Source organism: Streptomyces sp. NPDC091412 (assembly GCF_044756885.1).
Lineage (GTDB): Bacteria > Actinomycetota > Actinomycetes > Streptomycetales > Streptomycetaceae > Streptomyces.
This window is the reverse complement of sequence record NZ_JBIVTV010000003.1, coordinates 1-56,206: the sequence shown is the minus strand read 5'-3', so window position 1 is coordinate 56,206 and position 56,206 is coordinate 1. Positions and strand designations below refer to the sequence as shown.

Sequence of the window (56,206 nt, the reverse complement as noted above, 5' to 3'; positions counted from 1 at the left end):
TGACGCCACGATCACCGCTCTCCGCGCCTGGGCCGTGGAGTGGGCCGCCGACCTTGCGGCCCGTCTCCTCGAAGAGTCCGATGATCCGCACATCGACTGATCACGTCCGGATGAGGGCTCGCGGTGAGACTGCGGGGCTTGCGCGCTGAAATCCGCCGTACCGTACAGTGCCAGGGTGGTCACCATGAGTGCCCACAGATCCAAGGTGCCCGCCGGGGCCGGCTACAAGTGCAGTCCCACATGGTTCACGATGAACCGCTTCTCCTCGGAGTCGAGGGCGAAGTAGATGCGTCCGACCTCACTGGGCGAGACGGCGTCCCGGACCTTGATGTGCGGCAGTCCGTCCCAACGCTTTCCGTTGAACATGAAGTAGCGCTTGTCCTTGTCCTTGCTGAGTTTCTCGTCGTTGGGCGCGAATTTCAGTCCATGGTTGTCGTAAAACCACTGGACCAGCCTGGGCATCCTGCCGGAATTGGAGTACAGGTCCGTCGCAGCCTGCGTGAGGGCGGTCAGCCGGTCGGTCATCTCCTGGGGGTACGGGTAGCGGGAGTCCTTCCAGGCGCGCGCCGCTCTCGCCGTGAACACGATGTGCTCCTCCGATGCCTTGGCGAGAGCTTCGAAAGTGGGTACGGCATCCGTTCCCAGAGGAGGGATCTCGCTCCAGGCGTCGAATGTGGCCGTCCGCCCGCTCCCGCCCTTCGACAGGTTGAGGTACTCGTTCTTCCAGTAGTCCCGGTCCTGACGCAGGGCCCCTCAGCGGTGGCGGCATCGGCTCGCGCCTTGTCGCGTTCCTCCATGCAGCTCTGTGCCATGTCCTCCCAGGATGTGGCGTCCTCTTCGAGCTGCCGGACACGTTTCTGCAGCGCTTCGAGCTCGGCGGTCGTGTCTCCGGCGGCCTTAGCGCGCGACAACTGCTCCGCGGCCCTGCGTGCTCCCGCGCGGTACGACGCCTGTCGCGCACGCGCCCACGCCGTGTCACTGCCGCGGGCGATGACAGAGAGGTGGGCGAGCGATGGCATCAGCCACCGTTCCACGAAGGACGTCTGAGACACCTCCTCCCGTGAGTAGGCGGGGTGCTCCAGGCCGAGGTCGGGCCAGACCAGCCGGGCGCCACCGCTGGGTACGGCCACCTGCTCGTGAGCCCGGCGGACGGCCTGTGCGGTCACGTAGTTCAGGGTCACCACCTGGGCCAGGCCCGCGAGTTGTCCCGAAGCGTCGGCCGCCGCGCTCCATCCCGTCTGGTCCCTGGGGTGCATCAGGAGAATAGGGAGGCGCGTGCGCAGCGCCAGGACGTCGAGGAGTACGTCAGCGTGACTCTCCTCCCGGATCCTCTCGTATCGCCCCGTGGCGAGCTGGCTCAGCACCCGCACTTCGAGTTACTCGTCGCCGAGCACTGCCCGCAGCAGGTTGGGGCGCTTGAGCGGCGGATCCTGCACCGGCGCTATCCAGCCGTCGGGGATCTCCCTGCCCATGACGATTCTGAGCCCGCCGCCTTCCCCCGACTGGGAGACCGTGACCCGGGTGACAAACTGGGCCGGTCCCGTAGACAGCGGCTGGTGGATGGTCATGCGCAGGGCGCGGGTGAGTTCGTCGCCCGCCACGGTCCAGCTCACTGTGCGGTCACCATGGCCGGGAATCTTGCCGGCGAGCACCGCCCGGCCATCCCTGTCGAGTTCGGTCACCGACGGTGCCGGTACACGTCCGTGGTGGCCGAGCCAGTCGGCGAGATGGCCGCGAAGGCTCTCGTAGACGTGGCCCGGCTGCTCCTGGGCGGACCGGATGTCGAAACTGACGGCATACAGCGCCTGCACGGCGGCTCCCCTCACCCCCGATGCCCTGTGCGACGACCGTTTCCCCCTCGAAAGCGGTCAGGGCACCGCTCGGAGAGCAACCGTAATACCCCACGCCCAGGTCGGTAATGCCCTGGGCGTGGCTTCGGGGCCGACCGTCCGGTCAACCGAACGCCATAGCTGCTGGCCCCGACGGGCCGGATGAAACAGGGCGCCGTAGTGCACTCCGCCCAGACCGTCTTGCCGGGCCGGGGCTGTCGTGTACGCCCCAGTCGGCGGCGAGCGCATCGACAAGGAGCAATCTGTGGCATCCGCCCTCGTCCGGATCGGGAGCCGGTCGCGCCAGCCGGGCGGGGTGAATATCGGTCAACTCGATTCGGACGACGCCCAGACTCTCGTCGTGGGAAAGGGGCGGGGCTAAGCACCGCCCGGGACGCGGCGGTGGAGGACGAGGTTCGCGGCGAGTTCGGCGACGACCAGGACGACCGTGTCGTGTGCCTCGGTGCCGTGCGAGTGGCCCCCACCCGGTTACTGACTTTCGAACTCCGAGAACTGAGCTGCCCGGTGTGGTGCGAGATACCGAGATCATCCCGCGATGGCCCCAGTAACGCCCAGAGCCCCGAAGCGAGCGTCAGCCGAGCGTCAAGATTCCTCGACGGAACCCCTGAAAGCGCCGCCGAAGCGACCGTCTGCCTCAAGAAGTCGCAGGTCAGGCAACCTTCAAGGATCGATCCATCCATTCGGCCCGCTGCATGGAGAGGAACAGGTCGGTCGACCCACCTGCGACAAAAAGCCGCAGGTCAAGCGCCCTTCACGGCAGGCTCAAGAATGGCCACGCACTCCACGTGCGAGGTCATCGGAAACAGGTCGAAGGCCCGCAGCGTCCGCACCCGGTAGCCGCCCTCGCGGAAGTACGCCAGGTCTCGGGCCAGGGCGGCCGGGTCGCAGGCCACGTAGGCGATGCGGCGGGCGGCGAGGGAGGTGAGGTGGGCGACCGTGGTGCGGCCGGCGCCCGCGCGGGGCGGGTCGAGGACGATCAGGTCGACCTCGGTGATGCCGGTGCGCGGCAGGACCGACTCGACCTTGCCCTGCTCGATGCGCACGCGCGGGAAGTCGGCGAGGTTGTGGCGGGCGTCCTCCACCGCGCGCTTGCCCGACTCGATGCCGAGCACCGCTCCCTTGTCGCCGACGCGGTCGGCCAGGGCGCCGGCGAAGAGGCCGACGCCGCAGTACAGGTCGAGGGCCATGTCGCCCTTGCGGGGCAGGAGGCCCTGCATGACCGCCGTGACCAGGGTGTCCGCCGCCTTCGGGTGGACCTGCCAGAAGCCGCCCCCGCCCACGCGGTGGGTGCGGCCGTCGGCGCGTTCGCGGACGAACGGGCGGCCGTGCACGCGGTGGACGCCGCCGGTCTTCTCGTCGATCCGGAGGACGGAGACCGGCTTGTCCAGCTCCACCAGCGGCAGGCGGGCGCCCGGGCGCGGGGTCAGGATCACCTGGCGGTCCTGGGAGCCCGTGGCCGCGATCGCCTCGACGGACTCCATGCCCGTCCAGTCGCGCCGCTCGATGCCCAGCTCGCTGACGCCCTCCGCCGCGATCATGCAGTGGTCGATCGGCTCGACCTCATGGGAGCGGTGGCGGCGCAGGCCGGCCTTCCCCGTGGCGGGGTCGACCGCGTACTGCACGCGCGTGCGCCACTGCGGGACCTCGCCCGCGGGCAGCTTGTCGCCCTCGGCGGGCATGACCGTGCCGTCCCAGCCGGCCTCCTCGGGCGTGAGGCCCGCGAGCCGCTTCAGCTGCTCGGCGATCACCTCGCCCTTGAGCCGGCGCTGGGCTCCCGGCTTGGCGTGCTGCCAGTCGCAGCCGCCGCAGCGGCCGGGTCCGGCGTAGGGGCAGGGGGCCTCGACGCGGTCCTTGGAGGCGTCGATGATCCGTACCGCGTCCGCGCGCAGGAAGCGTGCGCCCTCCTCGCCCTCGGTCACCCGGGCCACGACCCGCTCGCCGGGCAGCGCGTGCCGTACGAACAGCACCTGGCCCTCGGCGGTACGGGCGATGCAGTGGCCGCCGTGGGCGACGGGGCCGATCTCGACCTCGTACTCCCGCCCCACCAGCGAGCCGCCAGGCTCCCGGCCCGCCCCCGAGCCGCCCGGCTCCGGTCCCACCTGCGAGTTCTTCGGTTCTGCCTGCATGGTGGGGTGACTCCAGATCGGGAAAGGCGTACGGCCGGACAACAGCCCACCAGTCTACGTGGGTGCCGTCCGGCCGTTCACCATCAGGTGCGGTGCCGAGCGGAAGCCGGTCAGCCCTTCGCGACCGGCGACTCCTTCGGCTCCTTCGGGCGCTCCTGGGCCGGGCCACGCCGCACCGCACCGGGCGCGTTCCAGTCCTGGCGCCTGCGGGCACGCTGCTTGGCCGCCTCGGAGGAGGCCAGCTGGTAGGGCACCGAGGTGACCATCACGCCCGGTGTGAACAGCAGCCGGCCCTTCAGACGCAGCGCGCTCTGGTTGTGCAGCAGGTGCTCGTACCAGTGACCGACGACGTACTCGGGGATGATCACCGAGACGGCGTCGCGCGGGGACTCCTTGCGCAGGCTCTTCACGTACTCGATGACCGGGCGGGTGACCTCGCGGTAGGGCGAGTCGAGCACCTTCAGGGGTACGTCGATGCCGCGCCGCTCCCACTCCTCGCGCAGCGCCCGGGTCTCGGCCGGGTCCACGTTGACGGTGAGCCCCTCCAGGGTGTCCGAGCGCATCAGCTTGGCGTAGGCCAGGGCGCGCAGGGCGGGACGGTGGATCTTGGAGATGAGGACCACGGAGTGGACGCGGGAGGGCCGGACGGTGTCGTCGCCCGGACCGTCGGGGGCCGTGAGTTCCTCGGCGACCCGGTCGTAGTGCTTGCGGATCGCGGTCATCGTCGCGAAGAAGATGCACATGCCGAGCAGGGCCACCCAGGCGCCGTGGGTGAACTTGGTGACGAGGACGACGACCAGCACCGTGCTGGTGAGGAAGGCCCCGAAGGTGTTGATGGCGCGGGAGCGGATCATGTGGCTGCGCTTCGCCGGGTCCCGCTCGGTGGCCAGGTGGCGGTTCCAGTGCTTGACCATGCCGACCTGGCTGAGGGTGAAGGACACGAACACGCCGACGATGTAGAGCTGGATCAGCCGGGTGGAGTCGGCGCCGTAGACGACGGTCAGCAGGGCGGCCGCGCCCGCGAGCAGCACGATGCCGTTGGAGAAGGCGAGCCGGTCGCCGCGGGTGTGCAGCTGGCGGGGCAGGAAGCGGTCCTGGGCGAGGATCGAGCCGAGCACCGGGAAGCCGTTGTAGGCGGTGTTGGCGGCCAGGAAGAGGACCAGCGCGGTCGCCGCGGCCAGGACGAGGAACAGGAAGCTGCCCTTGCCGAAGACGGCCTCGGCGACCTGGGAGATCACCGGATTCTGCACATAGTCCGGGCCGACCGGGACGCCGCCCCGCAGGAGGTCGGCGGCCGGGTTGTCGGACATGCGGACGCCGGTCGTCATGGCCAGCGTGATGATGCCGCAGAACATCGTCACGGCCAGCAGGCCGATCATCGCCAGCGTGCTCGCCGCGTTCCTGGACTTCGGCTTGCGGAAGGCGGGGACGCCGTTGGAGATGGCCTCGACGCCGGTGAGCGCGGCGCAGCCGGAGGAGAAGGCGCGCAGCAGCAGAAAGACGAGGGCGAACCCGGCGAGCCCCTGGTGTTCGGCCTTGATGTGGAAGTCGGCGGTCGGCGCCCGCATGGTGTCGCCGAGGACGAGTCCGCGGAAGGCGCCCCAGGCGATCATGATGAAGACACCGGTGACGAACACATACGTGGGGATCGCGAAGAGCGTGCCCGACTCCTTCACGCCGCGCAGGTTCATCAGTGTCAGCAGCACGATCACGACGACCGCGCACAGCACCTTGTGCTGGACCACGAAGGGGACGGCGGAGCCGAGGTTCTCGATGCCGGAGGAGATGGAGACGGCGACCGTCAGGACGTAGTCGACGAGCAGAGCGCTGGCGACGGTCAGGCCCGCCTTGGGGCCGAGGTTGGTGGTCGCCACCTCGTAGTCGCCGCCGCCGCTCGGGTAGGCGTGCACGTTCTGCCGGTAGGAGGCGACCACGGTCAGCATCAGCACGGCGACCGCGACCGCGATCCAGGGGCTGAAGTGGTACGCCGACACGCCCGCGACGGACAGGACCAGCAGGACCTCGCCGGGCGCGTACGCGACGGAGGACAGCGAGTCGGAGGCGAAGACGGGTAGGGCGATGCGCTTCGGCAGGAGCGTTTCGCTCAGCCGGTCACTGCGCAGTGCGCGCCCGATCAGAATACGTTTGGGCACGTCGGTCAGTTTGGACACAACAGAGGATCGTAGGCCTTAACCCCCCGGGTCGTGCACCTGCCGTCCCGGATCTGCCTCACGGGTGAATTCCGGTACCCGGGACCCTGCGGATTCCGCAGGTGGGGTGAGCGCCGTGCCCAGATGTCCGGACCCCGCTCCCCGCCGACCCCCCGGAGGCCCCATGTCCTCGACCGCGGAGCTGATCGGTGCCGCCGCCGCGTTGCTCGGCCTCGGATTCCTGACCCTGCGCAGCGTGCGCAGCATCACTCGGCGCCGGCCCTTCGAGGCCGGGTGAGACGCCGCCCACGGCGGAGGCGTTAAGGATGCGGTAGGAGGGTGCCCGCCCCGAACCGGGCATGTGTAGCTTGTCCCTCTGTCTGAGACCCTGATGGGACTGAGCAGTCGCTATTGACATCGGAAGGACGGTCGTGCACATCGTCATCATGGGCTGCGGGAGAGTGGGCTCCGCTCTCGCCCAGACCCTGGAGCAACAGGGGCACACGGTCGCCGTGATCGACCAGGACCCCACCGCCTTCCGCCGGCTGGGCCCCGGGTTCGGCGGCCGCCGGGTCACCGGGATCGGCTTCGACCAGGACACCCTGCGCGAGGCGGGCATCGAGGAGGCCGGTGCCTTCGCGGCCGTCTCCAGCGGCGACAACTCGAACATCATCTCCGCGCGGGTGGCCCGCGAAATGTTCGGCGTGCAGAACGTCGCGGCCCGCATCTACGACCCCCGCCGCGCCGAGGTGTACCAGCGTCTGGGCATCCCGACCGTGGCCACGGTCCGCTGGACGGCCGACCAGATGCTCCGCCGGCTGCTGCCCTCGGGCGCCGAGCCGCTGTGGCGCGACCCCACCGGCGGCGTCCAGCTCGCCGAGGTGCACGCCTCCCCGAAGTGGGTGGGCCACAAGATCAGCAGACTCCAGGAGGAGACGGGCGTCCGGGTGGCGTTCCTGACCCGCCTCGGCGAGGCGATCCTGCCGAGCTCGCAGACGGTGCTCCAGGAGGGCGACCTGGTGCACGTGATGATGCGGACGGACGACGTGGAGAAGGTCGAGGCGGCGTTCGCCGAGGGCCCGGAAGAGGAGAGCGGTCACTGATGAGGGTCGCCATTGCCGGTGCCGGCGCGGTCGGTCGCTCGATCGCGGGCGAGCTGCTGGAGAACGGCCACGAGGTCCTTCTCATCGACAAGGCGCCGACCGCCATCTCGGTCGAGCGCGTGCCGCAGGCCGAGTGGCTGCTGGCCGACGCCTGCGAGATCACCTCGCTGGACGAGGCGGCGCTTCAGCGCTGCAACGTGGTGATCGCCGCGACGGGCGACGACAAGGTGAACCTGGTCGTCTCCCTGCTGGCGAGGACGGAGTACGGCGTGCCGCGGGTGGTGGCCCGCGTGAACAACCCGAAGAACGAGTGGCTGTTCAACGAGTCCTGGGGCGTGGACGTGGCGGTGTCCACCCCGCGTCTGATGTCCGCGCTGGTCGAGGAGGCGGTGAGCGTCGGCGACCTGGTCCGGCTGCTGCGCTTCAGCCACGGCGACGCCAACCTCGTGGAGCTGACCCTGCCGGAGGAGTCGGCGCTGGCCGGCACCCAGGTCGGGGACGTGGAGTGGCCCGAGGACACCTCGCTGGTCACCATCATCCGCGGCACCCGGGTGCTCACGCCGTCCCGGGAGGACTCCCTGGAGCCGGGTGACGAGCTGCTGTTCGTGGCCGCTCAGGCCCGTGAGGAGCAGCTGGAGGACCTGCTGTCGGTCCGCCGGGAACGCTGACGCCCGGTACGAACGGCGAGGGGCGCCCGGAGATCCGGGCGCCCCTCGCCGTTCGTACGGGCGGTGCTCAGGTCTGGCGGCGACGCTCAGCTCTGGCGGCGGTGACGGCCGGCGGCCGGTTCCTCGCCGGGCTCCTCCTGTGCCAGGGCCGCCTTGCGCTCCTCCTCGGCCTTCTCCTCCGCCTCCATCTCCGCGAACACGTCGATGGGCGCGGGCGCCTTCGCCAGGAAGACCCAGGTCAGCCAGACCGCCAGCAGGAACGGCGGGATCTTGAGCGTGATCAGGACCCAGCCGAACTTCGTGGTGTCGGCCCACCAGTACAGCGGGAAGAGGATCGCGCACTTGGCGAGCAGGATCAGGCCCCAGGCCCAGCTCGCCTTGGCGTAGGCCTTCTTGCGGCCCGGGTTGCGGGTGCGCCAGGAGAGGTTCTCCTTGAAGACCGGTCCGAGCATCAGGCCGATCAGCGGGACCCCGGCCAGCGTGGTCACGATGTACGCCACGGCCAGGCCCAGCGTGTAGAGCATGCCCGGCAGGTAGAAGTCCTTGGCGTTGCCGGTCATCATCGCGAAGACGACACCGAAGGCGACGCCGAAGACACCACTGAAGGCGTGCTTGACGGTGTCCCGCATCGCCAGCCGGACCACGACCAGCAGCAGCGACACGACCAGCGCGGCGATCGCCGACCAGTGCAGGTCCTTGTTGATCGTGAAGATGGTGACGAAGAGCAGGCCGGGCAGCACCGTCTCGACCATGCCCCGCACCCCGCCGAACGCCTCGAACAGCGCGGCCTCCGTCACCGCCCGGGCATCGTCTTCGGCAGTCGTGTCCTGGGTCGGCTTGTCGAGTGACGTCACCGGCTACTCCCGTCCGAGGGGTCGCAGTTCGTACTTGGGGTTGAACAGCACCCGGCGGCCACGGCTCATCGAGATCCGGCCCGATGCGATCAGCCTGCGCCCCGGTTCTATACCGACGATGGAGCGCCTGCCGAGCCACACCACGTCCAGGGCGGCCGTGCCGTCGAACAACTCGGCCTCCAGGGCCGGGACTCCGGCACGTGGACGCAGGGTGACCGTGCGCAAGGTACCAGTAACCGTGACGATCTGCCGGTCGGTGCAGTCGCCGATCCGCGTACAGCCCGCGGTCTCGGCGTCCTCCCGCAGTTCCTCGGACTCCAGGTCCTCCTGCGACGAGGAGAGCCGGTCGAGCATGCGCCGGAAGCGGCCCGCCGGCTTTTCGGAACGAGGAACAGCACTCATGTCTGAAGCGTACCGGGGCGCCCCGAGGGCGACGTAACCGCTCACTTCTCGAAGCGGTAGCCCATCCCCGGCTCCGTGACGAAGTGCTTGGGGTGCGAGGGGTCGGCCTCCAGCTTCCTGCGCAGCTGTGCCATGTACACGCGCAGATAGTTCGTCTCCGTGCCGTACGACGGCCCCCACACCTCCTGGAGGAGCTGCTTCTGGCTGACGAGCCGGCCGGTGTTGCGCACCAGCACCTCCAGCAGATGCCATTCGGTCGGGGTGAGCCGTACGTCCTTGCCGCCCCGGTTGACCTTCTTCGCGGCCAGGTCGACGGTGAAGTCCTCGGTCTCCACCAGCACGCCGTCCTCGCCGTTCCCGACGGGCTCGGCGCGGCGGACGGCGGCGCGCAGCCGGGCCAGCAGCTCGTCCATGCCGAAGGGCTTGGTGACGTAGTCGTCGGCGCCCGCGTCCAGCGCCTGGACCTTCTCGTCGGAGGAGTGGCGGGCGGACAGCACCAGGATCGGCACCCGGGTCCAGCCGCGCAGGCCCCTGATCACCTCGACGCCGTCCATGTCGGGCAGGCCGAGGTCGAGGACGACCACGTCGGGGTGGCGGGAGGCGGCGAGGTCGAGGGCGGTCCGGCCGTCGGAGGCGGCGTCGACCTCGTACTGGCGTGCCTTGAGGTTGATCACGAGGGCGCGCACGATCTGCGGCTCGTCGTCGACCACCAGCACCCGCGTCATGTGGTTTGCCTTTCTGGTTCGGCGAGTCGTGCGGGGACGCGAAGGCTCTTCACGGCCCGCAGGGTGAGGACCATCGTCAGACCGCCGCCGGGTGTGTCCTCGGCGTTGAGCGTGCCGCTCATGGCCTCGGCGAAGCCGCGCGCCACGGCGAGGCCGAGGCCGACGCCGGCTCCGCGCGGGGCGTCGCCGTGCCGCTGGAACGGCTCGAAGATACGGTCCTTGGCCTCGTCCGGGACGCCCGGCCCGCGGTCCACGACCCGGACCTCGACCCGGTCGGCCATGGCGCTGGCGGACACCAGCACCGGCTCGTCCGGCGGACTGTACTTCACGGCGTTCTCCACCAGGTTGGCAACCGCGCGCTCCAGCAGCCCGGGGTCGACGGCGACCATCGGCAGGGACTCCGGGATGTCCAGGTGCGCGCTGTCCTCGGGCACCCCGCCCAGCGCCATCGGCACCACCTCGTCGAGGTCGATCTCGCGGATCAGCGGGGTGACCGTGCCGGTCTGGAGGCGGGACATGTCCAGCAGGTTGCCCACGAGGTGGTCGAGCCGGTCGGCGCCCTCCTCGATGCCCTGGAGCAGCTCCGCGCGGTCCTCCTCGGACCACTCGACGTCCTCGGACCTGAGCGAGGAGACGGCCGCCTTGATCCCGGCGAGCGGCGTGCGCAGATCGTGGCTGACGGCGGCGAGCAGGGCGGTGCGGATGCGGTTGCCCTCCGCGAGGGCGCGCGCCTGGTCGGCCTCCTCCTGGAGGCGCCGGCGTTCCAGGACGACGGCGGCCTGGGCGGCGAAGGCGGCCAGCACCCGGCGGTCGGAGGCGGGCAGCACCCGTCCGGTCAGCGCGAGCGCCATGTGGTCACCGACGGGCATGTCCACGTCGGCGTCCTCCGGGCGCTGGAGCGGTCCGCCCGTGCCCACGCGGCCGGCGCAGGTCCAGGGGTCCACGTCGCTCTGCCGTTCGAGCAGCGCCACCGATTCCATGACGAAGGTCTCGCGGACCCGCTCCAGGAGCGCTTCCAGGCTGGTCTCGCCGCGCAGCACGCTGCCCGCGAGGAACGACAGTATCTCCGCCTCGGCGCGCAGCCGGGCGGCCTGGTGGGTGCGGCGGGCCGCGAGGTCCACCACGGAGGCCACGGACACGGCGACCCCGACGAAGATCGCGATGGCGACGATGTTCTTGGGGTCGGCGATGGTCAGCCGGTGCAGGGGCGGGGTGTAGTAGTAGTTCAGCAGAAACGATCCGACGGCTGCCGAGGCGAGCGCCGGCAGCAGCCCGCCCAGCAGGGCCGCGGCCACCGTCAGGGCCAGGAACAGCAGCATGTCGTTGGCCAGGCCGAGGTCCCCGGCGTTCAGCAGCAGCGCGAGGGCCACCGGTCCGGCGACCGCGACCGTCCAGCCCCAGACGATCCGGGCGCGGCCGAGCCGGGCACCGCGGGCCACCGGCAGCCCCCGCCCCTTGGCGACCTGTCCGTGGGTGACGATGTGCACGTCGAGGTCGGGGCCCGACTCGCGGGCCACCGTGGCGCCCACGCCCGGTCCGAACACGTACTGCCAGGTCTTGCGGCGCGAGGAGCCCAGCACGATCTGGGTGGCGTTGACCCCGCGGGCGAAGTCGAGCAGCGCGGCCGGTATGTCGTCGCCGACGACGTGGTGGAAGGTGCCGCCCAGGTCCTCCACGAGGGTGCGCTGGACGGTCAGTTCCTTCGGGGAGGCGGAGGTCAGTCCGTCGCTGCGGGCGATGTAGACGGCCATGACCTCCCCTCCGGCGCCCTTCTCCGCCAGCCGGGCCGCCCGGCGGATCAGCGTGCGCCCCTCGGGGCCGCCGGTCAGGCCGACCACGATCCGCTCGCGCGAGCCCCAGATCTTGGAGACCTGGTGCTCGCTGCGGTAGCGCTGGAGGTATTCGTCGACCCGGTCGGCCACCCACAGCAGGGCCAGTTCGCGCAGCGCGGTGAGGTTGCCGGGCCGGAAGTAGTTGGACAGGGCGGCGTCGACCTTCTCCGGCTTGTAGATGTTGCCGTGCGCCATCCGGCGGCGCAGGGCCTCCGGCGACATGTCGACCAGCTCGATCTGGTCGGCCCGCCGCACCACCTCGTCCGGGACGGTCTCGCGCTGCCGGATGCCCGTGATCGACTCGACGACGTCGCCGAGGGACTCCAGGTGCTGGATGTTGACCGTGGAGATGACGTCGACGCCGGCCGCGAGCAGTTCCTCCACGTCCTGCCAGCGCTTGGCGTTGCGGGAGCCGGGGATGTTGGTGTGGGCGAGTTCGTCCACCAGGGCGACGGCCGGGGCGCGGCGCAGCGCGGCGTCGACGTCCATCTCGGTGAAGGTGGTCCCGCGGTACTCCAGTACCTTGCGCGGAACCTGCTCCAGGCCGTGCAGCATCACCTCGGTGCGCAGCCGGTCGTGGTGCTCGACGAACGCCACGACACAGTCGGTGCCCCGCTCCACCCGGCGGTGTGCCTCGGACAGCATCGCGTACGTCTTGCCGACGCCCGGTGCCGCACCGAGGTAGATCCGTAGCTTGCCGCGTCCCATGGCCCCATTGTCTTCCCGTCACGGCTGTGCATGCCGTGTGTGTGCCGCGTCGACCTTACGGCCGATATTCGCGACATAAGGGGTCGCGCGGGGGCGGATGGCCGTCTTTGACGCAACCCTGACGTGCACGGCGTCACGGCTTACGACGTGAGGGCGCCACAGCGTCACGGCGCGAGGCGCGGCATCACGTCATCACGTCATTACGTCATTACGTCACGGCATCACGTCACGACGTCAAGACGTCACGGCATCACGTCACGACGTCGGACGGCATCACGTCACGACGTCACGACGCGACGTCACGGCATCACGTCACGAGTCACGACGCGACGTCACGACGCGGCAGCGGTACGGCGCCAGGGCGTCACGATTCGACGATCTTGCCGTCGCGCAGCTCCAGAACCCGGTCGGCGAGGTCCAGGAGGGTCGCGTCGTGGGTCGCGACCAGCGCGGTGACCCGCTCGCTGCGGACGACCGCGCGCAGCAGCTCCATCACGGCGTGGCCGGTCTCCGCGTCGAGCTGGCCGGTCGGCTCGTCGGCTATCAGGAGCGCCGGCTCGTTGGCGAGGGCGCGGGCGATGGCCACGCGCTGCTGCTGGCCGCCGGAGAGCTCACCGGGCCGCTGCCGGGCGTGGTCGCCGAGGCCGACCAGGGACAGCAGCAGCTCGACGCGCTCCTCCCGGGCGCGCGGATCGGCGCGGCGCAGCCGCATCGGGACGCCGACGTTCTCCGCGGCGGTGAGGATCGGGATGAGCCCGAAGGACTGGAAGACGAACCCGATGCGGTCCCGGCGCAGGGCGAGGAGGCCGTCCTCGCCGAGTTCGGACAGCTCGCGGCCTTCGACGTGGACCCGTCCCCGGTCCGGCTCGTCGAGCCCGCCGACGATGTTGAGCAGCGTGGTCTTGCCGGAGCCTGAGCGGCCCTTGAGGGCGACCAGTTCGCCCCGCGGCACCTCGAAGGAGACTCCGCGCAGGGCGTGCACGGCGGCCGCCCCCTGTCCGTACGACTTGTGGACGTCCTCGACGCGCACCATGGTCTCGGTGATCACCTGGCTCATGTGCCCTCCCCGTTCCCGTCCCCCGTGGACCGGGCGCCAGTATCACCAGCCGCGCCCGTCCCTTCAACACCCGGTCACCATCCAAACGGACGGATGTCCGCGAAGGTTTCCGGCCGGGACCGCCGAGAAGCCCCCGCACAACGGAGGGCCGCACCCGGAAGGTACGGCCCTGAGCCCTGTCGATGACCGTTCTCAGCGGACCTCGGTGATCTCCGGTCCGCGCTGGAGCTGGCCCATCCCGCCGGAGAAGCGGGACTGGCCCTCGTCCTGCTGGACGCCCTCGGGCACCATCTGCGCGTCGTTCGGCAGCTTCAGGACGATCGGGTCGCGGGGCGCCATCGGGCCCTCGCCGCGGACCACGACCGTGTCCCGGAAGATCTGCTCGAGCAGTCCGGCCGCCTGCGGCTGCACCGCGCCCTGCCCGGAGATCACCCCGCGCAGGAACCAGCGGGGACCGTCCACGCCGACGAACCGCACGACCTGGTAACCGCCCGTGCCGTCCGGCAGCTGCACCGGCACCTGCGCGCGCAGCTCCCAGCCCAGCGGCCCCTCGACCTCGTCGACGATGCCGCCCTGCTGGGTGATGCCGCTGCCGATCTCCTCGCGCACCTCGCCCCAGATGCCCTCGCGCTTGGGCGCGGCGAAGGCCTGCAACTGGATGGCGCTGTCGTGCAGGACGACGGTCGCCGCGACGATCGCGTCGCCCGCGACCTCGACCCGCAGCTCCATGCCCTCGACGCCGGGCACGAACATGCCGCCGAGGTCCACACGGCCCTCGGCGGGCTCGCGCACCTCGGAGCCGTCCCAGGGCCCGTCGGGCCGCGGTTCGGGCTCGAGCCTCACACGCTCGCGCTCGCCCTCCACGTCTACGTCCGCCTCGGTGTCGACGCTGTCGACGACCTGCTCGGCCTCGCCGGCCGCGTCCTCGGCGGCACCCTTCTTCTTGCGACGTCCGAACACGTCACTGTCCTTCCCGGTCGGATACGACCGAAGCGTATCGATTCCCACCCGCCGGTCCGCCAACGGCGGCCCGACCGTTCGTGCCGCTCGCGCCGTCCACGGCGGCGTGGCCGCCGGTGGACCCGAAGCCCCCCTCGGCCCGCGCCGAGCCGGGAAGCTCCGCCACCTCCTGGAAGCGGACCCTCTCGACCTGCTGGACGACCAGTTGGGCAATCCGGTCGAAGCGCTCGAACCGCACGGACTCGCGCGGGTCGAGATTCACCACGATCACCTTGATCTCCCCACGGTACCCGGCATCAACCGTCCCCGGGGCATTCACGAGGGCGACACCGCAGCGGGCGGCGAGTCCGGATCGCGGGTGCACGAAGGCCGCGTACCCCTCCGGGAGCGCGACAGACACACCCGTGGGCAGTACGGCGCGCTCCCCCGGCGCCAGTTCGCACGCCACGGTGGTGCGCAGATCGGCACCCGCGTCACCGGGGTGCGCGTACGCCGGAAGCGGCACGTCGGCGTCGACGCGCCGGATCAGGACGTTCAGGGGCTCACGGCTCACGGGTTCACCTCGAAGGCGCGGACGCGACGGACCTGGTCCGGGTCGTTCATGACGGCCTGGATCTCCCGGTCGCGGCCGTGATCGACGAAGTGGTCGACCTTGACCTCGACGAAAAGGGCCTCGGCGCGGACGGCGACCGGGCCGTCGGGGCCGCCGACGCGTCCGGTGGCCCTGGAGTAGATCTTCCGTCCGGCCACCGCGGTGACCTCGGCCTCCAGGTGCAGGGTGGTGCCGACCGGCACCGGGCGCACGAAGTCCGTCTCCAGCCGCCCGGTCACGGCGATCGTCCGCAGCAGCCAGTTCAGCGAGCCGAGGGTCTCGTCGAGGGCGGTCGCGAGGACCCCGCCGTGGGCGAGGCCGGGCGCGCCCTGGTGGGCGGGCTGCACGGTGAACTCGGCGGTGATGCGGACACCCTCGCCGGCCCGCGCCTGGAGGTGCAGCCCGTGCGGCTGCTCCCCGCCGCAGCCGAAACACGCCGCGTAGTGCGAGCCGAGGAGTTCGCCGGGGGCGGGGGCGTCGGGGTGCCTGACCGGATCAACGGCGTCGGGCGGGGGCTGAAGAGCTGCGGAACTACCACTCACAGGCGCAGACCTTACCCGCGCGTCGGCGTGCGCCCGACACCGTGCCAAGCTGGGTTCATGCAGCTTTCCGCCCAGCCGTACGAAGAACGCCTCACCGCGCCCCGTTCCTGGTGGCTGATCAGCCTTCTGATGGGCATCTCCTGCGCCCTGATCCTGCTTCCCTTCGGCACCCTGCCGATGCTGGGCGGTCTGGCCGGCGGCACCGCGGCGGCGGCGGTCGTGGTGAGCTCCTACGGCTCGCCGCGCATCCGGGTCGTGGGCGGTCTGCTGATCGCGGGCGAGGCGAAGATCCCGGTCACGGCGCTCGGCGAGGCGGAGGTGCTGGACGCGGAGGAGGCGCGCGCCTGGCGCACCCACAAGGCCGACACTCGCGCCTTCCTGCTGCTGCGCGCCTACATTCCCGGGGCGCTGCGGGTCTTGGTCACCGACCCGGAGGACCCCACGCCCTACCTGTACCTGTCGACGCGGGAGCCGGAGCGGCTGGCCCAGGCGCTGAGCGCGGCGCGGGCGGCCGTGGAGCCCGAGGCCGCGTAGCCAGGGGCGGCACGGCCCCGTACGGGTCTTCCTGGGCGGGGCCCGTCAGCTCCCGGGGTTTCCGGAGCCTCCGGTGGTGTCGGGGCCTTCAACGCCGTCGGAGCCGTCGGAGCCGTCGCCGGGGTCCTGGAGCGGCAGTGGACGCCCGGGTTTCTCCAGGGGCGGCAGCGGGGGCAGTTCGTCCCACGGGACCTGGATCTTGCGCAGGTCGGAGCGGATGCGGGCGGCGAGCCTCCTGGTCTCGCGCCGGTTCATGACGGCACCGGCCGCGGCGCCCACCATGAAGGGCGTCAGCTTGGGCAGGCCCCGCGCCGTCCGCTTCATGATCTGCCGGCGCAGCTGGCGCCTCACCTTGCCCCCGAGGGCGATGTCGATCGTCGACGGATTCCGCACGTCGATCCGGCGCTCGTGCGACCAGACGTTCAGATACGCGGTACTGCGGGCCTTCAGATTTCCGGGGGGCCGCACCCCGTACACCTCGTGGAGTTCCGCGATCAGCTTGAGTTCGATCGCCGCGACTCCGGTGACCTCCGCGGCCAGCTGGGTCGGCATCGCGGGCGGTACCGGCAGCATCGCCGCGGCCCCGACGCCCGCTCCGACCGTGGAGGAGGCGCCCGCCGCACCCGCCACCAGCTTGTCCGCGAGCTGTTCGGGCCCGAGGCCCGGGAACTGCCGGCGCAGCGTGGTGAGGTCCCGTACGGGGATCCGCGGGGCCATGTCGATGACGCGGTCGGTGAGGTACGAGAAGACCGCCCTGGCGTGGCCACCGCTCACGCGGGCGCCGTCTCTGGCCGCCTGCCCGGCCTTCCGGGCCCGGTGCCGGATCGCCGCGGCCTGCCGCCGGGCCACGGGCGCGGCTCCACCCGCCGGGACGGCGGGGTCACCGCGCCCGGAGACCGATGCGAGCACGGGCGATCCCGCCGATCCGTTCGGGTCGGATGTACGGGATGGCCCTCGCTCGTCGTCACGCGCGCCGTGGGAGCCGTCGGACGGCTCCGAGTCCGCTCCCCCGCTGGGGGTGCGGCGCTTCCAAGGAGGGGTCGAGCCAGTCACGGCCGACCCTGCCTCAGTCGCAGTCGCGGCAGATCGGCTGACCGTTCTTCTCGCGGGCCAGCTGGCTGCGGTGGTGCACCAGGAAGCAGCTCATGCAGGTGAACTCGTCCTGCTGCTTGGGCAGTACCCGGACGGCCAGTTCCTCGTTCGAGAGGTCTGCGCCGGGCAGCTCCAGGCCTTCGGCGGCCTCGAATTCGTCGACGTCCACGGAGGAGGTCGACTTGTCATTCCGCCTGGCCTTCAGCTCTTCCAGGCTGTCCGAGTCGACGTCGTCGTCGGTCTTGCGTGGGGTGTCGTAATCGGTTGCCATGTCGCTCTCCCCCTCTGGGTGTATGCGGTGTCTCCAGCGCACGTAACGCGTGAGAGGCCGGACTTGTGCCCGACCTGAGGCGGAGATTTTGCCTCACATCAAGGTCTGTTACTCAATCGACACCCAACCGCACTCCTCAAGAGTGATCGGCTTGGATGGCGATCGGGACCGTACACGGTCCGAATGCCCCGCTCCAAAGCGGTCTCACCGTGTACTTCCCGTGATCATGCCCCCTGAAAACCGGGATTTTTCCGGCATTTCCAGGGCTCGCGTGGCCACGGAGAGTAGATGGCTGGAAAACCGCCCCTGTGATTGATCACACACGGTGAGGCCGGGAACGGCCCCGGGAATTTCCGCGCAAAGCGAACATCCCCGCGTGTCGGCGCAATGATCTCAGATCGGCAGGGCCACCCGCATCACGAGCCCACCCCCCTCACGCGGCTGGGCCGAAATGTGCCCGCCGTGCGCCCTCGCCACGGAGCGGGCGATGGACAGGCCCAGGCCGACGCCCTTGTCGCTGCCGGTGCGCTCGGTACGCAGCCGTCTGAACGGCTCGAAGAGGTTGTCGATCTCGTACGCCGGGACGACCGGTCCGGTGTTCGCTACGACGAGGATCGCCTGACCGTGCTGGACGTCCGTGACGACCTCCACCCATCCCTCCTCGGCCACGTTGTACCGCACCGCGTTCTGCACCAGGTTCAGGGCGATCCGCTCCAGCAGCACGCCGTTGCCCTGGACGACCGCAGGCTTGCGCTCACCGCGGATCTCGACCCCCTTGGCCTCCGCCTCCCCGTGGACCTGGTCGATGGCCTGCGAGGCGACCTCGGCGAGGTCCACCGGCTTGCGCTCGACGATCTGGTTGTCGCTGCGGGCGAGCAGCAGCAGGCCCTCGACGAGCTGTTCGCTGCGCTCGTTGGTGGCCAGCAGGGTCTTGCCGAGCTGCTGGAGCTCCATCGGCGCGTGCGGGTCCGAGAGCTGCACCTCCAGGAGCGTGCGGTTGATCGCGAGCGGTGTGCGCAGCTCGTGCGAGGCGTTGCCGACGAAGCGCTGCTGGGCGGTGAAGGCCCGCTGCAGCCGCTCCAGCATGTCGTCGAAGGTGTCCGCGAGCTCCTTCAGCTCGTCGTCCGGACCGTCCAGCTCGATCCGCCGGGACAGGTCGGAGCCGGCCACGGCGCGGGCGGTGCGGGTGATCCGGCCGAGCGGCGACAGCACGCGGCCGGCCATCGCGTAGCCGAACGCGAAGGCGATCACGGCGAGGCCGAGCAGGGCGAGGAGCGAGCGGCTGAGCAGGCTGTCCAGGGCGACCTGGCGCTGGTGGTCGATGCAGGCGCTGATCGCGGCGTTGAACTCCGACAGCGACAGGTTGCCGTTGTCGACGCCCGGACAGTCGGTGCTGGTGACCCTCAGGGCGTTGAAGTCGACGATCTTGAACAGCGGTTGGTTGCCGGTGCGCAGGGCCTGCGCGGCGAGCAGGTAGATGATCGACAGCAGCAGGATGCCGGCGATCAGGAACATGCCGCCGTACAGCAGCGTCAGCCGTATCCGGATGGTCGGGCGCAGCCACGGGAAGGCCGGCTCCGGCCTTCTGGGGTCCCAGGTGGGTTTCGGGGGCGCCTGGGGCGGCGCCGGGGTCGCGGCCACGGCGGATCAGATCCGGTAGCCGGAGCCGGGCACGGTGACGATCACCGGGGGCTCACCGAGCTTGCGCCGCAGCGTCATCACCGTGACGCGCACGACGTTGGTGAACGGGTCGGTGTTCTCGTCCCAGGCCTTCTCCAGCAGCTGCTCCGCGGAGACCACGGCGCCCTCGCTGCGCATGAGGACCTCCAGGACCGCGAACTCCTTCGGCGCCAGCTGGACCTCCCTGCCGTCGCGGAAGACCTCGCGGCGGTTGGGGTCGAGCTTGATCCCGGCGCGCTCCAGGACGGGCGGCAGGGGCACGCTGGTACGCCGGCCCAGGGCCCGCACGCGTGCCGTCAGCTCGCTGAACGCGAAGGGCTTGGGCAGGTAGTCGTCGGCGCCGATCTCCAGGCCCTCGACACGGTCGCTGACGTCGCCCGAGGCGGTGAGCATCAGCACGCGCGTGGGCATGCCCAGCTCGACGATCTTGCGGCAGACGTCGTCGCCGTGCACCAGCGGAAGGTCCCGGTCGAGGACGACCACGTCGTAGTCGTTGACGCCGATGCGCTCCAGGGCGGCCGCACCGTCGTACACGACGTCGACGGCCATGGCCTCCCGGCGCAGTCCGGTGGCCACCGCATCGGCGAGCAGCTGCTCGTCCTCGACGACGAGTACGCGCACGTCTTGTCCTTCCTGTGTCCACCCGCGTAGCGCCGCTCGGGGCGCACGCCGGCAGGGGTCCTCGTGGGTGTGTGCCTCCATCCTGCCCTTTTCGGCCGTAAGTCGGCGGTAAGCCGTGGAAGCGGCCGGTGGACAAGAGGCGAGCGGCGGGCGAAGGGGGCGCGAATCCCGAATTTTCTTGTCCGGTCGAGGTTTCCGCCGCGAGGAGTCGGGGGAGGACGGGTTTACACCCCGCGATCACGCTCTGCATGTGCCGCAGCACCATGCGGTACTCCGCGATCCGCTTCCGCAGAGTGGGTGTGGGTGTCCAGCGCCGTCGCCGCCCGGTCGGGCAGCGCCGGGCACCTGCTGAGACGTGATCGCCCCTTCCGAACGGCACACCCCCGTGCCACCGACCCACCGACCCAGGACGAGGGGGCGCAAGCATGGACGCATTCACCGCAGGACTTCTGCAGCGCATAAAGGCGACCGAGTCCGATCTGACGCGGGCTCGTGACGAGGGCGACGACTTCCTCGTCGAGGTCGAGCTGGCCGAACTCGACGACCTGCGCCGCCTCGCCGCCGAACACGGTGTGGAGGTCGGCGTGTCCGGCGTCTGACCAGCCTGCACGCGCACAGCGGGACCCCGGCGAATCCAGCGCCGGGGTCCCGCTGTGCGTGGTGCTCCCGCCGTGCCCTCAGTCGTGCCAGGCGCCGTACTCCTCCAGAAGGCTCTGGAGGGGCTCGAAGACGCCCGGGGTGGCCGCGACCGTCAGCTCGCGGGACGGACGCTCTCCCGGGCGGCCACCCGTCACGACGCCCGACTCCCTGGCGATCAGGTCGCCCGCGGCGAAGTCCCACGCGTTCAGACCGCGCTCGTAGTAGCCGTCCAGGCGGCCCATCGCCACGTCGCACAGGTCCACCGCGGCCGAGCCGCTGCGGCGGATGTCGCGCAGCAGCGGGATCAGCCGGCGGGCCACGTCGGCCTGGTGGGCGCGTACCTCGGCGACGTAGTTGAAGCCGGTGGCGACCAGGGCCTGGTCCAGGGGCGGCGCGGCGCGGCAGGCCAGCTTGCGCTCGCCGGCCCAGGCTCCGGTGGCCCAGGCCCCGCGGCCGCGCACGGCGTGGAACGCCTCGCCGCGCATCGGGGTGGCCACCACCCCGACGACGGCCTCGCCGTCCACCTCGGCCGCGATGGAGACGGCCCAGGTCGGCAGTCCGTACAGGTAGTTCACGGTGCCGTCGAGCGGGTCGATCACCCACCGGACGCCGCTCGTGCCCTCGACGGAGGCGCCCTCCTCGCCGAGGAAGCCGTCGTCGGGGCGCCGGTCGGAGATCAGGCCGGTGATCAGCTTCTCGGCGGCGATGTCCATCTCGGTGACGACGTCGATCGGGCTGGACTTGGTGGCGGCCACCACCAGGTCCGCCGGGCGGCCGTCCCGCAGCAGCTCTCCGGCGCGTGCGGCCGCCTGGCGGGCCAGTTGCAGCAGTTCGGCGGGCAGGGTGTCGGTCACGGGGCTCCTCACGCGTAGGGGCTGTCGGCGCCCGCGGCGGCGGGCCGGGGCGTGCGGGCCGGGCAGCAGCCCACCGGACAGAGGTTGTGGTCCGCGCCGAGCGAGCCCAGGGCGCACGGCGTGACCCGCTGTCCGCGCTCGGTGGCGGCACGCTCCACGATCAGGTCGCGGACGGCGGCGGCGAACCGCGGGTCGGCGCCGACGGTGGCGGAGCGGCGTACCGGAAGGCCCAGTTCCGCGGCCTTGGCCGTGGCCTCGGTGTCGAGGTCGTACAGGACCTCCATGTGGTCGGAGACGAAGCCGATGGGCGCCATGACGACGGCCGGGGCCCCCGCGGCGTGCCGCTCCTCGAGGTGGTCGCAGATGTCGGGCTCCAGCCACGGGATGTGCGGGGCACCGGAGCGCGACTGGTAGACGAGCTGCCAGGGGTGGTCGGTGCCGGTGCGCTCGCGGACCGCTTCGGCGATCAACCGCGCCACGTCCAGGTGCTGGCGGACGTACGCCCCGCCGTCCCCGTGGCCGGGGACCGGGCCGGAGGTGTCCGCGGCGGAGATCGGGATCGAGTGGGTGCAGAAGGCGATGTGCGCGCCGTCGCGGACGTCCTCGGGGAGGTCGGCGAGCGACTCCAGCACTCCGTCGATCATGGGCTGGAGGAAGCCGGGGTGGTTGAAGTAGTGCCGCAGCTTGTCGACCTTCGGCAGGTCCAGGCCCTCGGCCTCGAGGGCGGCGAGCGAGTCCGCGAGGTTCTCGCGGTACTGGCGGCAGCCGGAGTAGGAGGCGTAGGCGCTGGTGGCCAGGACCAGGATGCGGCGGCGGCCGTCGCGGACCATGTCCCGCAGGGTGTCCGTCAGGTACGGGGCCCAGTTGCGGTTGCCCCAGTGGACCGGCAGGTCGAGGCCGTGGTCGGCGAAGTCCTTGCGGAGCGCGTCGAGCAGGGCGCGGTTCTGGTCGTTGATCGGGCTGACCCCGCCGAACTGGAAGTAGTGTTCGCCCACTTCCTTCAGGCGCTCGGTGGGGATGCCGCGCCCGCGCGTCACGTTCTCCAGGAACGGGATCACGTCGTCCGGGCCCTCGGGGCCGCCGAACGAGAGCAGGAGCAGGGCGTCGTACGGGGTGGCGTCGAGCACGTCAGGCATGCCTCGATCCTGCCACCCCGCACCCACGGGAGGGATCCCGGCCCGTGGGGGGAAGGTGCGCGGGAGCCCGTAGGGGGGTGGTGCGCCGGAGTCGTCCGGTCCGTAAGCTGTATCAGCTTCCTTCACGCCTTACCGGATCCGCGGAGTCCCTGTGCCCAGCCCGTACCGTGCCCTGTTCGCCGCTCCAGGCTCCAAGGGTTTCTCCGCCGCGGGGTTCCTCGGCCGGATGCCCCTGTCGATGATGGGCATCGGCGTGGTCACGATGATCTCCCAGCTGACCGGGCGCTACGGGCTCGCGGGCGCGCTGTCGGCCACCATCGCGCTGGCCGCCGCGGTCCTCGGCCCGCAGATCTCCCGGCTGGTCGACCGGCACGGCCAGCGCCGGGTGCTGCGCCCCGCGACGCTCGTCGCGTTGACCGCCTCGGCGGTCCTGCTGTTCGCGGCGCACTTCCGGTGGCCGGACTGGGTGCTGTTCGTCTGCGCCGCCGGGATCGGCTCCGTGCCCAGTCTGGGCGCCATGGTCCGCGCGCGCTGGGCGGCCCTGTACCGGGGGACGCCGCAGCTGCACACCGCCTACTCGTTCGAGTCGGTGATGGACGAGGCGTGCTTCATCTTCGGGCCGATCGTCTCCATCGGACTGTCCACGGCCTGGTTCCCGGAGGCGGGGCCGCTGCTGGCCGCCTGCTTCCTGGCGGTGGGCGTGTTCTGGCTGACCGCGCAGCGCGCCACCGAGCCCGCGCCGCACCCGCGCGAGCACCACGGCGGCGGTTCGGCCCTGCGTGCGCGCGGGCTCCAGGTGCTGGTGTCGACCTTCGTGGCGACCGGGACGATCTTCGGGGCGGTCGACGTGGTCACCGTCGCCTTCGCCGACCAGCAGGGACACAAGGGCGCCGCGAGCGTCGTGCTCGCCGTGTACGCGGCGGGCTCCTGCATCGCGGGCGCCGTGTTCGGCCTGCTGCGCTTCGCGGGACCGCCCGCCCGGCGCTGGCTGCTGGGCATCTGTGCCATGGCCGTGAGTATGATCCCCCTCCTACTGGTCGGAAACTTGCCGTTTCTGGCCGTGGCGCTGTTCGTTGCGGGCCTGTCCGTCGCTCCCACGATGATCACGACGATGGCCCTCGTCGAAGAGCACGTACCACGCTCGCACCTGACCGAGGGCATGACCTGGGTGAGCACCGGGCTCGCGGTCGGGGTGGCACTGGGCTCCTCCGTGGCCGGCTGGGTGATCGACGCGGCCGGGGCGCGGGCCGGGTACGGGGTTCCGGCAGTGTCCGGGGCCGTCGCGGTCGCGGTCGGTTTCCTCGGGTACCGCCGGCTCAGCAGGCCGGCTCCGCGGCGGGGAGGCTTCGTTGAGCAGCACGACGAGCGCGAAGAACGGCACATGGCGTAACTGGGGCGGCACTGTCGGCGCGCGCCCCGCACGGGAGGTCACGCCGGTGACGGTGGAGGACGTCGCCGCCGCCCTGCGGAGGGCCGCCGAGGACGGCCTGAGGGTGAAGGCCGTCGGCACCGGTCACTCCTTCACGAGCATCGCCGCGACGGACGGCGTCATGATCCGCCCCCAACTGCTGACCGGCATACGCGAGATCGACCGCGAGGCCATGACGGTCACCGTCGAGGCCGGCACTCCGCTCAAGCGGCTCAACGCCGCTCTCGCGCGCGAGGGCCTCTCGCTCACCAACATGGGCGACATCATGGAGCAGACGGTGTCCGGGGCGACCAGCACCGGCACCCACGGCACGGGCCGCGAGTCGGCCTCGATCGCCGCCCAGATCAGGGGGCTGGAGCTGGTCACGGCGGACGGCTCGGTACTCACCTGCTCCGCGAAGGAGAATCCGGACGTCTTCGCGGCCGCCCGCGTCGGCCTGGGCGCGCTGGGGATCGTCACGGCCCTCACCTTCGCGGTGGAGCCGATCTTCCTGCTCACCGCCCGCGAGGAACCGATGAGCCTGGACCGGGTGCTCGCGGAGTTCGACCAATTCTGGGCGGAGAACGAGCACTTCGAGTTCTACTGGTTCCCGCACACCGGCAGCACCAACACCAAGCGCAACAACCGCAGCGCCGGACCGGAGCAGCCGGTGGGGCGGCTGTCCGGCTGGTTCGAGGACGAGTTCCTCTCCAACGGCGTCTTCCAGGTGGCCAACTGGGTCGGCCGCGCGGTGCCCGCCACCATCCCGTCGATCGCCGGGATCTCCAGCCGCGCGCTGTCCGCGCGGACGTACACCGACATCCCCTACAAGGTCTTCACCTCGCCGCGCCGGGTGCGCTTCGTGGAGATGGAGTACGCCGTGCCGCGCGAGGCCCTGGCCGACGCCCTGCGCGAGCTGAAGGCGATGGTCGACCGCTCCGGACTGCGGGTGAGCTTCCCGGTGGAGGTGCGCACCGCGCCCGCCGACGACATCACCCTGTCCACCGCCTCGGGCCGGGACAGCGCGTACATCGCGGTCCACATGTTCCGGGGCACCCCCTACCAGCGGTACTTCACGGCCGCGGAGAACATCTTCACCGCGTACGAGGGCCGGCCGCACTGGGGCAAGATCCACACCGGGGACGCCGGCCGACTCGCCGCGGTCTACCCGCGCTTCGGGGAGTTCACGGCGCTGCGGGACCGGCTGGATCCCCAGCGGCTGTTCCAGAACGACTACTTGCGGAGGGTGCTGGGGCCGTAGCGCTCGCGCCGGGTGCCGGGGCGGAGGTGCCGGCGTCGGACGGCTTGCCCGGCCCGGTGCCGTCGGCGCCCGCGCTCCCGGTGTCCCCCGTGCCGCCGCTGCTCCCGCTGTTCCCCGTGACCTCGGGGGTGGGCGCCGGGCTCACCCCGGTGCCCCGGTCGGGGCGGCCGGAGGCGGCATCGCCCGGCGGTGCCCCGGTCCCGGTCCCCGGCGTCGCCGTGGGCGAGGAGGTGGGAGCCGGCCCGTCGGACGTCACGGACGGGGTGCGGTGGCCGGTCACGGCGTAGCCGACCGTCGTCCCCCTGCCGCCGCTGAAACTGTCGCCCGACACCAGCTCGTAGGCGGTGATTCCGGCCATGGTGACCCCGAAGACCAGGGCGGCGGCGAGCACGGGCCGCTTCCAGCTCTTGATCCGGGCCCGGTAGACGGTCCCTTCGGTGAACTCGCCCACCGGCGGCGGGGTCCGCCCGGCGGGGGCGGTCGCCGGGGCCGGTACCGGTCCCGGGGAGGCGGCCGCTCCGCGCAACTGCTCGCCGGTACGCCGGAAGAAGTGCTGGAAGACCGAGCCGCCGCAGGTGGCCAGGACGCTGACGACACCGGCCCCGAGGATCGTGCCGTAGACGCCGAAGTACGAGGCGAGCTTCGCGGCCACCACCGCCGCCACGGCGCTGCCCGCGACCTGAGCGACGCTCAGCTCGATCCGCCTCCTCCTCACCTCTTCCCCGGCACTCGACTCACCACCGCCATCGAACCCTTCACGCATGACCGGACCTTGCCTGCCTCTGTCGGACACAGCCGCATCTTTCGTATGTGATCGGCCGACTGCACGAGAAAGGGACGTACGGACGAAACCGTTAGTTCCGTTTGCGGTGAATAAGTGAAGTTCGCCACGGGCATGATCGAGAAACCGGTCGAGGGCGGCCGAGTACCGCCTCTGGCGAGAAGTTGGGCGGCGTGCCAATCCACGCACGTGGCCCGAATGGAGTACCGTAATGAGCCCTGGGCCCGGCCTCCCTTCGGGGTGTCCGGGACCTTGCTGGACCGCCGGGAGGGGGCTGGTTGCACAGGGTGACAGAGTTGGTCACTTAGCGTTGCAAACAGGTAACCGTGCCATAACGGCGTTCCAGGGCCCGTGCCCGACACGCCGGGCAACTCGGCAAGGTTGTGGCAGGCTGCACCCGGGCAGGCCACACTCGACTAGCGGAAGCAGCGACGCACGTGACGTCGGCAGGCACCACCCGGGAGGTCCCCATGCCCGAACTGCGTGTCGTGGCCGTCTCCAATGACGGCACACGGCTGGTGCTCAAGGCTGCGGACAGTACGGAGTACACGCTTCCGATCGACGAACGGCTCCGCGCCGCCGTGCGCGGCGACCGTCCCCGCCTCGGCCAGATCGAGATCGAGGTGGAGAGCCATCTCCGCCCCCGCGACATCCAGGCCCGGATACGAGCCGGAGCGACCGCGGAAGAGGTGGCCCAGCTCGCCGGCATCCCCGTCGACCGGGTACGGCGCTTCGAGGGCCCCGTGCTCGCAGAGCGCGCCTTCATGGCCGAGCGCGCCCGCAAGACTCCCGTCCGCCGCCCCGGTGAGAACTCCGGTCCGCTGCTCGGCGAGACCGTCCAGGAGCGGCTGCTGCTGCGCGGCGCCGAGAAGGAGACCGCCCAGTGGGACTCCTGGCGCCGCGACGACGGCACCTGGGAGGTCCTGCTGGTCTACCGGGTCGCGGGCGAACCGCACTCGGCCAGCTGGACGTACGACCCGCCGCGGCGCCTGGTGCAGGCCGTCGACGACGAGGCCCGCGCCCTGATCGGGGAGTCCGACGACCTCGGCGCCCCGGAACCCAGCTTTCCGTTCGTGCCGCGCATCGCGCGTCTGCCGCGCGAGCGTTCCTTCGACCGGGACCGCGACCGTCCGGCGCTGCCGGGACAGGCGCCCGAGCCCGCCGAGGAGAGCGTGGGCGAGCGCGACACGCTGACCAGCCTGCTGGAGGCGGTGCCGAGCTTCCGCGGCGACCTGGTGGTGCCCGAGCGCGCGCCGGAACCCGTGGAGGAGCCCGAGGAGGACCTGGTGGCCGAGGAGCCCCCGGCCCCCGCGGCCTCGGCCGGGTCCGCCTACGCGGACGTCCTCATGCCGCGCTCCGTCACCAGCCACCGCGACCGCCTCACCGGCGCCACCGACCGCCAGGCCGAGGCGGACGGGGTGCGGCCCGGCCGCCGGGCCGCGGTGCCGAGCTGGGACGAGATCGTGTTCGGCACGCGCCGCAAGAAGCAGGATTAGCAAGGCCGTACGAGGCTGAAGGGCCGCGCCCGTCAGGTGCGGCCCTTCCTCGTGCGCGCTCCTTGTGGCCGTACGGGCCGACCGGCCGTCAATCCCTCTGAGTGACCGGCCGACCGGCTGTCACCCCCCATGAGTGACCGGCGACCGGCGTCCGGTCACTGCGGGTCCGGCCCCACCGCGACCGGCCGGGACGGGTCCGAGGACCACTCCGACCACGAGCCGACGTACAGGGCCGCCGGGATCCCGGCGACGGCCAGCGCCAGCACCTCGTGCGCTGCGGAGACGCCGGAGCCGCAGTAGACGCCGACGTCTCGCCCGTCGGCCGCGCCCAACGCCGTGAACCGCGCCCTGAGTTGTGCGGCCGGCAGGAACCTGCCGTCCGGGCCCGCGTTCTCGGTGGTCGGCGCGGACACCGCGCCCGGGATGTGGCCGCCCACCGGGTCGATCGGCTCCACTTCGCCCCGGTACCGCTCCCCCGCGCGCGCGTCGAACAGCACTCCGGACCGGGCCAGTGCCGCGGCCCCGTCGGCGTCGAGCAGCGGCAGCGCGCCGGGCTTCGGCACGAAGTCGCCCTCGGCCGGTTCGGGCACGTCGGTCTCCAGGGGGCCCTCCCAGGCCGCGAGGCCGCCGTCCAGGACCCGCACGTCGGGGTGCCCGGTCCAGCGCAGCAGCCACCACGCGCGGGCCGCCGCCCAGCCCTGGCCGCCGTCGTGGACGACGACCGGCCGGTCCGCGGACACCCCGGCACGGCGCATCGCGGCGCCGAACACCTCCATGTCCGGCAGGGGATGGCGGCCGTTTCCGCCCGGCGCCGAGGCCAGTTCGCGGTCCAGGTCGACGAAGACGGCACCGGGGATGTGCCCGGCCGCGTGGGCGGCGCGCCCGTCGAAGGGCGCCGCGCCGGCCGCCGTCGCCAGACTGAGCTGCCAGCGGACGTCGAGCAGCACCGGCGGCCGGGGCTCCGCGAGGGCGCTCGCGAGATCGGATGCGGAGATGATGGCGTTCATGGCCACCATCCTTGCGCACGGGGTGGCCACGGCGTCCAGGTCCGGCTACTCTGCTCGGCCGGACAGGTCCGATCACGATGCGTACGGGATCGGCCACATGCTGTACAGCCGATCGACATCCGTCGGTAAGCGTGGCGAAACGGGCGGGACACCGCACACCGGGCACCCTCCGGACGGGACCCTGCCCCACCGGCGCCGCGGAAGCGCGCCCGGCACCGGGGGCGGCGCATCGGCTCGGGGTCCGGAGAACGGAATCGAGGCGGCCGTCGAGAGGCCCTGGAGGCCGAGGAGAAGGTGACGATGACCGAGGCACCGGAGCCGGGCGTCCCGAACGGCCGGGCACCCGCCCGGAACAGGCCCGGCACACCGTGCCGGGTGAGCCTGATGGCGCACGGGATGGCCGCCGCCCAGGCCTTCTACGGGGAGCTCTTCGGCTGGGAGTTCCAGCCCGGGCCGAGCCTGCTCGGCCCCTGTGTGCGGGCCCTGCTGAACGGCCGTGAGGTGGGCGGCATCGGGCAACTGCCGCCCGGCCGGCGCCTGCCCGTGGCGTGGACGCCCTATCTCGCTTCGGACGACGTGGATCTGACGGCCGAAACGGTACGGCTGTGCGGCGGCACGATCGGGGTGGGTCCGCTGGACGCGGGCGGCATCGGGCGGCTGACGATCGGTTCGGACCCGTGGGGTGCGGTTTTCGGCCTGTTGCAGGCCCGGCCGCACCCGGGCGCGGAGACCACCGGGCTGCCCGGCACACCCGTGTGGCACGAGCTGCTGACCTACGAGACCGCGGGCGTCGCCACGTTCTACAGCAGGCTGTTCGGCTACGAACGGAAGCCGGACGGCTCCGCCGGCGTCGACCGCGTGACCCTGCACCTCGACGGCCGCCCGGTCGCCGCAGTGCACGGGGTGGGCCGGGCCCTGCCCCACGACCGGGGCTCGCACTGGATGACGTACTTCGAGGTCACCGACACCGACGAGGCGACCGAACGCCTCGTCGCCCTGGACGGCCGGGTCCTCGCCCCCGCGCGGAACACCGCCCACGGACGCGTGGCCACCGTGGCTGATCCCGAGGGGGCACGGTTCGCCCTGATCCAGGGTTCGCGTTGATTCCGTCAAGCCGTGTTGACGGCAGGTGTCGCTCAGAAGAGCGATATCGGCGGGACATTCGGTGACAGCGCCGCGGCGCGGGCCTCGGCAGCGGCCACGGCGGCGGTGCCTCGATGCACGCCTCCGTCCGGACTCGGTTCACTCTTCGTCGCGGTGGGTGAGGTGGCCGTCGGAGAGGTGCCAGTAGCGCTGGTGAGGGGCCAGTTGCCAGGTCTCGTCGGCAGCGATGGCCTGCGTGATCCAATCGTGCAGTTGCGGGAGGGCCTGTGCCCGTAGAACGGCGCGGATGGCTGCACGTCGAGTGGCATCGACCGGGTGGACGTCTATGTGGAAACCGACCATGTCCGGGTGGATACCGCGGCCGTAGTTGCGGGGGTTCGGAGCGACCCATGCAGCTCCCAGGACGATCGTCCCGCTGTCCTGTCCTGTGAGGAACTGCAGGTCCTTGACGCGTGTCATGTCAGGGCCGAGACACGCGCTGATGTCGCTGGTGGTCAGTGGCCAGGCGCGGTGCCGGGGCAGTCTTCGGTTTCGTGCGGACATGGGGAAGAAGAATGGCAGGAGATCACTGCCGCCCCAACCGGGCCCCGGCGTTCGCGCGGGCGGGCTGAGCGCGAGGGCGCGGGGGCGGAGGCGGAGGCGGGGGCGGAGGCGGAGGCGGAGGCGGAGGCGGAGGCGGAGGCGGAGGCGGTCGTGAGTCTCGGGGACAGCTGGGAGAACGACGACGGGGCCGCCGGGCGACGACCGGGGGACGAGGCCGGGCGGGGTGTCGTCGTCGCGTTCGGCCAGACCATGAAGACGCTGCGGGTGCGAGAGGGTCCGGAGCGCGAGGAGTTCGGGAGGCGTCTCCGGTACTCGGCCTCCACGATCGCGTCGTTCGAGCAGGGGCGGCGGATCCCGACGCCCCGGACGATCGATCGGGCCGGCCTGGTCGGAGCGGCGCGTCTGACGCAGGTGCGGGCGCTCGGTCAGTCCGCGGTCACGGGCAGGACGTCCGGGGACAGCGCCGCCGCCCGCGCCGAGGAGGCCGTCATGCGGCGGCGGTGGTGCCGGCGGCACAGCACCTCGTAGCCGATCTCGTCCGCCGAGCGGGTCACGTCGCCGACGAAGACCTGGGCGCCCTCGAGCACCATGACGCCGCCCACGGTACGGGCGTTGTGGGTGGCGCGGGCGCCGCACCAGCACAGGGCCTCGACCTGGAGGACCTCGACGCGGTCGGCCAGTTCGACCAGGCGCTGCGAGCCGGGGAACAGCTTGGAGCGGAAGTCCGTCGTGATGCCGAAGGCGTAGACGTCCATCTCCAGGTCGTCGACCACGCGCGCGAGCTGGTCGATCTGCTCGGGCGCGAGGAACTGCGCCTCGTCCGCGATCACGTAGTCCGCGCGCCGGCCCTGCGAGAGGTGGTCGACGATGTAGGCGTACAGGTCCACGCCGTCCTCGACCTCCACCGCGTCCGTCACCAGGCCGAGGCGCGAGGACAGCTTGCCCTCCCCGGCCCGGTCGTCACGGGTGAAGATCATGCCCGTCAGTCCGCGTGCGGAGCGGTTGTGCTCGATCTGGAGAGCCAGTGTCGACTTCCCGCAGTCCATGGTTCCGGAGAAGAACACCAGCTCGGGCATGAGCAGTTGGGCACCTTTCGGCGAGTGAGGAGGACGGTGGTGTACAGCGAGTAGGGCGGGAAGGGGCCTCAGGAGCGTACTTCCAGCAGCGGGACCAGCTGCTCGGCAGGGGTCATCGAACCGTGGTTGCCGACCATCAGCGACTCCTTCGGCTCCCGCTCGGAGGCGATGAGCAGGACGTCGTCGCGGGCGGCGGCGACCACGTCGCCGATCCGCGCGTACACCCGCTCGTCGACGCGCGGCCCGAACCAGCCCGCCGCCAGGGCCTCGTCCCGGGAGGCGACCCAGAACTGCTCGCCGAGCACCTCGCGCCAGCAGGTGAGCACGTCGTCCTCGGCGCCCGGCACCGCGTACACGTGCCGCGCGCGTCCCTCGCCGCCGAGCAGGGCGACGCCCGCGCGCAGCTCCCAGTCCTCGTCGAAGTCGATGCGGTGCTGCTCGTCGAAGGGGACGTCGACCATGCCGTGGTCGGCGGTGACGTAGAGCGCGCTGTGCGGCGGCAGCTGCTCGGCCAGGCGCTGGACGAGCCGGTCGACGTGCATCAGCTGTCCGCGCCAGGTGTCGGAGTCGACGCCGTAGCGGTGGCCGGCGCCGTCGAGTTCGGAGTAGTACGTGTAGACCAGCGCCCGGTCGGCGGCGGCGAGCTGCTCGGCCGCGACGTCCATCCGCTCCTCGCCGGTCAGCCGCCCCAGGAACGTGCCGCCGCTGAGCGCGACCTTGGTCAGCGGGGTGTTCTGGAAGGCCGGGGAGGACACCTGGGCGGCGTGCACGCCCGCCTGCTGGGCGAGCTGGAAGACCGTGGGGTGGGGCTGCCAGGCGCGCGGATCGCTGTACGGCTGCCAGCGGAGCTGGTTCATCAGCTCGCCGGTGGCCGGGTTGCGCACGGTGTAGCCGGGCAGTCCGTGCGCGCCCGGGGGCAGGCCGGTGCCGACGGAGGCGAGCGAGGTCGCCGTGGTCGCCGGGTACCCGGCGGTGATCGGGCGGCCGGTTCCGCCGCGCGAGCTGCCGAGCAGGGAGGTCAGGTAGGGCGCCTCCGCGGGGTGCGCCTTCAGCTGCTCCCAGCCGAGGCCGTCGATCAGGAAGACGCAGGCGCGGTCGGCGGGGGCCAGTTCGCCGATCGCGGCCGTCATCCGCGGGACGCCCATGCCGGCGGCCAGCGTGGGCAGCAGGTCGGCGAGTGAGCCGGTTCCGTACTCGGGGACGGGTGCGGTCTCGACGGCCAGCGGCTCCGGGTGGCCCCAGGCGGTGGCGGCGTCGTCGGGGGAGAAGGGACGGGTCATCAGCGGGTCGGGTCCGCGGTGGCCTCGGAGATGGACTGCGCGAACGCGAGGGCCTGCCGCACCGTCTCGGGGCCGTCGCCGGCCTCGCTGACGCGCAGGCTGAGGTCGTCCGCCGTCGAGTTGCCCGTGTAGCCGTGGTCGGCCTCGCAGTTGGGGTCGCCGCAGGCGGCGGGCTCCAGGTCGATCCGGGACACGGCGCCCCAGCCGATGGTCAGCACGACCTCCCGCGGCAGCGTGCCCGGCGTGTACTGCTCCGGGTTGGCGACCACGCGGCTGACCACGACCGACGAGATCCGGTCGAGCTTCACCGACTCCGTGGACGTGGTGGCGTACGGCGTCGGGGAGGTGCTGTCGGCGGCCTGCTCGTCGGTGTGGCTGACGATGAAGCGGTTGCCGGTGAGGACGAGCACCGTCACGTGCCGCCGCACCTCGTTCTGGTCGAACGTGGTCTCCTGGTGGACCAGGTACGACCGGATGGGCTCACCGCCCACGGCGGCCGCCACCGCCTCGGCCACGAGAGCCGGGTAGTAGCCGCTGCGTTCGATCGCCGAACGCAGCCCCTGGGTCGTCGTACTGGTCTTGGCCATGCCGTCCATCCTAATCCGTGGGTGAGGGCGGTCCGGGCCAGTCAAGGGCAACCCGGTCCCTTCGGACAGCCGGGCCGTCACGCACGTGCCGAATCGGGCGAGGACACGCGGGGGCGGCCTGCCGACAACGCGGTCGGCAGGCCTGCACGGAGAGTGATACGAACGTTGTCAACAGGGCGGTCGAGCGGCAGCCGAACCACCGGGGCGAAGGCGGCGGTCGGCGACACCCTCCAGGAGCCGGCGTCGCCGCACGGCGTCGGTGGCCAGTTCCACCCCCACGTGTGCGAGGGCCGTCGCCCCGTCGACGACGGCCCGGTCGGCGCCCTGGCTCTTGCCGTACCGGGCGAACTCGGCCGTGTGCTGTTTCGCGCCCCCGGTGTCGTACCCGATGGTCGGGTGGAGCGTCGGCACCACGTGCGAGATGTTGCCCATGTCGGTCGAGGCCATCAGTTCACCGTGCTGCGGCACCGGTGTGCGGCCCAGCTCCCTGAGCGCCCGCACGTAGGACTCCGTCATGGAGGCGTCCTGTCGCAGATCGGCGAAATCGTGGCCGTGCGGGACGAGTTCGAGCTCCGCGCCGGTTGCGAGGGCGCCCGCCTCGAAGCAGGACCGGACCCGGCGCCGGGCGTACGCGAGCTGTTCGGACGTGGGGGCCCGCAGCTCGTAGCGGGCCCGGGCGAGTGCCGGGATCACGTTCACGGCCTGCCCGGCCTCGGAGACGACGCCGTGCACCAGGGTGCCGGGCGGGAGTTGCTGGCGCAGCAACCCGATCGCCGTGTGCGCGAGCGTCATCGCGTCGAGCGCGTTGACTCCCTCCCAGGGGGCCAGAGCGGCGTGGGAGGGCCTGCCCCGGTAGGTGACGTCCCAGGCGCCGACGGCCAGCGACGAGGCGCCGACCGTGTCCTGCGCCGCCGCGTGCACCATCATGGCCGCCGCCACGTCGTCGAACACTCCGGCTTCGAGGAGCAGCACCTTGCCGCCGATGTCCTCCTCCGCCGGCGTGCCGACGAGCTTCACCCTGATGCCGAGCCGATCCGCGACGGCCGCGAGGCCGAGCGCGGCGCCGACCGCGGCGGCCCCGTTCACGTTGTGACCGCAGGCGTGACCGATGCCCGGCAGCGCGTCGTACTCCGCGCACAGGGCCACGACCAGGTCGCCGGTTCCGTGGGTGGCGACCACCGCGGTGGGCAGGTCCGCGACGCCCTGGGTGACGGTGAAGCCGGCATCGGCGAGGAGCCCGGCGATCTTGGCGGCCGACCGGTACTCCTGCAGAGCCGTCTCCGGCTCGTCGTGCAGACTGTGGCTCAGGGCGACGAGGCGTTCCCGCCGGCCGCGTACGGTTTCGGTCACCTCGGCCAGCGCCTGTTCCCGAACCTCCCGCCGGTGCGTTCCCTGCTGCGTTCGCGTCATGCCGGCTCTCCGCTCTGTGCGAGGGGCTGACCCACTCGCCCGGTCCCGGTGGCGGGCACACCGCGGAAGGCCAGGCCCAGCACCGCGCCCAGCAGGGCGACGCCGGCGCACACTCCCCAGGACCACAGGTGGCCCGCGAGCGCGATGTGGCCGTCGGCCAGCTGGTGGCCGACGAACAGCGCGCCGATCACGGCCGCTCCGATGGCCGCGCCCAGGGAGAGCGCCAGTTCGTTGAGGCCGACGGAGAGCGCGGTCTCGGTCTCGGCGACGACCTCCGCCGACAGGGTGCGCGTGATCGACTCGAACATGCCGGTGGCCAGGCCCACGACAAGGACGCCGACGAGGTACTGGGACAGGGAACCGTGGAAGACGATCAAGGAGAGGAAGCCCGCCGCGCCGATGACGCCCACCGCGCCGAGCACCGCGCGGTCGCCGATGCGCCGTGCCAGTCGCGGTGTCGCCGTGGACCCGAGGCATCCGGCGACGACCATGGCGAGGGAGACGAGCGCGATGGCCTGGGATCCCAGGCCCATGCCGTAGCCCGTCCCGTCCGGGTCGGTCCCGAGGAACACGGCGTTCGCGGCCAGGAACCCGATGGTGCCGAAGGCGGCGCAGAAGGTGTGGGCGCTGATCACCGCCAGGCGTGGGTCGCGCAGCAGCCGCACGTTGACCAGAGGATGCGTGGAGCGTCGCTCGACCGTCACCCAGGCCGCCAGCAGGAGTACCGCGAGGACGGCGGTGACCAGGGATTCGGACGACGTCCAGCCCCAGGTCTCGCCCTGGGCCAGAACGAGGACGAGTGCCACCAGGCCCAGGGTGAGCAGCGTCGCCGCCCGGAAGTTGAAGTCCCCGCCGCGCGGAGCGGTGCTGTCCGGCAGGACCAGGGCGGCGGTCACCGCGAGCCCGCCGCAGGGCACGGCCGTCCACAGTCCGGCGACGGCGTGTGCCTCGCTGAGCGCGCCCGCGACGAGGCCGCCGACACCGATCGAGAGGAGCAGAGCGCCGACCAGGACCGACATGCCGACCCGTCCGTATTCCGGTGCGCGGGACCGCAGAATGCCCGCGAGCAGCGGAAAGAAGCCGACGACGGCTCCTTGCAGGGCCATGCCGACCGCGAGGGTCGCGGTCGTCGGCCACACCGCGATCAGCAGGGAGCCGCCGGCCACCATGCCGACACAGGCGCGCAGGAGCGTGCGGTGCCCGTGGATGTCCCCCAGTCGCGACAGCAGTGGCGTCATGACCGCGAACGCGACCTGGGACAGAAGGTAGAGGTTGTTCTGACCGACGCTGCCGATGCCGACGTGATGGCCGACTTTCGGCAGGAGCGGGGTCAGATACCCCTGCACGACGCCACTGCACACCACGATCACCGTCATGGTCGCGAGCAGTCCGCGGCCTGAGCCGATGCCTCTGATCACCGTTGTCTCACCTCTTCTGGTGGCTGGAACCCGACGTGGGCGCTACTGTGCGGGCGCCGGCCGAAGCGGCCCGGAACTTCGTGGAAATCGTGCGAGGAGGGCACGCTCGATGCGGGAAACGAGCATTCCGAGCGAGTTGGACCTCGCCCTCGTGCACGCGCTGCAGTTGCAGCCCCGGGCGTCCTGGTCGGAACTGGCACCCCTGCTGGGGGTGACCTCGGGCACGCTCGCGCGGCGTTGGGAGCGGCTGACCGCGGAGGGGCTCGCCTGGGTGTACGCGGCGCCGGGCCGTGCGTTCTCCCGCACCCGTTGCACCGCGTTCGTGCTGCTGCGCTGCCGTCCAGGCGCACGGCAACGACTCGCCGAGCAGGTGTCGGCTTTCGAGGAGGTCGTCACCGTCGAACTCACCGCACCCGGCACGGCGGATCTCCTGCTGGACGTGCTGGTCCCGGACGTGGCCTCACTGACACACTCCCTCACGGAGCGCCTCGCCGGACTCCCCGGGGTGAGCGCGGTGGAGTGCCTCTTCGCCACCTCCCTCTACACGGAGGGCAGCCGTTGGCGGCTGCACTCCCTCGACTCGGCCCAGCGGGGCGCGCTCGGCCCTCCTGGTGCCGGACCCCGCGGGGCGGCTTCCTCCGGCGCACTGGACGACCTCGACCGTGCTCTCCTCGACGCCCTGGTCCGCGACGGCCGTCTGGGGCTCGCGGCGCTCGCCGAGCGCATCGGCACCAGTGCCGCGACCGTCCGCCGCAGGGTGCACCGGCTCACCGACTCCGAGATGATCGCCTTCCGCTGCGACATGGCCCCGCGCCTGACCGGACTGCCCGTGTCGGTCACCTTTCGTGGCCAGGTTCCCACCCGCGATCTGAACACCCTGCACCGAACGCCGGCCACACTGCCCGAATGCCGTCTGATCGCCGCCGTCACCGGGACCTCGAACGTCCTCGCCACGTTCTGGCTGCGCGACATCGGGGACGTCCAGCGCCGCGAGACGGCGATGTGCGCCCGGCTCCCCTCTCTCACGGTCGTCGACCGGATCGTCGGAGTGCGGACGGTCAAGCGGATGGGGCACCTGCTCGACGGGGACGGACGACGCACGGGAACGCGGCCCATACGGCCCTGGTAGGGCACGCACCGGGTCCGAGCCCGGACGGGCCCCGGTAGCCGATTCAGTACACCGGGAGCGTGCGCGGGCCGAGGTCGTCGCGGGCGGGCGGGGGTGCCAGGCGCACGGTGGCGTCGAGGACGGTCAGCCCGCGCGGGGCGACGACGACCGGCTCCAGGGTGACGGCGACGACCTCCGGGTGGTCGTGGACCAGCCGTGACACGCGCAGCAGCAGTTCCTGCAACGCGGGCGTGTCGACCGGTGCCGAGCCGCGCCAGCCGAAGAGCAGGGGTGCCGTGCGGATGGACCGGATCAGGGAGGTGGCCTCGCGGTCGGTGACCGGGATCAGCCGGTGCGCCATGTCGCCGAGCAGCTGGGAGGCGACTCCGGCGAGTCCGAAGGAGAGCACCGCGCCGGCCGCCGGGTCGATGACCGCGCGCACGACGGTGTCGACCCCTCGGGGTGCCATCGCCTGCACCACCGGCCGCAGCTCCTCGGGCTTGCCGAAGAGGTCGGTCAACTCGGCGTAGGCCCAGCGGAGTTGATCCTCGTCGGTGAGGTCGAGGCGTACGCCTCCGAGGTCGGCGCGGTGCCGCAGGTGCGGGGCGGTGGCCTTCAGGGCGACGGGGTAGCCGAGGGCGCGGGCGGCTTCCGTGGCGGCGTCGGGGGTGGGGGCGGGCAGGGCCCGGCGCACGTGGATGCCGTACCGGCCGAGCAGCTCGCAGGTCTCCTCCGTGCCGAGTGTGAGGCCCTGCCCGCGCTCGAGCAGTCCGCCGATGAAGGCGGCGGCGCCCTTCTCGTCGATGTCCTCGTACTCCGGTACCTTGCCCGGCTCCGCGGCCTCCCGCCGCCACTGGCCGTACCGGACCGCTTCGGCGAGGGCCCGGACGGCGCGCTCGGCGGCGGGATAGGCGGTGATCAGCCGCGGCCCGGTGGGGGCCGGCTCGGGACCGGCACCGCCCGCCGTCACGCCCGCGGGGCCCACGCCCCCGGCCGCTGCCCTTTCAGGCGCGTCGGGGAACGACCTCCGGGGGCCGGGGCCGGACTGCGAGCCCGTGGCGGGAGCTTGGCCCGGTCCCGATGCCTGGCCCGGGCGAGGGGTATGGCCGGGAGCCGATGCCGATGCCGATGCCGGCGCCGGGCCGGTGGCGTGGCCAGGACCGGGGGCATGCCCAGGAGCGCCGGCGTGCCCCTGGCCGGGGGCGTAAGCCGGACCTGGGGCGTGACCCGGACCTCGCCCGGGTCCTGTGCACGCCTTCGGACCGGTGCCGGTCTCCGGGTTCGGGTCGGCCAGGGAAGCCCCGCCCGCACCAGCGGGGGAAGCCCCGACCGCCTGGTGACCCGGACCCGCCGGGGCGGGCCGGGGTGTCGTGGGAGGGGGCAGCAGCGGGGTCGCCCCCGGATGGGGACCCGGGCCGGGTGGCGGGGCCGTGCTGGTGGCGGCGGAGAGGGCTTCCGCCAGGCCGCCGAACTCGACGTGCACGACCAGGACCGGCTTGCCGGGGACCTCCTGCGCGGCCGAGCGCAGTGCCTCGGCCAGGGCCGCGTTCTCGGCGGCCCCCTCCCCCAGCGCCGGTATCAGCGTGACGACCACCGCGTCGGTGGTCTCGTCGGCGAGCGCCCGGGACAGCGCGACCCGGAAGTCCTCCGCCGAGGCCCCCGTCGTCAGGTCCCGCGGCGGCTGGGGGCGCAGCCCCTCCGCGAGACAGCGGTCGTAGGTCAGCACTCCCAGCGACTCGGAGTTGCCGAGGATCGCCACCCGCGGCCCCGGCGGCAGCGGCTGCCGGGCGAGCAGCAGGCCGGTGTCGACCAGTTCGGTGATGGTGTCGACCCGGATCACGCCGGCCTGCCGGAGCAGCGCGGACACCGTCGCGTGCGGCAGCCGCGTCGCCCGTACCGCGTGCCCCTGCGGGGCGGAGCCCGCGCTCTGCACCACGACCAGCGGCTTCACCGCCGCCGTACGCCGGGCCAGGCGGGTGAACTTGCGCGGATTGCCGATGGACTCCAGGTACATCAGGGCGACGTCGGTGTCGGGGTCGTCGTACCAGAACTGCATGACGTCGTTGCCGGAGACGTCCGCCCTGTTGCCGGCCGACACGAAGGTCGACACGCCCGTGACCCCGGTGACCCCGCCGCCGCGCCGGTGCAGCCGGGACAGCAGGGCGATGCCGATGGCCCCGGACTGGGCGAACAGCCCGATGCGGCCGGGCCGGGGCAGCTCGGGGGCGAGCGAGGCGTTCAGCCGGACGTCCGGCGAGGTGTTGATGATCCCGAAGGTGTTGGGCCCGATGATCCGCATGCCGTACGTGCGCGCCTGCCGCACCAGGGCGCGCTGCCGCTCACGTCCCTCGGGGCCGCTCTCCGCGTAGCCCGCGGAGATCACGACGAGCCCCTGCACCCCGTGCTCGCCGCACTCGGTGACGGCGTCCGGGACGCGCTCGGCCGGCACGGCGACGACGGCGAGGTCCACGGGCCCGTCGATGTCCCGCACCGAGCGGTGGGCGGGCACCCCGTCGATCTCCTGGCAGTCCTCGCCGAAGGCCCGGTTCACGGCGTGGAGCCGGCCCGTGAACCCGGCGTCGCGGATGTTGTCGAGGATGCTGCGGCCCACGCCGCCGCGCGTGCGGCCCACTCCGATGACGGCGACCGAGCCGGGCACCAGGAGCCGCCGTACCGACCGCCCCTCGGCCCGCTGCTCCCGTGCGCGCTGCACGGCCAGCGAGCGGTCGGTCGGCTCGATGTCGAACTCCAGGTGTACGACGCCGTCCTCGAAGCTGCGCTTCTGGATGTACCCGGCGTCCGTGAACACCTTGATCATCTTGGTGTTGGCCGGAAGCACCTCGGCGGTGAAGCGCCGGATGCCGCGCTCACGGGCGACGGCCGCGATGTGCTCCAGGAGCGCGGAGGCGACCCCGCGTCCCTGGTGGGCGTCCTGCACCAGGAAGGCGACCTCGGCCTCGTCGGAGGGCGCCGAGGCGGGCATGCCGTCCGCGCCGATGCGGTCGTAGCGTACGGTGGCGATGAACTCGCCGCCGACCGTGGCCGCGAGTCCCACCCGATCCACGAAGTCGTGGTGCGTGAAGCGGTGGACGTCCTTCGCGGAGAGGCGCGGGTAGGGCGCGAAGAAGCGGTAATACTTGGATTCGTCCGACACCTGTTCGTAGAAGCTGACCAGACGGCCGGCGTCATCGGCGGTGATGGGGCGGATCCGTGCGGTGCCGCCGTCGCGCAGCACCACGTCGGCCTCCCAGTGGGCGGGGTACTCGTGCCGGTCCGGCGAGGTCTGCATGGGGCCCAGCGTACGGCTCGCGTCCGACACCGGCGCGAGGCAGTCTGTGGAGGACACACGTCGGACCGAGGCCGCGGTCCGACGCCACCCGGAGCGGGGCACACCCCCGCTCCGGGCTCGCTCCACGTGTGGAAAACTGGTCTAGACAACCCTGATCACCCGAAGGGCAGCAACACATGGCTGAGCGCCGCGTCAACGTCGGCTGGGCCGAGGGCCTCCACGCCCGCCCCGCCTCCATCTTCGTCCGGGCCGCCACGGCCGCAGGCATCCCCGTGACGATCGCCAAGGCCGACGGGACGCCCGTCAACGCGGCCTCCATGCTGGCCGTGCTCGGCCTCGGCGCCGAGGGCGGCGAAGAGGTCGTCCTGGCCTCCGACGCCGATGGCGCGGACGCCGCGCTGGACCGGCTGGCCAAGCTGGTCGCCGAGGGGCTCGGGGAGCTTCCCGAGACCGTCTGACCGGCAGGTCCGGTCCAGCGCCCAAGCCGTGCCGCCCGGTCCGGGTGGCACGGCTTCGCCGTGCCCGGCGGGCCCCGGAACACCGGAACACCGGAACACGGGAACACGGGAACGGAACACGGCCGGGAATACCGGAAGCCCCGGCTCGGGAGCCGGGGCTTCGGGAGTGTCGCGTGGCGCGCCGCGCGGTGCGCAGACGCGGCGGGTCAGACGCTGACGCCGTGCTTGCGGAGGTAGGCCACGGGGTCGACGTCGGAGCCGTAGTCCGGGGACGTACGGGCCTCGAAGTGCAGGTGCGGTCCGGTGACGTTGCCGGTCGCGCCGGACAGGCCGATCCGCTGGCCCGGGATGACCTGCTGGCCCACCGAGACCCCGATGGACGACAGGTGCCCGTACTGGGTGTACATGCCGTCGGCCATCCTGATCACGACCTGGTTGCCGTACGCCCCGCCCCAGCCGGTCTCGACGACGGTGCCGATGCCGACCGCGTGGACGGTGGTGCCGCTGGCGGCGTGGAAGTCGATGCCGGTGTGGGTGCCGGAGGACCACAGGGAGCCGCCGGTGCGGTAGCCGGTCGATATGTAGGAGTCGAGGATCGGCGTCACGAAGGCGTTGAGACGCTCGCGCTCTGCCTCACGGGCGGCGCGCGCCTTGGCCTCGCGCTCCTCCGCGGCCTTCTTGCGCGCGGCCTCCTCGGCCTGCTTGCGCGCGGCGGCCCTGTGCTGGGCGACGGCCTGGGCGTCGATCTTCTCGGCGACACTGTCGCCCATGGTGACGACCGGGGTGAGGCCGGTGTCCTCGGGCGCGGGGGCCTCCGCGGCGAGGGCCGGGGCGGCGAGGGTGCCGATGACGCCGGTGGTGGCCAGGGCCGCGACGCCCGCCGCGCGGGCGGTGGTGCGGTGCATCCGGCTCGGCCGGCGGTGCTTCCCGGCGGCGCGGGTGAACGCCATGGAGACGTGGGTCCTTTCCTTCCCTGTCGCCTACCGGGTTAGCTGACGGGTTCGGAGCAGGAAGGTCTCCTACGGCCCCCTCGCGGCATGCGCGGGTGTCCGATTCACCCCAGGGACGGTGGGTCCCCGGCTCCCCTGGCTCACGCCGTACGGGGACTCGGCGATGACTGTCCGGTGCCGCGGACGCGGCGCACTGCCCGACGAACAGCCGCACCGACGCTAAACGGGGCCGCTTTCAATTCCCAAACGGATCAGAAGTTTTGTAGCGCATACCACAGGGCAGACAGGCAACCTCCCCCTCAATTCGGACATCGTGGGGCCCTGGTGACGCTTCGGTCACCAGGGCCCCACGTGCGCGTGTGCCGTTCGTCGCGCGTGCGACGGCGGCGGCAACGAGGTGGTACCTCTACTCGGCCGCGACGACGGTGACCCGGCCGGCGCCCAGGGCCTCGACCGGCTCCCTGATCTGCGCCGCGTCACCGACGAGGACCGTCACCAGCCGGTCCACCGGGAACGCGTTGACGACGGCCGCGGTCGCCTCCACCGTGCCGGTCGCGGCGAGCTGCTGATAGAGCGTCGCCTGGTAGTCGTCGGGCAGGTGCTGCTCGACCTGGTCGGCGAGCGTGCCGGCCACGGCGGCGGCCGTCTCGTACTTCAGCGGCGCCACGCCGACGAGGTTCTGCACGGCGACGTCCCGCTCGGCGTCGGTGAGGCCCTCGGCGGCGAGCTTGCGCAGCACCGTGAACAGGTCGTCCAGGGCCGGGCCGGTGTTCGGGGTGTCGACCGAGCCGCTGATGGCGAGCATCGCGGCGCCCGACCCGTCGGGGGCCGAGCGCAGCACCTGGCCGAACGCCCGCACCCCGTAGGTGTAGCCCTTCTCCTCGCGCAGGACGCGGTCCAGGCGGGAGGTGAGGGTGCCGCCGAGGCAGTAGGTGCCGAGCACCTGGGCGCTCCACACGCGGTCGTGCCGGTCGGGGCCGATCCGGCCGATGAGCAGCTGCGTCTGCACGGCGCCGCGCCGGTCCACGATGACCACGCGGCCGGTGTCGTCGGCGGTCACCGGCGGCACGGGCCGCGGCTTGGCGGGCGAACCGGTCCAGGCGCCCAGGGTCCGGTCCAGCAGCTCGTCGAGGTCGACGCCGGTGAGGTCGCCGACGACCACGGCGGTGGCCGTGGCCGGGCGCACGTGCCGGGCGTAGAAGGAGCGGACGGCCGCGGAGTCGATGGTGACGACCGTCTCCTCGGTGCCCTGGCGCGGACGCGACATGCGCGAGCCGGCCGGGAAGAGCTCCTTGGACAGCTCCTTGGCGGCGCGGCGGGCCGGGTTGGCCAGCTCGTGCGGGATCTCGTCGAGCCGGTTGCGCACCAGCCGCTCGACCTCGGAGTCGGCGAACGCGGGCGCCCTGAGGGCGTCGGACAGCAGGCCGAGCCCCTTGGCCAGACGGGAGGCCGGGACCTCCAGGCTCAGCCGTACGCCGGGGTGGTCGGCGTGCGCGTCGAGGGTGGCGCCCGCGCGCTCCAGCTCGGCGGCGAACTCCTCGGCGGAGTGCTTGTCGGTGCCCTCGGAGAAGGCCCGCGCCATGATCGTGGCGACGCCGTCCAGGCCGGCCGGCTCCGCCTCCAGGGGCGCGTCCAGCAGCACCTCCACGGCGACGACCTGCTGGCCGGGGCGGTGACAGCGCAGCACCGTCAGGCCGTTGTCCAGCGTCCCGCGCTCGGGCGCGGGGAACGCCCACGGCTTGGCCGCGCCGGCCCGGGGCTGGGGGTGGAACTCCATCGTGGCGAGCTCGGTCACTTCGCCGCCTCCTCGGTCTCGTCGGTGGCCGCGGCGTCCGCGTCCCGGTCGTCGTCCTGCACGTCGGCGGCGGTCGGCTCGTAGACGAGCACCGCGCGGTTGTCGGGGCGCAGGCGGGACTCGGCGGCCTCCTGGACCTCCTCGGGCGTCACCTCCAGGACGCGCTTGACCGCGGTCAGGGCGAGCTGCGGGTCGCCGAACAGGACGGCGTAGCGGCACAGTTCGTCGGCGCGGCCGGCGACCGTGCCGAGACGGTCCAGCCACTCGCGCTCCAGTTGGGCCTGGGCGCGCTCCATCTCCTCGGCCGTCGGGCCCTGTTCGGCGAACCGGGCGAGCTCCTCGTCGATGGCCGACTCGATGACGGGGACCTCGACGTCGCCGGAGGTCTTCACGTCCAGCCAGCCCAAGGAGGGCGCGCCGGCCAGCCGCAGCAGTCCGAAGCCGGCCGCGACGGCCGTACGGTCGCGGCGCACCAGCCGGTTGTAGAGCCGGGAGGACTCGCCGCCGCCGAGGATGGTGAGCGCCAGGTCGGCCGCGTCGCACGCGCGCGTGCCGTCGTGCGGGAGCCGGTAGGCGGCCATCAGGGCGCGGGCCGGGACCTCCTCCTCGACGACCTCGCGCAGCTGCCCGCCGATGACCTCGGGCAGGGAGCCGTCGCGGGGCTCGGGCTTGCCGTCGTGGGACGGGATGGAGCCGAAGTACTTCTCGATCCAGGCGAGCGTCTGCTGCGGGTCGATGTCACCGACGACCGACAGGACGGCGTTGTTGGGCGCGTAGTACGTGCGGAAGAACGCGCGCGCGTCCTCCAGGGTGGCCGCGTCCAGGTCCGCCATCGACCCGATCGGCGTGTGATGGTACGGGTGGCCCTCCGGGTAGGCGAGGGCGGTCAGCCGCTCGAAGGCGGTGCCGTAGGGGACGTTGTCGTAACGCTGGCGGCGCTCGTTCTTGACGACGTCCCGCTGGTTCTCCATGGACTCGTCGTCCAGGGCCGCGAGCAGCGAGCCCATGCGGTCGGCCTCCAGCCAGAGGGCGAGCTCCAGCTGGTGGGCGGGCATGGTCTCGAAGTAGTTGGTGCGCTCGAAGCTGGTGGTGCCGTTGAGCGAGCCGCCCGCGCCCTGCACCAGCTCGAAGTGGCCGTTGCCCTTGACCTGGGCGGAGCCCTGGAACATCAGGTGCTCGAAAAGGTGAGCCAGGCCTGTACGCCCCTTGACCTCGTGGCGCGAGCCGACGTCGTACCAGAGGCACACCGCCGCGACCGGGGTCAGGTGGTCCTCGGAGAGCACCACGCGCAGGCCGTTGGCCAGGCGGTGCTCGGTCGCTGTCAGGCCGCCGGAGTCTGCCTCGGCTGCGGCCGTGTGACCCATGGGCATGTACGTCCCTTCGATCGCGTGGGCGGTCTGCGAACCGCCCTTTTCCTACCGGTCCTGCCACTGTATGCAAGCGTGTGGATCCCTGGCGAAGTTCCCACGACCCGTACGCCGAGAGCGAGACGGAAAGCCACGCGCCACGGCGGCAGGGCAGCAGAGCGGGATGTGAAGGGGCTTCGCACGCGCCACAGAAGCACCACCGCCCTCAGGGACCACGGGACGGACAAGGGCGCGGCAGCCGACGGCAGGAGGGCCCCCGGAGGCGGGACGGGATCGCGGAACGGCCCTGTGGGGACGGGGCGTGGTCCGCGTTGTCGGTCGCGCGGTCCACAATGGTCCGCGTCAGATCCCGTCACGCTTCAGCAAGGAGCCGGCAGCGATGGCCCGCCGCAGCACGAAGACCCCGCCGCCCGACGACTCGTACGAGGAGCGGATCCTCGACATCGACGTCGTCGACGAGATGCAGGGCTCCTTCCTCGAGTACGCGTACTCGGTCATCTACTCCCGCGCCCTGCCGGACGCCCGGGACGGACTCAAGCCGGTGCACCGCCGCATCGTCTACCAGATGAACGAGATGGGGCTTCGCCCCGACCGCGGCTACGTGAAGTGCGCGCGCGTCGTCGGCGAGGTCATGGGCAAGCTGCACCCGCACGGCGACGCGTCGATCTACGACGCCCTGGTGCGCCTGACCCAGCCCTTCTCGATGCGTGTCCCGCTCGTCGACGGCCACGGCAACTTCGGCTCGCTGGGCAACGACGACCCGCCGGCCGCCATGCGGTACACCGAGTGCCGGATGGCCGAGGCCACGAGTCTGATGACGGAGTCCATCGACGAGGACACCGTCGACTTCTCCCCCAACTACGACGGCCAGGAGCAGGAGCCGGTGGCCCTGCCGGCCGCCTTCCCGAACCTGCTGGTGAACGGCTCCTCGGGCATCGCCGTCGGCATGGCCACGAACATGCCCCCGCACAACCTCAACGAGGTCATCGCGGCCGCCCGCCACCTGATCCGCCACCCCAACGCGGACCTGGACGCCCTGATGCGACACGTCCCGGGTCCGGACCTGCCCACGGGCGGCCGGATCGTCGGCCTGTCCGGGATCAGGGACGCCTACGAGACCGGCCGCGGCACCTTCAAGATCCGCGCGACGGTCTCGGTGGAGACCGTGACGGCGCGCCGCAAGGGGCTGGTGGTCACCGAGCTGCCCTTCTCCGTGGGCCCGGAGAAGGTGATCGCCAAGATCAAGGACCTGGTCGGTTCGAAGAAGGTCCAGGGGATCGCCGACGTCAAGGACCTCACCGACCGCGCGCACGGACTGCGCCTGGTCATCGAGATCAAGAACGGCTTCGTGCCGGAGGCCGTCCTGGAGCAGCTCTACAAGCTGACGCCGATGGAGGAGTCCTTCGGCATCAACAACGTCGCCCTGGTCGACGGCCAGCCCCTCACGCTCGGCCTGAAGGAGCTGCTGGAGGTCTACCTCGACCACCGCTTCGACGTCGTACGGCGCCGCAGCGAGTACCGCCGTACCAAGCGGCGCGACCGGCTGCACCTGGTCGAGGGCCTGCTCACCGCGCTGGTGGACATCGACGAGGTCATCCGTCTGATCCGCTCCAGCGACAACTCCGCGCAGGCCAAGGAGCGCCTGATGCGGCGCTTCTCGCTGAGCGAGGTCCAGACGCAGTACATCCTCGACACCCCGCTGCGCCGTCTGACCAGGTTCGACCGCATCGAGCTGGAGGCGGAGAAGGACAAGCTCGTCGCGGAGATCGAGGAGCTGACCCGGATCCTGGAGTCCGACGCCGAGCTGCGCAAGCTGGTCTCGGCCGAACTGGCCGCGGTCGCCAAGAAGTTCGGCACTCCGCGGCGCACGATGCTGCTGGAGGCGAGCGGCACCCCGGCCGCCGTGGTGCCGTTGCAGGTGGCGGACGACCCGTGCCGCGTCCTGCTGTCCTCGACCGGCCTGATGGCCCGCACGGCGAACGGCGACCCGTTCGCGCGGGGCGGGGGCGGCAAGCGGCAGAAGCACGACGTGATCGTCTCGGCGGTCCCGGCGACCGCCCGGGGCGAGGTGGGCGTGGTGACGTCGGGGGGCCGCCTGCTCCGCGTGAACGTCGTCGACCTGCCGCAGTTGCCGGAGACGACGTCGGCGCCGAACCTCGCCGGCGGCGCGCCGCTGGCGGAGTTCGTCTCCCTGGAGGACGACGAGACCGCGGTCTGCCTGACCACGCTGGACGAGTCGTCGCCGGGCCTGGCGCTCGGCACCGAACAGGGCGTCGTCAAGCGGGTCGTCCCCGACTACCCCTCCAGCAAGGAGGAGTTGGAGGTCATCACGCTCAAGGAGGGTGACCGGATCGTCGGCGCCGCCGAGCTGCGCACCGGCGAGGAGGACCTGGTCTTCATCACGGACGACGCCCAGCTCCTGCGCTACCAGGCCTCCCAGGTCCGCCCGCAGGGCCGCGCGGCCGGCGGCATGGCCGGCATCAAGCTCGCGGACGGCGTCAAGGTCATCTCGTTCACGGCCGTCGATCCGGCCGCGGACGCGATCGTCTTCACCGTGGCCGGCTCGCGCGGCACGCTGGACGACTCCGTGCAGACGACGGGCAAGGTCACGCCGTTCGACCAGTACCCGCGCAAGGGCCGCGCCACCGGCGGCGTGCGCTGCCAGCGGTTCCTGAAGGGCGAGGACTGCCTGGCCTTCGCCTGGGCGGGTCCCACCCCGGTCGTGGCCGCCCAGAAGAACGGCGGCCCGGCCGAACTCCCGGAGGTCGACCCGCGCCGTGACGGCTCGGGCGTGTCGCTGCCGAAGACGGTGGCGGTGGTCGCCGGGCCCGTCTAGGCCGGCAGTTCCGCAGGGTCCGGGCCCGGGTCCGGCAGGCCCGGGTCCGCCGCATCCGGGTCCGGGAGGTCCGGGTCCTCGGGGTCGTGTCCCTCGGGATCCCGTACGTAGCGCAGGACGCCCCACATGCCGTGCTCGTCGGCGTGCGGGGCGTCCTGCTTGCACGCCTCCAGTTCCTCGCCGAGGGCGCCCGCGTCGATGCCGGAACCGATGAGCACGAGCTGGGTGAGGCGGGGCCCGCCGTCCGGCCAGGGTTCGGGGTAGAAGCGCAGGAAGCGCCCGACGGCGTGCACGGCGTAGCGGTTGCGCGCGTCGTACGGGCCGAAGCCGACGTATCCCTTGATCCGGTAGAGCCCACCGGGGCGGCTGTCCAGGAACCGCATCAGCCGGCGGGGATCGAGCGGCACGTCGGAGACGAAGGAGAGGCTGTCGTAGCCGGCGTGCAGATGCCCGGCGTGGTGGTCGTGGGCGTCGTCCGCGTCGGGCACGTGCAGGTCGTCGAAGGAGAGCTGCCCCACCCGCTCCTCGCTCGGCCGGCAGTCGAAGAGGAACTCGGGGTCCACCCTGCCGTACGAGGCCGGGACGACGGCGGCCCCGTCGGCCAGGGACCGCACGAGTCCGAGCACCTCCTCGCCGTCGGCGGCCCGGTCGGTCTTGTTGACCACGACGAGGTCGGCGAGCGCCAGATGCCGGTCGATCTCGGGATGTCTCGCGCGGGTGTCGCCGAACTCGGCGGCGTCGACGACCTCGACGAGCCCGCCGTAGACGACGCTGGGGTTCTCGCTCGCCAGCACCATGCGGACGAGTTCCTGGGGTTCGGCCAGTCCGCTGGCCTCGATGACGACGACGTCGACACCGGCGGCCGGGCTCGTCAACCGGTCGAGGTACACGTCGAGTTCACTGGCGTCGACCGCGCAGCACAGGCACCCGTTGCCGAGGGAGACGGTGGAGTCCCCGAGGGCTCCCGCGACCGCCATGGCGTCGATCTCGACGGCCCCGAAGTCGTTGACGATCGCGCCGATGCGGCTGCCGCCGCCGCGGTGCAGCAGATGGTTGAGGAGCGTGGTCTTCCCCGAGCCGAGAAATCCGGCGAGCACCACGACCGGGATCTGCGCCGCGCTGCGACTCGGACTCGGGTAACGGCTCGGCTGACTCACCGTGCGACCTCTCTCACGCCGACGCGTGCACCGGCTCAGGACCCGGCGCACGTACGAGGATGGAATGCCGACCAAGGATACGAGCCGTGCGCGTCACGGCTGCCGGAACCGCCGCTCCGGCGACTGCCGGAGGAGAACACTCCGACGGCTGGAACTCGATCCGGCTCGAGTCAGGTTAGGCTCACCTGTGTGAGTACGTGCTCGACCGCCTCCAGGCAGCTCGACGAGCCGATGGCCGCCACCGCGGCCACGGCGACGACATGGCTGCTGCTGGAACAGCCCGGCCCCTGGGGTGCCAAGGCACTCACTTCGAGCCACCTGGACCCCGCACTCGGGCGTGCGCTGGAGCGCGCGGCGCGTGGCACCGGCGTCCGGATCGCGCTCGTCCGCCGACCGGGGCGGCACGCCGACCGCCGCACCCAGTCCGTACGGCATGTGTACGCGGCACACACCGTCCCGGGGAACGTATGGCTACGCAGCGCCATGACCGCCGACCCGGAGCACCTGCTGGATCTCGACTTCGCCGCCTTGGGCAAGGGTGACCACCACACCTTCGACGCCGCGCTCCAGGGCGGGCCCCACACAGGCGATCCGCTCGCGCTGGTGTGCACCAACGGCAAGCGGGACCAGTGCTGTGCCCTGCTCGGCCGCCCCCTCGCGGCCGAACTCGCCGCCTCCGGGGTCCAGGACGTCTGGGAGGTCACCCACCTGGGCGGCCACCGCTTCTCGCCGACCCTGCTCGTGCTGCCGTTCGGATACGCCTACGGCCGGACCGAGGCCCACGCCGTCAAGGAGGTCCTGCACAGCGTGGGCGAAGGCCGGGTCGTCCTCGACGGCTGCCGGGGCCGCACGGCCTGGGAACGGCCCGGACAGGCCGCGGAACTGGCGGTACGGGAGACGGCGGGCGAGTACCGGGCGGACGCGCTGAGCGTCGTGCGCACCGACGACGTGCCCACCGACGGCCCGGCGCCGTGCTGGGAAGTCACCGTCGCCCATACCGACGGACGCCGCTGGCACGTGACCGTGGCCCAGGGGGCCGCCCTGCCGCCGCGCCCGGAGAGCTGCGGCGCCTCGCTGCTGGGCGGGCCGACGCGCATGGAGGTGGTCGCCGTCCGCGAGCCGGCGACCGCGCGGCTCGCCGGCTGACGGCTGACGGCTGACCGCCACCGGCTCACGGCTGACCGCCACCGGCTCACGGCTCACGGCTGACCGCCACCGGCTCGGCTGACGGCTGACGGCTCACCGTCCGGGCCGACCGCTGAGGCGCACGGCGGGAGATCCGCGCCACACCCCGGGGAGCACACCGCGCACCCCGACGTACTGTCATGGTCATGAGCGTCTCTCCTCCCGCACGCCGCCGGCGGCTGGGCCTGCCGCGACGCATGTTTTCGCAGGTGCTGTTGATGCAGCTGGCGATCGCCGCCGGAGTCGCCGTGCTCGCGACCGGCCTGTTCCTCGCGCCGCTGGGCCACCAGCTGGACGAGCAGGCGATGCGCCGGGCGCTCGCCATCGCCGAGACCACCGCCCAGAACCGGCAGATCGCACGGGACCTCCAGCACACCGCCCCGAGCGTCGACGGGCCCGTGCAACGGGAGGCGGAGCGGATCCGGAAGTCCACCGGCGCCGAGTACGTCGTGGTGATGGACATGCACGGCACGCGCTGGTCGCACACGGATCCGGAGCAGATCGGCAGGCCCGTGTCCACGGATCCCGGGACGGCCCTGGCCGGCCGGAAGGTCATGGAGATCGACACCGGCACGCTGGGCCGCTCGGCACGCGGAAAGGTGCCCCTGTACGACGTCGGCCACCACATCGTGGGCGCGGTGTCGGTCGGCATCGCCTACGACAGCGTGCGGGCCAAGCTGATCGACGCCATACCGGGCCTGTTCGCCTACGCCGGCGGCGCCCTGGCCGCGGGCGCGCTGGCCGCGTGGCTGATCTCCCGGCGGGTCCAGCGGCAGACGAGGGACCTGGCCTTCTCGGACATCGCGGCCCTGCTCGCCGAGCGTGAGGCCATGCTGCACGGCATCCGGGAGGGGGTGGTGGCCCTGGACCGCGGCGGGCGGATCCGGCTGCTCAACGACGAGGCACAGCGGCTGCTCGGCCTCGGCGACGAGGCGGTCGGCCGGTCGCTCGACGAGGCGCTCGGGGAGGGCCGTACGACCGACGTCCTGGCCGGGCGGGTGAAGGGCACGGACCTGCTCACCGTGCGCGGGCAGCGCGTCCTGGTCGCCAACCGGATGCCGACCGACGACGGGGGTGCCGTCGCCACCCTGCGCGACCGCACCGAACTGGAGGAGCTGGGCCGGGAGCTGGACTCGACACGCGGCCTGATCGACGCCCTGCGCGCCCAGGACCACGAGCACGCCAACCGCATGCACACGCTGCTCGGGCTGCTGGAGCTGGAGATGTACGACGACGCCGTGGAGTTCGTCGGAGAGGTGGTCGGCGACCACCGGGCCACCGCCGAGCAGGTCACCGAGAAGATCCAGGACCCGCTGATCGCCGCCCTGCTGGTCGGCAAGGCGACCGTCGCTGCCGAGCGTGGGGTCGCGCTGTGGCTGTCCGACCGCACGCACCTGCCGGACCGGGTCGTCGACCCCAGGGGGCTGGTGACGATCGTCGGCAACCTGGTCGACAACGCGCTCGACGCCGTCGCGGCGACCCCACACGCGCGCGTGGAGGTCGAACTGCGCGCGGAGGCACGTGCCGCCGTGCTCCGGGTGCGCGACACCGGGCCCGGGGTCCCGGCGGGCCGGCGTGACCTGATCTTCACGGAGGGATGGTCCACCAAGCAGCCGCCGGCGCACGGCAGGCGCGGTATCGGTCTGTCCCTGGTGCGCAGGCTCGCCGAACGGCAGGGCGGAACCGTAGCGGTGGGCGAGGCGCACGGCGGCGGCGCGGAGTTCACGGTCGTCCTGCCCGAGGCGCTGGCCGAGGCGGAGCCGGCCCCCCTCCTCGGCGCCGTCCTCGGCGCCGCCGGGACCGGCGCGGACGAGGAGGAGCGGTGATCGAGGTCCTGATCGTGGACGACGACCTCCGGGTCGCGCGCGTCAACGCCGCCTATGTGGAGAAGGTGCCGGGCTTCCGCGTCGCCGGTGAGGCGCACAGCGCGGCCGAGGCGCTGCACCGGCTCGATACGCTGCCGCGGCTCGACCTGGTCCTCATGGATCACTACCTGCCCGACGACACGGGCCTGTCGGTCGTCCGGGAGATGCGCAGCCGCGGCCTCCGTACCGACGTGATCATGGTGACGGCGGCCCGGGACGTGTCGACCGTGCAGGCGGCGATGCGGCACGGTGCGCTGCAGTACCTGATCAAGCCGTTCACCTTCGCCGGGCTGCGGTCCAGACTGGACGCGTACGCGGCGCTGCGCCGCGTCCTGGACGGTGGCGGCGAGGCCGAACAGGCCGAGGTCGACCGGCTCTTCGGGGCGCTGTCGGCGGCGCCGGAACCCGGGCTGCCCAAGGGACACTCCCCCGCCACCACCGAACTCGTCCGCCGGACCCTGATGCGGGCCGACGGGCCCCTGTCGGCCCAGGAGGTCGCCGAGCGGACCGGGGTGAGCCGGCAGACCGCCCAGCGCTGTCTGAAGTTCCTGGAGCGCACCGGGCGGGCCCGGCTGACGCTGAGGTACGGCGGCGCGGGCCGCCCGGAACACCGTTACGTGTGGGCGGCCCGCACCTGAGGCCACGGCTCGGGGGGAGGGGAAGAGGCCGTGGCCCCCTTGCATACGGATGTCAGCCCGCGGCCTTCTCAACGAACTCGGTGGTGAACGTCTTGCTCAGGTCCACGTCGGCGTTCTGGATGTTGGGGTTGAACGCCTTGAGCACCTTCTCCACGGTCTCCGGACCGTTCTGAGGCATGACGCCGTCCGTGGTGAACATCGGCAGCGTGCTCTTGATCGCCTCCACGTAGACCGCCTTGTTGCCCTGGGAGTAGTCGGCGGGCATCTTGGCGGCGATCTCGTCGGCGCTGTGGGTGGACATCCACTTGAGCGTCTTGACGAACGCGTTGGCCAGCTTCTGGGTGGTCTCCTTGTGGCTGTTGACCCAGTCCGTCTGCATGTACAGGCTGGACGACGGGTACGGGCCGCCGAGCGCCTCCTGCGAACCCTCGGGCGTCCGCATGTCGATGAGGACCTTGCCCGCCTTCTTGTCCAGGATCGTCGCGACGGTGGGATCGGTCGTCATGCCGCCGTCGATGGAGCCCTTCTCGAGCGCGGCGATGAAGGTCGGTCCCGCGCCGACGGCGACCGGGCTGAACTCGCTGACCTTCACACCGTTCTTGACCGCCAGGTACTTGGTGAGGAAGTCGGTGGAGGAGCCGAGGCCGGTGACACCGAGCTTCTTGCCCTTGAAGTCCTTCGGCGACTTGATCTTGTCCGCCGCCTTGTTGGAGACGACCTCCACCTCGCCGGGCGCGTGCGAGAACTGCACCACGGACTCGACGTACTTGCCCTTGGTCTGGAGGTCCAGGGTGTGGTCGTAGAAGCCGACGGCGCCCTGGACCTGGCCGGAGACGAGCGCGGTCTCGGCCTGGACACCGGCGGGCTCGCTCAGCAGCTCGACGTCCAGGCCCTCGTCGGCGAAGTAGCCGAGGCGCTGGGTGAGCATCGCGGGCATGTAGATGACCTTGTCCAGGCCACCCACCATGATCTTGACGTGCTCGCCCTTGCCGTTGCCGGTGGACGTCGAGCTCGCCGCGTCGTTGGCGCAGGCGGTGAGGGAGGACAGGGCGAGCAGGCCGGCGGCGGCCGACGCGGTGAATCTGGCGGTCTTGCGCATGAGGGTCACGTCCTTGTGAGAAAAGCGGTACGGGAAGCGGGAAGCCTGGGGGAAAGCCGGTGCGGTCGGGCCGTCAGTCCCCGGAGCCCGTCGGCTTCCAGCGGAAGATGCGGCGCTCGGCGAAGGTGAGCAGTCCTTCGGCGACGAGCGCGACGGCGGCGAGGATGACCATCGCGGCGTACACACCGGCCGCGTTGAAGTTGCCCTGGGACGCCGCTACGAGCAGGCCGATGCCCTTGGTGGCTCCGATGTACTCGCCGACGATGGCGCCGATGAGCGCGAAGCCGAAGCTGACGTGCAGGCTGGTGAAGATCCACGAGGTCGCGGACGGGATGACCACCTGGAAGGTGACCCTGCGGTCGCTCGCGCCGAGGATCCGCGCGTTGGCCACCAGGTTGCGGTCGACCTCCCGGGCGCCCTGGAAGGCGTTGAAGAACACCGGGAAGAACACGAGGACCACGGCCGAGGCGATCTTGGAGACCGGTCCGAGCCCGAACCAGATCACAAAGATCGGGGCGAGCACGATCCTGGGGAGGGAGTTGAGCACCTTGATGTAGGGGCCGAGGACGTCGGCGAGGAAGGGGATGCGGCCGAGCGCGATACCGAGGATCACACCGGCCACCACGCCGAACACCCAGCCGATCAGGGCCTCGTAGAGCGTGTACCAGATCTGCTCGCCCAGCGAGCCCTGCGCGGTGCCGTGCGTGATCCAGGTCCAGATCTGGTCCCAGATCTTCGAGGGCATCGAGAAGTTGAACGGGTCGATGACCGCGGCCCGGGAGAGCGCCTCCCAGAGGCCGAGCACGGCCACCAGCACCAGGACGCGGGCGCAGGTGACGACCACCTTGCGCTTGCGGGCGGCGCGGGCCCGGGAGTGGGCGCGGTCGGTCGTCTTGACCGTGTCGACGACCGGAGTGCTGAGGACCTCAGGCGACATGGGCGGCACCTCTTTCACGGGTGATGCGGACCTCTTCGCCGAGCGACTCCCAGATCTCGCGGTAGATGTCGATGAACTCCGTCTGCAGGCGCACCTGTTCGACCTTGCGCGGCCTCGGCAGGCCGATGTCGAAGACCTGCTTCACGGTCGCGGGTCCGGCGGTCATGACGACGACCTTGTCGGCCAGGGCGATGGCCTCCTCCAGGTCGTGGGTGACGAAGACGACCGAGGCGCCCGTGCCCTCCCACAGCTCCAGGAGCTCGTCCGACATCAGCGCCCGGGTCTGCACGTCGAGCGCCGAGAAGGGCTCGTCCATCAGCAGGATCTCGGGGTCGTTGACGAAGGTGGCGGCGAGGGCGACGCGCTTGCGCTGGCCGCCGGAGAGCTGGTGCGGGTAGCGGTCCTCGAAGGCGGCGAGTCCGACCCTGGCCAGCCAGGCGCGGGCCTTCTCCTTCGCCTCGGCCTTCGGCACGCCGCGGAACCGCGGCCCGGCCATCACGTTGGACAGCACCGAGCGCCAGGGGAAGGTGGCGTCCTGCTGGAACACGAAGCCGACCTTGCCGCCGACGCCCTGCACCGGCCGGCCGGCCACCAGCACGTCACCCTCGGTGGGCTCCTCCAGCCCGCTGACCAGGGTCAAGGTGGTCGACTTACCGCAGCCGGTGGGGCCGACCACGGCAACGAACTCGCCGCGCCGCACAGTGAGGTCGAGGTCCCTCACGGCCGTGTGCAGGCCCCCTGACGGGGTCCTGAACGTCTTCCTGGCGCCCCGCAGTTCGATGGCGGGGCTGGTGTCTGTGCTCATGGCCGGGACGGTAGATGTGGCCCCGGCCACAGCAGCAGTCTTCTGTGCGCAACCCGTTGTTTTGCTCGCAAGCACCTGTTGTGCTCGTTTTGCGCGCGCTACAACAGCGGAGCCGAAACACGGGCGCAACATTGCCCGCATGGCCTTGAGGGAGAGAGGCCCGATGATCGACGTCCTGGTGGTCGACGACGACTACCGTGTCGCTGAGATAAACGCCAAGTACGTGGGAAAGGTTCCCGGCTTCCGGGTCGCCGCCCGCGCGCACAGTGCCGCACAGGCCCTGACCACCGTGCAGCACGGAAGCATCGACCTGGTCCTGCTCGACCACTACCTGCCCGACCGCACGGGTCTGCAACTCGTCCACCGCATGCGGGAACAGGGCATCGGCACCGACGTCATCATGATCACGGCAGCCGGGGACGTGGCGACCGTCCAGCAGGCGATGCGGCTGGGCGCGCTGCACTACCTGGTCAAACCGTTCACCTTCGTCGCGCTGCGTACCCGCCTGGAGTCCTACGCCGCCCTGCGCCGCACCGTCGACCGCGTCGGCGGACACGGTGTCACCGGGCAGGAACAGGTGGACCGCATCTTCGGCGCCCTGCGCGCCGCGCCCGCGCCCCCGTCCCCGGGGCTGCCCAGCGGCCACTCGGAGCCGACGACGGACCTCATCTGCGGTGTGCTGCACCGCGCCGACCAACCCCTGTCCGCCCACGAGGTGGCCGCCCGCACCGGCCTGAGCCGCTCCACCGCCCAGCGCTACCTGCGCCACCTGGAACAGGCCGGACGCCTGCGCCTGTCCCTGAAGTACGGCGACACGGGACGCCCGGAGCACCGCTACGCCTGGGTGGCCCCCTAGGGTCTTTCGTTTGGATCAGGCCGGATCAGGGAGCGGGGTCCGGTGCCGTGCATCGCGAGGCGGAGGAGGTCGGCAGGGCGGAGCCCTGCCGACC

Annotated in this window: 50 protein-coding genes, 1 pseudogene and 1 riboswitch (1 of these 52 cut by a window edge); of the genes and pseudogenes, 17 read left to right on the top strand and 34 right to left on the bottom strand. The window is 71.9% G+C overall.

What is annotated here, in order from left to right:
• Positions 1–100 carry the end of a nucleotidyl transferase AbiEii/AbiGii toxin family protein gene (locus ACIQMV_RS08110; protein ID WP_402591966.1) on the top strand. The gene continues 569 nt to the left of window position 1, outside the view, so 100 of the gene's 669 nt are visible here — the last part of the coding sequence; its start codon lies beyond the left edge, outside the window; the stop codon is at positions 98–100.
• Between the two features lie 122 nt (positions 101–222).
• Here the strand turns inward: ACIQMV_RS08110 and ACIQMV_RS08105 are convergent, their stop codons facing one another.
• From ACIQMV_RS08105 to ACIQMV_RS08090, 4 genes are all read right to left on the bottom strand, one after another.
• Entirely contained in the window at positions 223–585 is a 363-nt protein-coding gene (locus tag ACIQMV_RS08105) for a hypothetical protein (RefSeq protein ID WP_402591965.1), read from the bottom strand.
• A 791-nt stretch (positions 586–1,376) separates the two neighbouring features.
• Positions 1,377–1,811 (bottom strand): hypothetical protein, encoded by a 435-nt coding sequence (locus ACIQMV_RS08100; protein WP_402591964.1) that lies wholly within the window; start codon positions 1,809–1,811, stop codon positions 1,377–1,379.
• 779 nt (positions 1,812–2,590) lie between these two features.
• Entirely contained in the window at positions 2,591–3,976 is a 1,386-nt protein-coding gene (locus tag ACIQMV_RS08095) for a class I SAM-dependent RNA methyltransferase (protein WP_402591963.1), read from the bottom strand.
• 110 nt (positions 3,977–4,086) lie between these two features.
• On the bottom strand, positions 4,087–6,147 hold the full coding sequence (locus ACIQMV_RS08090; protein WP_402591962.1) for an APC family permease: 2,061 nt from the start codon (positions 6,145–6,147) through the stop codon (positions 4,087–4,089).
• Between the two features lie 410 nt (positions 6,148–6,557).
• Here ACIQMV_RS08090 and ACIQMV_RS08085 point away from each other — a divergent pair, with 410 nt between their 5' ends.
• Together ACIQMV_RS08085 and ACIQMV_RS08080 are read left to right on the top strand one after the other, a co-directional pair.
• Complete coding sequence (locus ACIQMV_RS08085; protein WP_141357528.1) at positions 6,558–7,229, top strand: TrkA family potassium uptake protein; 672 nt, start codon at positions 6,558–6,560, stop codon at positions 7,227–7,229.
• Positions 7,229–7,897, top strand: coding sequence for a TrkA family potassium uptake protein (locus tag ACIQMV_RS08080; protein ID WP_141357530.1), 669 nt, complete (start codon positions 7,229–7,231; stop codon positions 7,895–7,897). Before ACIQMV_RS08085 ends, ACIQMV_RS08080 begins: the two co-directional genes overlap by 1 nt.
• Before the next feature lie 86 nt (positions 7,898–7,983).
• Here ACIQMV_RS08080 and ACIQMV_RS08075 read toward each other — a convergent pair whose 3' ends face one another.
• The 8 genes from ACIQMV_RS08075 to ACIQMV_RS08040 all read right to left on the bottom strand — a co-directional run bounded on the left by ACIQMV_RS08075 (position 7,984) and on the right by ACIQMV_RS08040 (position 15,569).
• Positions 7,984–8,751, bottom strand: coding sequence for a DUF3159 domain-containing protein (locus tag ACIQMV_RS08075; RefSeq protein ID WP_402591961.1), 768 nt, complete (start codon positions 8,749–8,751; stop codon positions 7,984–7,986).
• Between the two features lie 3 nt (positions 8,752–8,754).
• Positions 8,755–9,153 carry an OB-fold nucleic acid binding domain-containing protein gene (locus ACIQMV_RS08070; protein WP_141357534.1) on the bottom strand — a complete coding sequence of 133 codons (399 nt, stop codon included), beginning with the start codon at positions 9,151–9,153 and terminating at the stop codon, positions 8,755–8,757.
• 41 nt (positions 9,154–9,194) lie between these two features.
• Positions 9,195–9,878, bottom strand: coding sequence for a response regulator (locus tag ACIQMV_RS08065; RefSeq protein ID WP_402591960.1), 684 nt, complete (start codon positions 9,876–9,878; stop codon positions 9,195–9,197).
• Complete coding sequence (locus tag ACIQMV_RS08060) at positions 9,875–12,418, bottom strand: ATP-binding protein (RefSeq protein ID WP_401772789.1); 2,544 nt, start codon at positions 12,416–12,418, stop codon at positions 9,875–9,877. Before ACIQMV_RS08060 ends, ACIQMV_RS08065 begins: the two co-directional genes overlap by 4 nt.
• Before the next feature lie 364 nt (positions 12,419–12,782).
• Positions 12,783–13,475 (bottom strand): ABC transporter ATP-binding protein, encoded by a 693-nt coding sequence (locus tag ACIQMV_RS08055; protein ID WP_402591959.1) that lies wholly within the window; start codon positions 13,473–13,475, stop codon positions 12,783–12,785.
• A 192-nt stretch (positions 13,476–13,667) separates the two neighbouring features.
• Entirely contained in the window at positions 13,668–14,435 is a 768-nt protein-coding gene (locus ACIQMV_RS08050) for a DUF3710 domain-containing protein (RefSeq protein ID WP_141357542.1), read from the bottom strand.
• A 1-nt stretch (position 14,436) separates the two neighbouring features.
• On the bottom strand, positions 14,437–14,988 hold the full coding sequence (gene dut / locus ACIQMV_RS08045; RefSeq protein WP_141357543.1) for a dUTP diphosphatase: 552 nt from the start codon (positions 14,986–14,988) through the stop codon (positions 14,437–14,439).
• Positions 14,985–15,569, bottom strand: coding sequence for a PaaI family thioesterase (locus ACIQMV_RS08040; protein ID WP_401772784.1), 585 nt, complete (start codon positions 15,567–15,569; stop codon positions 14,985–14,987). Before ACIQMV_RS08040 ends, dut begins: the two co-directional genes overlap by 4 nt.
• Before the next feature lie 57 nt (positions 15,570–15,626).
• On the opposite strand from ACIQMV_RS08040, the gene ACIQMV_RS08035 reads away from it, so the two are divergent.
• Entirely contained in the window at positions 15,627–16,103 is a 477-nt protein-coding gene (locus ACIQMV_RS08035; protein WP_402591958.1) for a DUF3093 domain-containing protein, read from the top strand.
• Positions 16,104–16,148: 45 nt separating this feature from the next.
• Here ACIQMV_RS08035 and ACIQMV_RS08030 read toward each other — a convergent pair whose 3' ends face one another.
• From ACIQMV_RS08030 to ACIQMV_RS08015, 4 genes are all read right to left on the bottom strand, one after another.
• Positions 16,149–17,156, bottom strand: coding sequence for a hypothetical protein (locus tag ACIQMV_RS08030; RefSeq protein WP_402591957.1), 1,008 nt, complete (start codon positions 17,154–17,156; stop codon positions 16,149–16,151).
• 13 nt (positions 17,157–17,169) lie between these two features.
• On the bottom strand, positions 17,170–17,466 hold the full coding sequence (locus ACIQMV_RS08025; protein WP_003997302.1) for a DUF4193 domain-containing protein: 297 nt from the start codon (positions 17,464–17,466) through the stop codon (positions 17,170–17,172).
• 393 nt (positions 17,467–17,859) lie between these two features.
• On the bottom strand, positions 17,860–19,107 hold the full coding sequence (locus tag ACIQMV_RS08020; RefSeq protein WP_402591956.1) for a sensor histidine kinase: 1,248 nt from the start codon (positions 19,105–19,107) through the stop codon (positions 17,860–17,862).
• Between the two features lie 6 nt (positions 19,108–19,113).
• Entirely contained in the window at positions 19,114–19,767 is a 654-nt protein-coding gene (locus tag ACIQMV_RS08015; RefSeq protein ID WP_028424348.1) for a response regulator transcription factor, read from the bottom strand.
• A 425-nt stretch (positions 19,768–20,192) separates the two neighbouring features.
• On the opposite strand from ACIQMV_RS08015, the gene ACIQMV_RS08010 reads away from it, so the two are divergent.
• Positions 20,193–20,366: a hypothetical protein gene (locus ACIQMV_RS08010; protein WP_019981855.1), complete on the top strand. Its 174-nt coding sequence runs from the start codon at positions 20,193–20,195 to the stop codon at positions 20,364–20,366.
• Positions 20,367–20,444: 78 nt separating this feature from the next.
• On the opposite strand, the gene ACIQMV_RS08005 is transcribed toward ACIQMV_RS08010, so the two are convergent.
• Together ACIQMV_RS08005 and ACIQMV_RS08000 are read right to left on the bottom strand one after the other, a co-directional pair.
• Positions 20,445–21,260 carry an inositol monophosphatase family protein gene (locus ACIQMV_RS08005; RefSeq protein ID WP_402591955.1) on the bottom strand — a complete coding sequence of 272 codons (816 nt, stop codon included), beginning with the start codon at positions 21,258–21,260 and terminating at the stop codon, positions 20,445–20,447.
• Between the two features lie 8 nt (positions 21,261–21,268).
• Positions 21,269–22,396 (bottom strand): ferrochelatase, encoded by a 1,128-nt coding sequence (locus tag ACIQMV_RS08000; RefSeq protein ID WP_402591954.1) that lies wholly within the window; start codon positions 22,394–22,396, stop codon positions 21,269–21,271.
• A 151-nt stretch (positions 22,397–22,547) separates the two neighbouring features.
• Here ACIQMV_RS08000 and ACIQMV_RS07995 point away from each other — a divergent pair, with 151 nt between their 5' ends.
• Positions 22,548–23,786: an MFS transporter gene (locus ACIQMV_RS07995; protein ID WP_402591953.1), complete on the top strand. Its 1,239-nt coding sequence runs from the start codon at positions 22,548–22,550 to the stop codon at positions 23,784–23,786.
• Complete coding sequence (locus ACIQMV_RS07990) at positions 23,746–25,065, top strand: D-arabinono-1,4-lactone oxidase (protein ID WP_402591952.1); 1,320 nt, start codon at positions 23,746–23,748, stop codon at positions 25,063–25,065. Before ACIQMV_RS07995 ends, ACIQMV_RS07990 begins: the two co-directional genes overlap by 41 nt.
• Here the strand turns inward: ACIQMV_RS07990 and ACIQMV_RS07985 are convergent.
• Positions 24,989–25,828 carry a hypothetical protein gene (locus ACIQMV_RS07985; RefSeq protein WP_402591951.1) on the bottom strand — a complete coding sequence of 280 codons (840 nt, stop codon included), beginning with the start codon at positions 25,826–25,828 and terminating at the stop codon, positions 24,989–24,991. The genes ACIQMV_RS07990 and ACIQMV_RS07985 overlap by 77 nt on opposite strands.
• Positions 25,829–26,316: 488 nt before the next feature.
• On the opposite strand from ACIQMV_RS07985, the gene sepH reads away from it, so the two are divergent.
• A complete protein-coding gene (sepH, locus tag ACIQMV_RS07980) occupies positions 26,317–27,342 on the top strand; it encodes a septation protein SepH (protein WP_141357563.1) in 1,026 nt (341 codons plus the stop codon).
• Between the two features lie 155 nt (positions 27,343–27,497).
• Here the strand turns inward: sepH and ACIQMV_RS07975 are convergent, their stop codons facing one another.
• Positions 27,498–28,349, bottom strand: coding sequence for a sulfurtransferase (locus tag ACIQMV_RS07975; RefSeq protein ID WP_141357565.1), 852 nt, complete (start codon positions 28,347–28,349; stop codon positions 27,498–27,500).
• A gap of 300 nt (positions 28,350–28,649) precedes the next feature.
• Here ACIQMV_RS07975 and ACIQMV_RS07970 point away from each other — a divergent pair, with 300 nt between their 5' ends.
• Entirely contained in the window at positions 28,650–29,453 is an 804-nt protein-coding gene (locus ACIQMV_RS07970) for a VOC family protein (RefSeq protein ID WP_402591950.1), read from the top strand.
• Between the two features lie 138 nt (positions 29,454–29,591).
• Here the strand turns inward: ACIQMV_RS07970 and ACIQMV_RS07965 are convergent, their stop codons facing one another.
• On the bottom strand, positions 29,592–29,996 hold the full coding sequence (locus ACIQMV_RS07965) for a hypothetical protein (protein WP_402591949.1): 405 nt from the start codon (positions 29,994–29,996) through the stop codon (positions 29,592–29,594).
• A gap of 150 nt (positions 29,997–30,146) precedes the next feature.
• On the opposite strand from ACIQMV_RS07965, the pseudogene ACIQMV_RS07960 reads away from it, so the two are divergent.
• A pseudogene (locus ACIQMV_RS07960) lies at positions 30,147–30,377 on the top strand (multiprotein-bridging factor 1 family protein); the annotation flags it as partial.
• A 44-nt stretch (positions 30,378–30,421) separates the two neighbouring features.
• Here the strand turns inward: ACIQMV_RS07960 and ACIQMV_RS07955 are convergent.
• The 5 genes from ACIQMV_RS07955 to ACIQMV_RS07935 form a co-directional block, all read right to left on the bottom strand.
• Complete coding sequence (locus tag ACIQMV_RS07955; protein ID WP_141357573.1) at positions 30,422–31,072, bottom strand: thymidine kinase; 651 nt, start codon at positions 31,070–31,072, stop codon at positions 30,422–30,424.
• A gap of 68 nt (positions 31,073–31,140) precedes the next feature.
• On the bottom strand, positions 31,141–32,352 hold the full coding sequence (locus ACIQMV_RS07950) for an alkaline phosphatase family protein (protein ID WP_402591948.1): 1,212 nt from the start codon (positions 32,350–32,352) through the stop codon (positions 31,141–31,143).
• The gene (locus tag ACIQMV_RS07945; RefSeq protein ID WP_402591947.1) at positions 32,352–32,948 is read right to left on the bottom strand and encodes a DUF5998 family protein; all 597 of its coding nucleotides are present in this window, start codon (positions 32,946–32,948) and stop codon (positions 32,352–32,354) included. Before ACIQMV_RS07945 ends, ACIQMV_RS07950 begins: the two co-directional genes overlap by 1 nt.
• 159 nt (positions 32,949–33,107) lie before the next feature.
• Complete coding sequence (locus tag ACIQMV_RS07940; RefSeq protein WP_401772764.1) at positions 33,108–34,349, bottom strand: amidohydrolase; 1,242 nt, start codon at positions 34,347–34,349, stop codon at positions 33,108–33,110.
• On the bottom strand, positions 34,346–35,767 hold the full coding sequence (locus tag ACIQMV_RS07935; protein WP_402591946.1) for an MFS transporter: 1,422 nt from the start codon (positions 35,765–35,767) through the stop codon (positions 34,346–34,348). Before ACIQMV_RS07935 ends, ACIQMV_RS07940 begins: the two co-directional genes overlap by 4 nt.
• Before the next feature lie 109 nt (positions 35,768–35,876).
• On the opposite strand from ACIQMV_RS07935, the gene ACIQMV_RS07930 reads away from it, so the two are divergent.
• Positions 35,877–36,896, top strand: coding sequence for an Lrp/AsnC family transcriptional regulator (locus ACIQMV_RS07930; protein WP_402591945.1), 1,020 nt, complete (start codon positions 35,877–35,879; stop codon positions 36,894–36,896).
• Positions 36,897–36,939: 43 nt separating this feature from the next.
• Here the strand turns inward: ACIQMV_RS07930 and ACIQMV_RS07925 are convergent, their stop codons facing one another.
• The gene (locus ACIQMV_RS07925; RefSeq protein WP_402591944.1) at positions 36,940–40,164 is read right to left on the bottom strand and encodes a GNAT family N-acetyltransferase; all 3,225 of its coding nucleotides are present in this window, start codon (positions 40,162–40,164) and stop codon (positions 36,940–36,942) included.
• Between the two features lie 176 nt (positions 40,165–40,340).
• On the opposite strand from ACIQMV_RS07925, the gene ACIQMV_RS07920 reads away from it, so the two are divergent.
• Positions 40,341–40,622 carry an HPr family phosphocarrier protein gene (locus ACIQMV_RS07920; RefSeq protein ID WP_141357587.1) on the top strand — a complete coding sequence of 94 codons (282 nt, stop codon included), beginning with the start codon at positions 40,341–40,343 and terminating at the stop codon, positions 40,620–40,622.
• A gap of 206 nt (positions 40,623–40,828) precedes the next feature.
• Here the strand turns inward: ACIQMV_RS07920 and ACIQMV_RS07915 are convergent, their stop codons facing one another.
• From ACIQMV_RS07915 to ACIQMV_RS07905, 3 genes are all read right to left on the bottom strand, one after another.
• On the bottom strand, positions 40,829–41,572 hold the full coding sequence (locus ACIQMV_RS07915) for a M23 family metallopeptidase (RefSeq protein WP_402591943.1): 744 nt from the start codon (positions 41,570–41,572) through the stop codon (positions 40,829–40,831).
• A 12-nt stretch (positions 41,573–41,584) separates the two neighbouring features.
• Positions 41,585–41,745, bottom strand: a riboswitch (cyclic di-AMP (ydaO/yuaA leader).
• Between the two features lie 233 nt (positions 41,746–41,978).
• Positions 41,979–43,367, bottom strand: a complete 1,389-nt coding sequence (locus tag ACIQMV_RS07910) for a M16 family metallopeptidase (protein WP_402591942.1) — start codon at positions 43,365–43,367, stop codon at positions 41,979–41,981.
• The gene (locus tag ACIQMV_RS07905; protein WP_402591941.1) at positions 43,364–44,737 is read right to left on the bottom strand and encodes a M16 family metallopeptidase; all 1,374 of its coding nucleotides are present in this window, start codon (positions 44,735–44,737) and stop codon (positions 43,364–43,366) included. Before ACIQMV_RS07905 ends, ACIQMV_RS07910 begins: the two co-directional genes overlap by 4 nt.
• 376 nt (positions 44,738–45,113) lie before the next feature.
• Here ACIQMV_RS07905 and ACIQMV_RS07900 point away from each other — a divergent pair, with 376 nt between their 5' ends.
• Entirely contained in the window at positions 45,114–47,570 is a 2,457-nt protein-coding gene (locus tag ACIQMV_RS07900) for a DNA topoisomerase (ATP-hydrolyzing) subunit A (protein ID WP_402591940.1), read from the top strand.
• Here ACIQMV_RS07900 and ACIQMV_RS07895 read toward each other — a convergent pair.
• Positions 47,567–48,727 carry a CobW family GTP-binding protein gene (locus ACIQMV_RS07895; protein ID WP_402591939.1) on the bottom strand — a complete coding sequence of 387 codons (1,161 nt, stop codon included), beginning with the start codon at positions 48,725–48,727 and terminating at the stop codon, positions 47,567–47,569. The genes ACIQMV_RS07900 and ACIQMV_RS07895 overlap by 4 nt on opposite strands.
• Before the next feature lie 189 nt (positions 48,728–48,916).
• Here ACIQMV_RS07895 and ACIQMV_RS07890 point away from each other — a divergent pair, with 189 nt between their 5' ends.
• The 3 genes from ACIQMV_RS07890 to ACIQMV_RS07880 all read left to right on the top strand — a co-directional run bounded on the left by ACIQMV_RS07890 (position 48,917) and on the right by ACIQMV_RS07880 (position 52,415).
• Positions 48,917–49,873, top strand: coding sequence for a sucrase ferredoxin (locus tag ACIQMV_RS07890; protein ID WP_402591938.1), 957 nt, complete (start codon positions 48,917–48,919; stop codon positions 49,871–49,873).
• Positions 49,874–50,058: 185 nt separating this feature from the next.
• Positions 50,059–51,738, top strand: coding sequence for an ATP-binding protein (locus ACIQMV_RS07885; RefSeq protein WP_402591937.1), 1,680 nt, complete (start codon positions 50,059–50,061; stop codon positions 51,736–51,738).
• The gene (locus tag ACIQMV_RS07880) at positions 51,735–52,415 is read left to right on the top strand and encodes a response regulator (protein ID WP_402591936.1); all 681 of its coding nucleotides are present in this window, start codon (positions 51,735–51,737) and stop codon (positions 52,413–52,415) included. Before ACIQMV_RS07885 ends, ACIQMV_RS07880 begins: the two co-directional genes overlap by 4 nt.
• 52 nt (positions 52,416–52,467) lie before the next feature.
• Here ACIQMV_RS07880 and ACIQMV_RS07875 read toward each other — a convergent pair whose 3' ends face one another.
• The 3 genes from ACIQMV_RS07875 to ACIQMV_RS07865 form a co-directional block, all read right to left on the bottom strand.
• Positions 52,468–53,514, bottom strand: a complete 1,047-nt coding sequence (locus ACIQMV_RS07875) for an ABC transporter substrate-binding protein (protein ID WP_141357604.1) — start codon at positions 53,512–53,514, stop codon at positions 52,468–52,470.
• Positions 53,515–53,587: 73 nt separating this feature from the next.
• Positions 53,588–54,451, bottom strand: coding sequence for an ABC transporter permease (locus ACIQMV_RS07870; protein WP_141357606.1), 864 nt, complete (start codon positions 54,449–54,451; stop codon positions 53,588–53,590).
• Positions 54,441–55,256 (bottom strand): ABC transporter ATP-binding protein, encoded by an 816-nt coding sequence (locus tag ACIQMV_RS07865; RefSeq protein ID WP_401772731.1) that lies wholly within the window; start codon positions 55,254–55,256, stop codon positions 54,441–54,443. The genes ACIQMV_RS07870 and ACIQMV_RS07865 overlap by 11 nt, the downstream gene beginning before the upstream one ends.
• A gap of 163 nt (positions 55,257–55,419) precedes the next feature.
• Between ACIQMV_RS07865 and ACIQMV_RS07860 the strand changes: the two genes are divergently transcribed.
• Positions 55,420–56,112, top strand: a complete 693-nt coding sequence (locus tag ACIQMV_RS07860) for a response regulator (protein WP_401772728.1) — start codon at positions 55,420–55,422, stop codon at positions 56,110–56,112.
• Positions 56,113–56,206: the final 94 nt, after the last annotated feature.

What these genes read in the sequence shown, in the direction of transcription:
- ACIQMV_RS08035 (WP_402591958.1), top strand. Translation starts at nt 15,627, where the DNA reads ATGCAGCTTTCCGCCCAGCCGTACGAAGAACGCCTCACCGCGCCCCGT.
- ACIQMV_RS07985 (WP_402591951.1), bottom strand. Translation starts at nt 25,828, where the DNA reads ATGCGTGAAGGGTTCGATGGCGGTGGTGAGTCGAGTGCCGGGGAAGAG.
- ACIQMV_RS08060 (WP_401772789.1), bottom strand. Translation starts at nt 12,418, where the DNA reads ATGGGACGCGGCAAGCTACGGATCTACCTCGGTGCGGCACCGGGCGTC.
- ACIQMV_RS07875 (WP_141357604.1), bottom strand. Translation starts at nt 53,514, where the DNA reads ATGCGCAAGACCGCCAGATTCACCGCGTCGGCCGCCGCCGGCCTGCTC.
- ACIQMV_RS07955 (WP_141357573.1), bottom strand. Translation starts at nt 31,072, where the DNA reads ATGCCCGAGCTGGTGTTCTTCTCCGGAACCATGGACTGCGGGAAGTCG.
- ACIQMV_RS07920 (WP_141357587.1), top strand. Translation starts at nt 40,341, where the DNA reads ATGGCTGAGCGCCGCGTCAACGTCGGCTGGGCCGAGGGCCTCCACGCC.
- ACIQMV_RS08065 (WP_402591960.1), bottom strand. Translation starts at nt 9,878, where the DNA reads ATGACGCGGGTGCTGGTGGTCGACGACGAGCCGCAGATCGTGCGCGCC.
- ACIQMV_RS07975 (WP_141357565.1), bottom strand. Translation starts at nt 28,349, where the DNA reads ATGAACGCCATCATCTCCGCATCCGATCTCGCGAGCGCCCTCGCGGAG.
- ACIQMV_RS08010 (WP_019981855.1), top strand. Translation starts at nt 20,193, where the DNA reads ATGGACGCATTCACCGCAGGACTTCTGCAGCGCATAAAGGCGACCGAG.
- ACIQMV_RS08000 (WP_402591954.1), bottom strand. Translation starts at nt 22,396, where the DNA reads ATGCCTGACGTGCTCGACGCCACCCCGTACGACGCCCTGCTCCTGCTC.
- ACIQMV_RS07925 (WP_402591944.1), bottom strand. Translation starts at nt 40,164, where the DNA reads ATGCAGACCTCGCCGGACCGGCACGAGTACCCCGCCCACTGGGAGGCC.
- ACIQMV_RS07860 (WP_401772728.1), top strand. Translation starts at nt 55,420, where the DNA reads ATGATCGACGTCCTGGTGGTCGACGACGACTACCGTGTCGCTGAGATA.
- ACIQMV_RS07940 (WP_401772764.1), bottom strand. Translation starts at nt 34,349, where the DNA reads ATGACGCGAACGCAGCAGGGAACGCACCGGCGGGAGGTTCGGGAACAG.
- ACIQMV_RS08080 (WP_141357530.1), top strand. Translation starts at nt 7,229, where the DNA reads ATGAGGGTCGCCATTGCCGGTGCCGGCGCGGTCGGTCGCTCGATCGCG.
- ACIQMV_RS07970 (WP_402591950.1), top strand. Translation starts at nt 28,650, where the DNA reads ATGACCGAGGCACCGGAGCCGGGCGTCCCGAACGGCCGGGCACCCGCC.
- ACIQMV_RS07950 (WP_402591948.1), bottom strand. Translation starts at nt 32,352, where the DNA reads ATGACCCGTCCCTTCTCCCCCGACGACGCCGCCACCGCCTGGGGCCAC.
- ACIQMV_RS07865 (WP_401772731.1), bottom strand. Translation starts at nt 55,256, where the DNA reads ATGAGCACAGACACCAGCCCCGCCATCGAACTGCGGGGCGCCAGGAAG.
- sepH (WP_141357563.1), top strand. Translation starts at nt 26,317, where the DNA reads ATGCCCGAACTGCGTGTCGTGGCCGTCTCCAATGACGGCACACGGCTG.
- ACIQMV_RS07945 (WP_402591947.1), bottom strand. Translation starts at nt 32,948, where the DNA reads ATGGACGGCATGGCCAAGACCAGTACGACGACCCAGGGGCTGCGTTCG.
- ACIQMV_RS08025 (WP_003997302.1), bottom strand. Translation starts at nt 17,466, where the DNA reads ATGGCAACCGATTACGACACCCCACGCAAGACCGACGACGACGTCGAC.
- ACIQMV_RS07900 (WP_402591940.1), top strand. Translation starts at nt 45,114, where the DNA reads ATGGCCCGCCGCAGCACGAAGACCCCGCCGCCCGACGACTCGTACGAG.
- ACIQMV_RS07915 (WP_402591943.1), bottom strand. Translation starts at nt 41,572, where the DNA reads ATGGCGTTCACCCGCGCCGCCGGGAAGCACCGCCGGCCGAGCCGGATG.
- ACIQMV_RS07905 (WP_402591941.1), bottom strand. Translation starts at nt 44,737, where the DNA reads ATGCCCATGGGTCACACGGCCGCAGCCGAGGCAGACTCCGGCGGCCTG.
- ACIQMV_RS07885 (WP_402591937.1), top strand. Translation starts at nt 50,059, where the DNA reads ATGAGCGTCTCTCCTCCCGCACGCCGCCGGCGGCTGGGCCTGCCGCGA.
- ACIQMV_RS07870 (WP_141357606.1), bottom strand. Translation starts at nt 54,451, where the DNA reads ATGTCGCCTGAGGTCCTCAGCACTCCGGTCGTCGACACGGTCAAGACG.
- ACIQMV_RS07965 (WP_402591949.1), bottom strand. Translation starts at nt 29,996, where the DNA reads ATGTCCGCACGAAACCGAAGACTGCCCCGGCACCGCGCCTGGCCACTG.
- ACIQMV_RS08070 (WP_141357534.1), bottom strand. Translation starts at nt 9,153, where the DNA reads ATGAGTGCTGTTCCTCGTTCCGAAAAGCCGGCGGGCCGCTTCCGGCGC.
- ACIQMV_RS08095 (WP_402591963.1), bottom strand. Translation starts at nt 3,976, where the DNA reads ATGCAGGCAGAACCGAAGAACTCGCAGGTGGGACCGGAGCCGGGCGGC.
- ACIQMV_RS08055 (WP_402591959.1), bottom strand. Translation starts at nt 13,475, where the DNA reads ATGAGCCAGGTGATCACCGAGACCATGGTGCGCGTCGAGGACGTCCAC.
- ACIQMV_RS07930 (WP_402591945.1), top strand. Translation starts at nt 35,877, where the DNA reads ATGCGGGAAACGAGCATTCCGAGCGAGTTGGACCTCGCCCTCGTGCAC.